At 45.3% G+C, this 57,671-nt stretch carries 51 protein-coding genes, 1 pseudogene and 1 riboswitch (1 of these 53 running past the window's edge); of the genes and pseudogenes, 21 read left to right on the forward strand and 31 right to left on the reverse strand.

The genetic code is table 11. The features are described 5' to 3' along the window. The first annotated feature begins 194 nt into the window (after positions 1–194). Together B2U97_RS00005 and B2U97_RS00010 are read left to right on the forward strand one after the other, a co-directional pair. Positions 195–3,710 (forward strand): SIR2 family protein, encoded by a 3,516-nt coding sequence (locus tag B2U97_RS00005; RefSeq protein ID WP_286823878.1) that lies wholly within the window; start codon positions 195–197, stop codon positions 3,708–3,710. 253 nt (positions 3,711–3,963) lie between these two features. Then, positions 3,964–4,800, forward strand: coding sequence for a hypothetical protein (locus tag B2U97_RS00010; protein WP_286823879.1), 837 nt, complete (start codon positions 3,964–3,966; stop codon positions 4,798–4,800). A 49-nt stretch (positions 4,801–4,849) separates the two neighbouring features. Here B2U97_RS00010 and B2U97_RS00015 read toward each other — a convergent pair whose 3' ends face one another. The 5 genes from B2U97_RS00015 to B2U97_RS00035 form a co-directional block, all read right to left on the reverse strand. After that, entirely contained in the window at positions 4,850–5,410 is a 561-nt protein-coding gene (locus B2U97_RS00015; protein WP_286823880.1) for a tyrosine-type recombinase/integrase, read from the reverse strand. A 122-nt stretch (positions 5,411–5,532) separates the two neighbouring features. Continuing rightward, positions 5,533–5,970, reverse strand: coding sequence for a hypothetical protein (locus B2U97_RS00020; RefSeq protein ID WP_286823881.1), 438 nt, complete (start codon positions 5,968–5,970; stop codon positions 5,533–5,535). 39 nt (positions 5,971–6,009) lie between these two features. Further along, positions 6,010–6,486: a JAB domain-containing protein gene (locus B2U97_RS00025; RefSeq protein ID WP_278355069.1), complete on the reverse strand. Its 477-nt coding sequence runs from the start codon at positions 6,484–6,486 to the stop codon at positions 6,010–6,012. Between the two features lie 124 nt (positions 6,487–6,610). Then, on the reverse strand, positions 6,611–7,063 hold the full coding sequence (locus B2U97_RS00030; protein WP_278355068.1) for a JAB domain-containing protein: 453 nt from the start codon (positions 7,061–7,063) through the stop codon (positions 6,611–6,613). A 98-nt stretch (positions 7,064–7,161) separates the two neighbouring features. After that, on the reverse strand, positions 7,162–7,506 hold the full coding sequence (locus B2U97_RS00035; protein WP_278355067.1) for a hypothetical protein: 345 nt from the start codon (positions 7,504–7,506) through the stop codon (positions 7,162–7,164). Between the two features lie 238 nt (positions 7,507–7,744). Here B2U97_RS00035 and B2U97_RS00040 point away from each other — a divergent pair, with 238 nt between their 5' ends. After that, positions 7,745–7,957, forward strand: a complete 213-nt coding sequence (locus B2U97_RS00040) for an AlpA family transcriptional regulator (protein WP_278355066.1) — start codon at positions 7,745–7,747, stop codon at positions 7,955–7,957. 90 nt (positions 7,958–8,047) lie between these two features. After that, positions 8,048–8,263 carry a helix-turn-helix transcriptional regulator gene (locus B2U97_RS00045; RefSeq protein ID WP_278355065.1) on the forward strand — a complete coding sequence of 72 codons (216 nt, stop codon included), beginning with the start codon at positions 8,048–8,050 and terminating at the stop codon, positions 8,261–8,263. A gap of 6 nt (positions 8,264–8,269) precedes the next feature. On the opposite strand, the gene B2U97_RS00050 is transcribed toward B2U97_RS00045, so the two are convergent. Then, complete coding sequence (locus tag B2U97_RS00050) at positions 8,270–8,620, reverse strand: hypothetical protein (RefSeq protein WP_278355064.1); 351 nt, start codon at positions 8,618–8,620, stop codon at positions 8,270–8,272. A gap of 137 nt (positions 8,621–8,757) precedes the next feature. After that, positions 8,758–9,108, reverse strand: coding sequence for a LytR/AlgR family response regulator transcription factor (locus B2U97_RS00055; protein WP_278355063.1), 351 nt, complete (start codon positions 9,106–9,108; stop codon positions 8,758–8,760). 664 nt (positions 9,109–9,772) lie between these two features. Here B2U97_RS00055 and B2U97_RS00060 point away from each other — a divergent pair. Continuing rightward, positions 9,773–10,375 carry a hypothetical protein gene (locus B2U97_RS00060; protein ID WP_278355062.1) on the forward strand — a complete coding sequence of 201 codons (603 nt, stop codon included), beginning with the start codon at positions 9,773–9,775 and terminating at the stop codon, positions 10,373–10,375. A gap of 379 nt (positions 10,376–10,754) precedes the next feature. Here B2U97_RS00060 and B2U97_RS00065 read toward each other — a convergent pair whose 3' ends face one another. Next, complete coding sequence (locus B2U97_RS00065) at positions 10,755–12,728, reverse strand: LTA synthase family protein (protein WP_278355061.1); 1,974 nt, start codon at positions 12,726–12,728, stop codon at positions 10,755–10,757. 115 nt (positions 12,729–12,843) lie between these two features. Here B2U97_RS00065 and B2U97_RS00070 point away from each other — a divergent pair, with 115 nt between their 5' ends. Genes B2U97_RS00070 through B2U97_RS00090 form a run of 5 tightly spaced genes read left to right on the forward strand, consistent with a single transcriptional unit; the run spans position 12,844 to position 17,481 of the window. After that, a complete protein-coding gene (locus B2U97_RS00070) occupies positions 12,844–13,206 on the forward strand; it encodes a diacylglycerol kinase (RefSeq protein ID WP_114982363.1) in 363 nt (120 codons plus the stop codon). Then, positions 13,194–13,889, forward strand: a complete 696-nt coding sequence (locus B2U97_RS00075) for a phosphatase PAP2 family protein (protein ID WP_114982364.1) — start codon at positions 13,194–13,196, stop codon at positions 13,887–13,889. The genes B2U97_RS00070 and B2U97_RS00075 overlap by 13 nt, the downstream gene beginning before the upstream one ends. Then, on the forward strand, positions 13,870–15,453 hold the full coding sequence (locus B2U97_RS00080) for a phosphoethanolamine transferase (protein WP_278355060.1): 1,584 nt from the start codon (positions 13,870–13,872) through the stop codon (positions 15,451–15,453). The genes B2U97_RS00075 and B2U97_RS00080 overlap by 20 nt, the downstream gene beginning before the upstream one ends. Further along, positions 15,434–16,099 carry a response regulator gene (locus tag B2U97_RS00085; protein ID WP_278355059.1) on the forward strand — a complete coding sequence of 222 codons (666 nt, stop codon included), beginning with the start codon at positions 15,434–15,436 and terminating at the stop codon, positions 16,097–16,099. Before B2U97_RS00080 ends, B2U97_RS00085 begins: the two co-directional genes overlap by 20 nt. Beyond that, positions 16,096–17,481, forward strand: a complete 1,386-nt coding sequence (locus B2U97_RS00090; protein WP_278420696.1) for an ATP-binding protein — start codon at positions 16,096–16,098, stop codon at positions 17,479–17,481. Before B2U97_RS00085 ends, B2U97_RS00090 begins: the two co-directional genes overlap by 4 nt. Positions 17,482–17,519: 38 nt before the next feature. Here the strand turns inward: B2U97_RS00090 and B2U97_RS14120 are convergent. Beyond that, positions 17,520–18,065 (reverse strand): annotated as a pseudogene (locus tag B2U97_RS14120) (manganese efflux pump MntP family protein). 6 nt (positions 18,066–18,071) lie between these two features. Then, positions 18,072–18,241: riboswitch (yybP-ykoY riboswitch) on the reverse strand. Positions 18,242–18,780: 539 nt separating this feature from the next. Between B2U97_RS14120 and B2U97_RS00110 the strand changes: the two are divergent. From B2U97_RS00110 to B2U97_RS00150, 9 genes are all read left to right on the forward strand, one after another. Continuing rightward, positions 18,781–20,010, forward strand: coding sequence for a TolC family protein (locus B2U97_RS00110; protein ID WP_278355055.1), 1,230 nt, complete (start codon positions 18,781–18,783; stop codon positions 20,008–20,010). Positions 20,011–20,037: 27 nt separating this feature from the next. After that, positions 20,038–21,189: an efflux RND transporter periplasmic adaptor subunit gene (locus tag B2U97_RS00115; RefSeq protein WP_278355054.1), complete on the forward strand. Its 1,152-nt coding sequence runs from the start codon at positions 20,038–20,040 to the stop codon at positions 21,187–21,189. A gap of 11 nt (positions 21,190–21,200) precedes the next feature. Then, complete coding sequence (locus tag B2U97_RS00120; protein ID WP_278355053.1) at positions 21,201–24,398, forward strand: efflux RND transporter permease subunit; 3,198 nt, start codon at positions 21,201–21,203, stop codon at positions 24,396–24,398. A gap of 63 nt (positions 24,399–24,461) precedes the next feature. Then, positions 24,462–25,409 (forward strand): cation diffusion facilitator family transporter, encoded by a 948-nt coding sequence (locus B2U97_RS00125; RefSeq protein ID WP_278355052.1) that lies wholly within the window; start codon positions 24,462–24,464, stop codon positions 25,407–25,409. Positions 25,410–25,880: 471 nt separating this feature from the next. Beyond that, positions 25,881–27,128 (forward strand): TolC family protein, encoded by a 1,248-nt coding sequence (locus tag B2U97_RS00130; protein ID WP_278355051.1) that lies wholly within the window; start codon positions 25,881–25,883, stop codon positions 27,126–27,128. Continuing rightward, the gene (locus tag B2U97_RS00135; protein ID WP_286830124.1) at positions 27,125–28,351 is read left to right on the forward strand and encodes an efflux RND transporter periplasmic adaptor subunit; all 1,227 of its coding nucleotides are present in this window, start codon (positions 27,125–27,127) and stop codon (positions 28,349–28,351) included. Before B2U97_RS00130 ends, B2U97_RS00135 begins: the two co-directional genes overlap by 4 nt. A gap of 11 nt (positions 28,352–28,362) precedes the next feature. After that, positions 28,363–31,503 (forward strand): efflux RND transporter permease subunit, encoded by a 3,141-nt coding sequence (locus tag B2U97_RS00140; protein ID WP_278355049.1) that lies wholly within the window; start codon positions 28,363–28,365, stop codon positions 31,501–31,503. Between the two features lie 299 nt (positions 31,504–31,802). Next, a complete protein-coding gene (locus B2U97_RS00145; RefSeq protein ID WP_278355048.1) occupies positions 31,803–32,450 on the forward strand; it encodes a cation diffusion facilitator family transporter in 648 nt (215 codons plus the stop codon). A gap of 78 nt (positions 32,451–32,528) precedes the next feature. Next, a complete protein-coding gene (locus tag B2U97_RS00150) occupies positions 32,529–32,687 on the forward strand; it encodes a hypothetical protein (protein ID WP_227016387.1) in 159 nt (52 codons plus the stop codon). Between the two features lie 231 nt (positions 32,688–32,918). On the opposite strand, the gene merA is transcribed toward B2U97_RS00150, so the two are convergent. Genes merA through merT form a run of 3 tightly spaced genes read right to left on the reverse strand, consistent with a single transcriptional unit; the run spans position 32,919 to position 34,988 of the window. After that, positions 32,919–34,322 (reverse strand): mercury(II) reductase, encoded by a 1,404-nt coding sequence (gene merA / locus B2U97_RS00155; RefSeq protein ID WP_278355047.1) that lies wholly within the window; start codon positions 34,320–34,322, stop codon positions 32,919–32,921. A 5-nt stretch (positions 34,323–34,327) separates the two neighbouring features. After that, the gene (gene merP, locus B2U97_RS00160) at positions 34,328–34,624 is read right to left on the reverse strand and encodes a mercury resistance system periplasmic binding protein MerP (RefSeq protein ID WP_114982375.1); all 297 of its coding nucleotides are present in this window, start codon (positions 34,622–34,624) and stop codon (positions 34,328–34,330) included. A gap of 13 nt (positions 34,625–34,637) precedes the next feature. After that, on the reverse strand, positions 34,638–34,988 hold the full coding sequence (gene merT, locus B2U97_RS00165) for a mercuric ion transporter MerT (protein ID WP_278355046.1): 351 nt from the start codon (positions 34,986–34,988) through the stop codon (positions 34,638–34,640). Between the two features lie 74 nt (positions 34,989–35,062). Between merT and merR the strand changes: the two genes are divergently transcribed. Next, a complete protein-coding gene (gene merR, locus B2U97_RS00170; RefSeq protein ID WP_278355095.1) occupies positions 35,063–35,497 on the forward strand; it encodes an Hg(II)-responsive transcriptional regulator in 435 nt (144 codons plus the stop codon). Positions 35,498–35,640: 143 nt separating this feature from the next. On the opposite strand, the gene B2U97_RS00175 is transcribed toward merR, so the two are convergent. The 13 genes from B2U97_RS00175 to B2U97_RS00235 all read right to left on the reverse strand — a co-directional run bounded on the left by B2U97_RS00175 (position 35,641) and on the right by B2U97_RS00235 (position 52,596). Next, complete coding sequence (locus tag B2U97_RS00175) at positions 35,641–36,084, reverse strand: hypothetical protein (protein WP_227016388.1); 444 nt, start codon at positions 36,082–36,084, stop codon at positions 35,641–35,643. A gap of 214 nt (positions 36,085–36,298) precedes the next feature. After that, positions 36,299–36,652: a cupredoxin domain-containing protein gene (locus tag B2U97_RS00180; protein ID WP_278355045.1), complete on the reverse strand. Its 354-nt coding sequence runs from the start codon at positions 36,650–36,652 to the stop codon at positions 36,299–36,301. 37 nt (positions 36,653–36,689) lie between these two features. Then, positions 36,690–38,951 (reverse strand): heavy metal translocating P-type ATPase, encoded by a 2,262-nt coding sequence (locus B2U97_RS00185; RefSeq protein ID WP_278355044.1) that lies wholly within the window; start codon positions 38,949–38,951, stop codon positions 36,690–36,692. A gap of 79 nt (positions 38,952–39,030) precedes the next feature. Beyond that, positions 39,031–39,489, reverse strand: a complete 459-nt coding sequence (locus B2U97_RS00190; protein ID WP_278355043.1) for an ATPase — start codon at positions 39,487–39,489, stop codon at positions 39,031–39,033. Positions 39,490–39,516: 27 nt separating this feature from the next. Beyond that, on the reverse strand, positions 39,517–39,888 hold the full coding sequence (locus tag B2U97_RS00195) for a cation transporter (protein WP_278355042.1): 372 nt from the start codon (positions 39,886–39,888) through the stop codon (positions 39,517–39,519). A 58-nt stretch (positions 39,889–39,946) separates the two neighbouring features. After that, positions 39,947–40,285, reverse strand: coding sequence for a P-II family nitrogen regulator (locus B2U97_RS00200; RefSeq protein ID WP_114982382.1), 339 nt, complete (start codon positions 40,283–40,285; stop codon positions 39,947–39,949). A gap of 92 nt (positions 40,286–40,377) precedes the next feature. Then, on the reverse strand, positions 40,378–40,755 hold the full coding sequence (locus B2U97_RS00205; protein ID WP_114982383.1) for a hypothetical protein: 378 nt from the start codon (positions 40,753–40,755) through the stop codon (positions 40,378–40,380). A 99-nt stretch (positions 40,756–40,854) separates the two neighbouring features. After that, positions 40,855–43,980: an efflux RND transporter permease subunit gene (locus B2U97_RS00210; protein WP_278355041.1), complete on the reverse strand. Its 3,126-nt coding sequence runs from the start codon at positions 43,978–43,980 to the stop codon at positions 40,855–40,857. Next, positions 43,973–45,499: an efflux RND transporter periplasmic adaptor subunit gene (locus B2U97_RS00215; RefSeq protein ID WP_286823900.1), complete on the reverse strand. Its 1,527-nt coding sequence runs from the start codon at positions 45,497–45,499 to the stop codon at positions 43,973–43,975. The genes B2U97_RS00210 and B2U97_RS00215 overlap by 8 nt, the downstream gene beginning before the upstream one ends. Before the next feature lies 1 nt (position 45,500). Then, complete coding sequence (locus B2U97_RS00220) at positions 45,501–46,790, reverse strand: TolC family protein (RefSeq protein ID WP_278355039.1); 1,290 nt, start codon at positions 46,788–46,790, stop codon at positions 45,501–45,503. A 659-nt stretch (positions 46,791–47,449) separates the two neighbouring features. Continuing rightward, on the reverse strand, positions 47,450–49,084 hold the full coding sequence (locus tag B2U97_RS00225) for a PepSY domain-containing protein (RefSeq protein WP_286823902.1): 1,635 nt from the start codon (positions 49,082–49,084) through the stop codon (positions 47,450–47,452). An 8-nt stretch (positions 49,085–49,092) separates the two neighbouring features. Then, a complete protein-coding gene (locus tag B2U97_RS00230) occupies positions 49,093–49,824 on the reverse strand; it encodes a hypothetical protein (protein ID WP_286823904.1) in 732 nt (243 codons plus the stop codon). 66 nt (positions 49,825–49,890) lie between these two features. Further along, on the reverse strand, positions 49,891–52,596 hold the full coding sequence (locus tag B2U97_RS00235) for a TonB-dependent receptor (RefSeq protein WP_286823906.1): 2,706 nt from the start codon (positions 52,594–52,596) through the stop codon (positions 49,891–49,893). 383 nt (positions 52,597–52,979) lie between these two features. On the opposite strand from B2U97_RS00235, the gene B2U97_RS00240 reads away from it, so the two are divergent. Then, positions 52,980–53,726 carry a MauE/DoxX family redox-associated membrane protein gene (locus tag B2U97_RS00240; RefSeq protein ID WP_286823908.1) on the forward strand — a complete coding sequence of 249 codons (747 nt, stop codon included), beginning with the start codon at positions 52,980–52,982 and terminating at the stop codon, positions 53,724–53,726. A 26-nt stretch (positions 53,727–53,752) separates the two neighbouring features. Here the strand turns inward: B2U97_RS00240 and B2U97_RS00245 are convergent, their stop codons facing one another. The 6 genes in view from B2U97_RS00245 to B2U97_RS00270 are tightly spaced (at most 26 nt apart) and all read right to left on the reverse strand, a layout consistent with a single transcriptional unit that may run on beyond the window. Next, positions 53,753–55,063, reverse strand: coding sequence for an APC family permease (locus B2U97_RS00245; protein WP_286823910.1), 1,311 nt, complete (start codon positions 55,061–55,063; stop codon positions 53,753–53,755). A gap of 21 nt (positions 55,064–55,084) precedes the next feature. Next, on the reverse strand, positions 55,085–55,519 hold the full coding sequence (locus B2U97_RS00250; RefSeq protein WP_286823912.1) for a YybH family protein: 435 nt from the start codon (positions 55,517–55,519) through the stop codon (positions 55,085–55,087). 17 nt (positions 55,520–55,536) lie between these two features. Further along, entirely contained in the window at positions 55,537–56,385 is an 849-nt protein-coding gene (locus tag B2U97_RS00255) for a copper resistance D family protein (RefSeq protein ID WP_286830127.1), read from the reverse strand. Further along, positions 56,382–56,732, reverse strand: a complete 351-nt coding sequence (locus tag B2U97_RS00260; RefSeq protein WP_286823916.1) for a copper resistance CopC family protein — start codon at positions 56,730–56,732, stop codon at positions 56,382–56,384. The genes B2U97_RS00255 and B2U97_RS00260 overlap by 4 nt, the downstream gene beginning before the upstream one ends. A gap of 26 nt (positions 56,733–56,758) precedes the next feature. Then, positions 56,759–57,502 carry a copper resistance protein B gene (locus B2U97_RS00265; protein ID WP_286823918.1) on the reverse strand — a complete coding sequence of 248 codons (744 nt, stop codon included), beginning with the start codon at positions 57,500–57,502 and terminating at the stop codon, positions 56,759–56,761. An 11-nt stretch (positions 57,503–57,513) separates the two neighbouring features. Next, positions 57,514–57,671, reverse strand: partial view of a copper resistance system multicopper oxidase gene (locus B2U97_RS00270; protein ID WP_286823920.1) — the end only. The gene runs 1,597 nt beyond the window's last position; 158 of the gene's 1,755 nt are visible here — the last part of the coding sequence; the start codon falls outside the window, past its right edge — the gene reads right to left on this strand; it ends in the stop codon at positions 57,514–57,516.

Below are 57,671 nucleotides of genomic sequence, written 5' to 3' on the forward strand. Positions count from 1 at the left end.
GCAAAATGGCAATGAGCAACGGTAGTTAAAAATCGGTATCAACCGGCCAGGATAATTGCCGGAAAACCGGCCAAGGTAATTGACGCTACATAATTAAACCTTTAAAAGAGGGACAGAAAGCTCCAGAAGTCCCTTTAGACCAAGTTTTTCATAGCCTTTATCAAGAGTATGGAAAAGCTGAAGTAAATGAACTGGTGACAGAAAAACTTAGCGTTGCGAACACTGATATCCAGCGTTCAAAAAATCACGAAATTATAAGCACGATATCAGCAGATCAGTCAGGGAAACCACAAATAGTCACTACTAACTTCGACCTTCTTTTCGAATTCTCAGAAAATTTGAACGCAAGCAATATATCTGTACCACCTAATTTTCCAAATATAGAGATAGGAGCAACTTTAGCCGAAGTAACGTATCTCCATGGGCGATTACAAGAGAGCGCTTCAACTGCCCCTCCATATGTACTCAGCAGCGCTGATTTCGGACGCGCATATCTTTCTGAAGGATGGGCTACGAACTTTGTTCGTTCTCTGCTCAAGCATTATACAGTTGTTCTTCTCGGATATAGTGCTGAGGATCCACCGGTCAAGTACCTCTTGCAAGGGTTAAATCAAGGAGATAGGAAAGAGCATTCAAATATATTCGCTTTTGATAAAGGTAAATTTGAAGATATCGAGTCGAAGTGGAGAGATCGAGGTGTAATTCCCATTGCATACAAAGATCATCCTAAACTCTGGGAGTCACTAGAGGCTTGGGCTGAGAGAGCCTCGAGTCCGCGTAATTGGAGGGCTAATGTCTTAGCAATGGCAATGCAAGGCCCTCGAGAATTAAAGCCTTACGAGAGAGGACAAGTGGTGCATATGCTATCTACTACTCCAGGAGCTAGATTATTTGCTAAGGCTACCCCTCCACCACCAGCCGAGTGGGTTTGTGTGTTTGATAATACTTGCCGCAGTAGTGAAAAAAGCTCAAGTTACATCGATCCCGAGGACCAGTTCGATCCATATTTTGAATACCGGTTAGATGATGATCCAATACCTAGCAGAAAGCAGCTTCACTCTCATGACCCTGATTTTAAGAGCGTTCTAAAATGGAATAAATCGGATGAAATTCCTACTTCACCATTTCAGCTAGCGGGGGTTAATAGCACGCGAGGCTGGGAACTTCCCACACGACTAATCCACCTATCAAATTGGATGATCGCTCATACCGGAAGTCCTCTTATCGCATGGTGGCTTGCTCGTAAGCCGGGTCTACACCCATATCTTGCAGATGGTTTCAAGCAAAAGCTTCGTGCCAATAAAGCTCTGACACAAGAGGTAAGAGCCCTTTGGGACAATATTATTACCTACCAAAATGATCCTACTAATTTTTTCTGGGATGGAAGGTGGTTTGATATAAAAGAACGACTCAAGGTTGAGGGTTGGTCACCTGCCGTATTGAGAGACCTTGAGTCCGCAACGAGCCCTACTGTTAAGGTTACGCGTCCACATGGTATCGCAGCAGCTAGACCTCCAATAGACAGTTTGTCAGAAACTCCACTCTCAGAGATAGCAAATTTGGAAGTTTGCTTCCCTGATAGGCACGGCGAGACTATAGAGGTCTCGGACGACTCGCTTGTCGACGTTTTTAGTATTGCTGAGCGCACATTACACCGGACAAGTCTGCTCCACGAGCAAATAAACACAGTTTTCTTAACAGAGCCAACTTGTTACCCAGACCGGGATATTGAAGGGCAAAACATTGAACCGCACATCACCTTTAACTGGTTTATGGAACTGTTTTCAAAGCTAATCTCTAAAAAGCCAAGTGTAGCGAGAGGGTATGCAACCTTATGGTCCCCAGAAAGGGAGATTTATTTTAGAAGGTTAAAACTGTTCGCTCTAAATCAAGCGGAGCTTTTTAATGCTGACGAAGCTATCAAGCAATTACTCAACTTTTCCCAACCTGCATTTTGGGACCCAAAAGTTAGTCGTGAACTATTATTCTTTTTGCTAGATCGATGGCCTCAGTTTTCAGAAAAAAACAAACGAGCATTAATCAACCGTATTCTAGAAGGTCCCGACAAGCCTGATTATTTGCCAGCCCAAGAATACGTTGAGTTCAAGAATAGACAGGCTTCCTTCTATGTTCAATGGTTAACTTCCAAAGGTGTTTCACTAACACAACGAGAACGTGAAAAGCTAAAGCATTTAACCTCGTCTCTCGATAAATGGGACGATAATTGGGCTGCTGAATATACTAAAGAGCGTTTACCAACAGTGAGAACTGTTGGAGTGAACGAAAACCACGAGGAGCTTAATAATGAGCCAATCGGTACTATTGTAAATAAAGCTAGAGAGGTGCAAGTACGTGAGCCTCAAAGCTCTTCTGATAAGCGCCCATTTACTGGGTTAGTAAAAAATGCTCCTCGAAAAGCACTTGCCGCCTTATCATACTTGGCACGAAACGATGAATACCCATCAGATTTTTGGCGAAATTTAATTGAGGAATGGCCCCAAAATACTTCATCACGGCTGTTTGAAACCTTCGTTAGAAGATTAGGGACGTTGCCAGAAAAAACCGTTCAAAGCTTAAACCACTCTATTGGAAAATGGATTCAGGAAAATATCCTAAATGTGTACAAATATGACGAGGTACTCGCACTTGATACGTTCGACCACCTTGTGCAAGCGATAATAAAAGGTGGAGAAATATGTACTCGCAGTGCTATTGGACAAGTAACGAGGAGAGGTAAAGTTGTCGAAAATTCACGTCGCACATTTTCACACGGTCAATCTTCACCAATTGGAAATGCGTTAGATGGCCTGTTAAGCATCTTAAACTATCTAAATTCATCAGTATACTCGGGCCTTCCCCAAAAAATAAAAAGCCGACTAAACAAGCTGCTTGACGCCCCCGGAGAAGGGGCTGACCACTCAGTTTCAATATTAGCATTCCAGTTGGGTTGGTTATATTTTCTTGATTCTCAATGGGTTAATAGGCGAGTTATTTCTTGGTTTAACTTTGATAGCGCATATAGCGAGCCAGCATGGAGTGGCTTTCTCTACTCGGGAAATCTCCCCCCTGACGAACTATTAAATCAGTTCGCTCCGTTACTATTTAATTTGTTTCCGACTCTTCACAAATGGTCTTGGGGTCATGAGGCATCAAGAGTTTCCGCTCAGTTAATAATTGAGATAGCAATATTTAAACTAGATAAAGTTGATCAGAGTGCTGAAAGCAAGGTGCGAAATGCCATTCGAGACATGGATGATAAGGCTAGGCAAGTGGCGTTAAACAGACTTGCAGTGATAGGAAACAGGGTAAATGATGGGTGGTCAAATCATGTTATCCCTTTTGTAAATAAGATTTGGCCTCGAGAGCGTAAATACAGGACTTCGAGCCTATCGAATGCGTGGGTAACAATGACACTTGATTCAGGTATCAGTTTTCCAAATGTGCTGAGGTCTACTTCGCGTTTTCTGACTCAGATTAAGGGAAACAACCACTCACTTTATAACCTAACTAGAGAGAGCAAAGAGCAATTTGTACTAACCACTGCTTATCCAACTGACGTTTTAGAATTACTCGACCTCGTAATCTCAAATAATAAAGATGAGCTCCCGTATGAATTAAACACTATATTAGGGCTGATTGAGGAAGCAGAGCCAGCTTTAACGGCAGATATTCGCTATATGCGGCTTATGCAGCTGATTGAGCACACGTAGGATTTAATATTGCATCTCAACCGCCGTTCTTTTTTCAGACTAAGTGGCCGTTGTGCCTCAGGTGGGTCAATTTTAAATTGCCGGTGACACCCAAGCCAGCCTGAGTCAGAATTAATAGAGTTAGGTTGTTAGTTTCCTATATGTACTGCTGCCGTGGCTAGTAGGAAGTAAAACTTGTTCTGCGCTCACCAGCAGCCTGGGTGTAACGATTCAGAGCTTACTAAAACCCTATTAGGTTAGAGAGGTCATATTCATGAAGCTTGAAACAGAAGTGTCTTGCAATGCGGTTATTTGGATAACCGCGCTACCTGAATGCGAACAAGGCCCCACCAGAAGGATGGTAGAGGACGTAAAGTCCTGTATGCTTGAACTCAAAGTAGGATTTCAACATTTTCAAATCAACAACCCAGAGCAATTGCTTCAAGTACTAAAAAATCTAACCACTTATGTGAGAACCAAAGAGTTTAGACCATTATTACACTTAGATATGCATGGTGGAAAAAATGATGGGTTATGTGCTTCTAAGTCAGGTGAGTTTCTTTCGTGGCAAAGTCTCTATAAAAATCTTCAGGAACTCAACAAAGCAACTAAAAATAACCTGACCGTAGTGAGCGCGGCATGTTTTGGTTTATACTCAATCACTACCATAAAGTTAAATCAGCCAGCCCCCTACTATGTTCTCTTGGCACCTGAAGAAAAAGTTTATGTTGGATTCTTGGAAAGTAGCATCCCTAAGTTTTACCAAGAGCTTTTTAAGTCAGGTAGCATTGACTCTGCATATAACAAATATTTATCGGAGCAGTTTGAGTACTTTCATTGCGAAAAGCTATTACTTAAAACAATAGCAGGCTATGTAAAGGCAGGCTGTAAAGGAAAAACCGCTCAGGAGAGAAGAGAGTACCTTCTTACGGAAGTATATAGGCAAGAGCAAGAAAAAACTGCTGAGAAGTTAAAGTCAACTAGAAAAAGGATCAAGGATGGACTCAAACCAGACCAATCCTTACTGAATAAATATGCCAGTAAATTCTTGGTAAACAGAACCTGCAGTCTCAATATGGATCAGATTTTAGATGAGCTCGATAAATCTTGATTGACAAGCTGTTAGTGCGGCTCAGCTAAAAAACTAGGGACCCGAGCCCCTAGATTTCTAATTCCACAAAGTCTCGATCAACATCCTCTTGAGTAATTCCGATGTAACGCAGCGTAACCGCCTCAGAGCTGTGCCTTAACATCTTCATTACCCTGGCTATGTCGTTAGTGTTTTTATATAGATGATATCCACGAGTTTTACGCATTGAGTGAGTGCCTAGGTCTAAACCGACTTCTTCACCGATCATTGAAATAGCTTGGGACACGTAACGACGACTAAGTGGCTTAGGGGCTCGGTTCGTTGACCAACGGTTGCGGTAAGACTGAAACAAATAAACGTGGTCAGGATACTCCGAGCGTATACGCTCAATTATTACTCGCGCTTTCTCATTCAACTTAATGGTCGCTAGCTTGCCGGTTTTGCCTTCACGCAATATAAGACGGTCACCTTGAATATCGCTAAACTGAATAGAAAGTAAATCAGAAATTCGTAACGCCAAGTTTAACCCAACGTTCCAGATATCAGCTATCTGTTGACCATATGTCTTCTCCAATAAATAACCAACGAGTTTCACTTTGTCTAAATCTTTGACTGCTTGCACTTCAGGCATGGTTAAGTTCCTTATTTGCCGCATTTAAAGGAAACGGGAACTTCAAAGCCCGACTAGCTTATCTGTGCCCGTTTTATAAGGGGTGTAGCGTTCCCAAAAGTACAATTTGGGAACTTGATATTTCAGGGTGCTGTACGAGACGAAAAGCTTTGGTTAAAGAGCCGTACACCGGCCTCTTCCAAAGCCGCTCTAACGCTCTCAACAACGTCATGCTCTATCGACAACCCATTCGCATACACACCTTTATCGAACGTTAAAACGGCGCCGTACGCTTTCGCTTTGGACGCTGCCTGCTTAATGCCTTCACTATCAACCGCAGAGTCATCAGTGATGTGGTGGCGGATTTGATAGGACGTGATGACGTAACCGCGCTCATCAAGCAGAAGTAGCCCCAGTGGGCTTGCTGACGTAGGATTAAGAAAATCTGACTCTGACCTTAAGCACCCAGTATTTTGCTGGCGCTCCCGCAACTGCGGTAAAAGCGCTAATGCTGTTATTGCTGCCTTAATTCCCAGCACTACCCACTTTCTCGATGCCGGTGTTTTGAATATTGCCGTCATAAAGGTTTACTCCAGTATTTGGTTACAAGTGAATTAGCGCTAAAGAAGACCGCGCTCAGAGAATGACACGCACTCTTTACCGACAACGATGTGATCTTTCACTTCAACATCGATAACCGCCAGGGCCTTTTGCAGGCGCTCAGTCAGGCGAATATCAGCACTAGAAGGCTCAGGCTCTCCCGACGGATGGTTGTGTGACAATACGAGTGAAAACGCTTTGGTCTCCAGTGCGGCTCGAACCACTTCACGTGGGTAAACACTAGCCGCGTTAATGGTGCCGTAGAACAGCTCCAGGTACTCAATGAAGTGACCCTTTTCATTCAGAAAAATGATGCTGAATACTTCACGCTCGTAGTGCGCCAGCTTATACGTCAAGAAGTCCTTAATGACGTTTGAGTTGTACGGCTCTTTACCTCGTAAATGACGCTCTTCCAGGATTTGGCTGGCGCGATGGAAAACATCTCGCTCAGCTTCATTGTTGGCCGATGAATAACAGCCTTTATCAAGTGTGTGCATTGTTAACCTCCTCAGTTGGTAAATGCACAGCAGTGATATAGGCCTGAAATCTAGTGGGCTCTTAACTATCGAAATGAAGCATTACAACTCCGACAGATGCATTGTAGGAGGCGCAGCCATTCCGTTATAGCAATCCCCGCTCAGCAAGCGAGACGACCTCATCAGTTACCAGCATGCAGTCCAGTAGTGATACGTCAATCAGGTTCAGAGCCGACTTGAGCGCTGATAACTCATGCTCCTTTTCAGAGTGACTCAGCTCTTTAGAAGGTGAGAAGTAACTGACAATAACCGCCGCTGCATTAACCTTGAGGACTTCTCGGTACACCATTGAAGCTGCCAGTTCTTCGCCCTCTTCAAACTCAACATTGTCAATTAGCCGGTGTTGGCTATCTAGTAGCAGTAAACCCGCGACTTCTTTTGAACATTGCCGATACATGTCCTGAACAAATTCCTTAACCATGGATGGCTCTGTATAGCCTTCTCCATTTAAGAAACGTGACTGTATTAAATTAAATGCTTTATTCAGTAGCTTCATCTCAGCAGTTGAAAGCAAGTTGTTTGGTTTGTGCGCGTGCATATCAATTCTCCAGTTATAAGAATGCACAGCGGTAATATAGGTTTTAAATTCGGATGAACGAATAAAAACAGGGAGCCCTTAAGCTCCCGAACCAAAACTTAGTAATTGACGACAGTGGAACCACCGTCAGTGACCACTTCAATTTCAGTCAGAGAACAGTCGTCGTAGACTTTAAGCTCGATAGACTCGCCATAATTCAGATCAGTTGGTAGATATGGCTTTCTTGAATACGGTGTAGTTTCGCTATAGTCGCAGTTACCACGGTTAACGATCATGTCCTCGACGGCTACCTGATCTTCAAGTGACGTAATTTCCACGACAAAATACGTACCGTTTGTGTGACGGGTTGAGTGCTCCCATACCTCAATACTGACTTGTGGCTCGGCGTCACTACAGGCCCCTAAAAATCCGGCAAGCATAGCAATAGACAAAACTTTATTCATGAACGTCTCCTTTTAGTTATTCAAATTTCGTTAAAAAGATTCAGATGAAGATTTTCATACGCTGATAGCCTGAAGGGCTATTTGTGTCTAACACACCGGTAGATGGGCTGAATAATTGTATATCTGTGGCAAAAAAAGCTGACTTTTGCATTATCGCCTTGATGCCAGTTTGAATCTCAAATAATTCCGTACAGGGTCAGCCAATCCCATGAAACAACCCCAGATAGGAGAAAAACTCATGAGATTCATTCGCCTGAAAGAAGTAGTAAATAAAGTTGTCCTTAGTCGTTCATCCATTTACCGCCGTATAGCTAATGAAGATTTCCCCAAACCAATCTTGCTCGGTGGACGAGCCAGTGGCTGGATAGAGAGTGAAGTTGATGAATGGCTGATGCAATGCGTTCGAAAGTCACGAGACCAGGAAGTAACTCAATTCGCCAGTAACCATTGATAAGCCCTATTACAAAAACGGAATCTAAAGTCTTCTTAAACAGGGCTACGATTTACCATCAGTTCAACTCTGACAATACGGTACGTAGCCATGACACTAATCAAAATCAAAGACGTAATGAAAGCAACGAGCCTTGCCCGCCCCACAATCTATAAGTACATAAAAAATGGAACATTCCCTAGACCGGTGTCACTTGGTGGGCGAGCTGTTGCATGGGTACGTGAGGAAATTGAAGAATGGATAGAACAGCGCGTTGCTGAACGAGACAGTGAAATTAAGCAGATAAAAAATGAAGAAGGCTCCTAAGAGCCTTCAGTCGTCCTTTTTCTTGTAGGTGACAGTCAAAGTACCAGTTAGCCGGTTCTTAGCAATTTCATAATCCGGATCCCAAGTTGCAGCATTATGTACTCCCATAAAAGCTGCGGAACCTAATCCCCAGATTGCCGTTGGGCCAAAGAAAGACCCAGCCATCAAAGACTTTCTAGCCTTAGTAAACACCCGGCATTTCATATCGAGTGACTCAATATGTTTTTCTAGCGTCTTGATAACCTCACCGAAGTGTTTACGCGGAACCTTCTCGATAACAAAAGATTCGTGATCCTGTAACAACTTCATTAACTTTTCATCGGGTAGCTCACGCACCCCATAAACCCGAACGTCCATTTAACTAATCCTCGCTGAATAAACACAAATTGGCTCAGACTAGAGGGTTACACACGCTGGAGTAATTGATGGTAATTTGTGACGAACACTAATTAACAAGGGAGTAAACAGTAAATATAGGTGGTGAACATGAAGGGTTAGTCGTCTGATTGCAGACCGAGCTTCATCATTAACAACGATCTGAATTGAGAGCCAATAGGTATCTGCTGTCCGTCTGACATAACACACTCAGTATAGCGCCCTAGCTCACTTTGTATGTGCTTCAGGTGTTTTAAGTTAACAACGTGGCTACGATGAATTTGTAAAAAATATTCAGGCATTTTCCCAAGCATAGACTGCAGCGTTGCTCGGTGAAGCATACGTCCATCCTCAAAGAACAACTCGACATAGTTTCCAGCAGCACGTAGTGAGATAACGCTTGGATTCTCGATGATCGTTATCTTGCCAGGCTCCGTTTTAACTGCTAACAGCCCGTGCTGACTAATCATGACCGAAGCCTCGCAAATAGTAACTTTCAACGTATAAATAGCTGTGCATAGTTTTTTCCTTAACCATTGGCAATGCACTGCAGTGATATAGGTTTGAAGTTTCGCTGAATGAGGCGGCTGTTAGTGCTCAGAATGTGGCACGCAAAAAGGTACTGGATATCCATATCTCCCTGTTAGTTAGTCCAGTTATGTTGCCCGTATTTTGCCAAACCAAAACTAGAATAGGCTCAAAAGCCGTAAACGAGTCAATTTGCGTGATAAAAGAGCAAATCAATGTGCCGGATTACTAATTTGTAGCAATGCAGGTACCTAGTTAGTTAGCGCAGGGCATAGTAGAAGCTTTTGCACCACAGTTGCTTGGCAAATTGCGTCAGAAATAATTATCCGAGGGACATATTCAACTATCATCAGCTACGCCATTCGAACTAGTGGCAATTCATATCCTAGTTTGGGAACAAGCCCTATAGCTAAGCCCCGTGACATCGAGACCATTCGTGGCATAATAGTCATAACTTAAGGACGATATAGCGCTCAACAAGGTCTCCTTTGGATACTTAGGACGGCTCTCAAACCACTCCATTTATATGGCTAGTGACCGAACAGTAAGTCGGTCACTCTAGGCCGCCCAAGATCGAGAGGTAATATTAAAGATGATGGTTAATAAATGAACTTTGGAGATAATGTGAAAGCTGCGCACGATATGTCTCCTGGTTTATTACGTCAGCGTCGTAACCTGGTTGCCGTATCATTAGTTTTAATCTTTCTAGAATTTTCTAAAGCTAAAATTCACACTTTCCAGTTGATGGGCATTCATTTAACTTTTGAACAACCTAGTGCTGTACTTTGGATGCTTTTCTCAGCTATTGTTTACTTAACTTATCGCTATTTCGTGTACCTAAACCAAGAGCCTGGACCAGGACTACGAAAACGCTATCTTGAGCTCTTAAATCGGTATGCATCAAACCAAATCAACACTCTTGCCACCACTAAATTTGGATCTGATAAAAAGTTTTCAATACAAGAGCCGCTAGGAACAAAACGCCCGGGAGAATCAACATGGAAGGTGTTGGTAGCGCTTGAACATGACTCTGACGGCGAAAGTAAAACAGATTACCTTGATGTGCAATTCAGCCAAGTTTGGAAAGAAGCTATTTTTGCAGGTATTGTAGCTGCCATAACTCGTAGTTACTTTACCGATTACGTAGCGCCGTACTTACTAAGTATTTTTGCCTCAGTACTGTTCATCTTTAATGTTTCAGCTCTTTAACCGCTTGCACTTCGCTCATGATGGATTTCCTTTCTTACTGTAAGCGTGATCTTGAGTACTTAAGAGAGTACAAAGGGAGCAATAGCCTGTTTTTAGTGCGTTTGCTTGTTCCCATTTCCTTATTTTGGGAAACTGCTTAGTGAATCACCACTAGTTCACTAGACACTCAGTACTTTCTTTCGCGGCAAAAAACATCATATAGCCGAGTATCAGCATAATAGTCACAAGAATAACCGTGAACCAGTGATTAATCTTTTATAAGCCTAAATAATGGGTATTCATAACCCCCTCCTTTTTTTAATTTCAGGAGTCATTATGAATACCTTATATTAAGGTAATCTTAAGCTACCAAAATGATAAGCTTGGGCTTCCCAGCTGGCTACTTAAAATCCTCCGGCACATAGTAAGCCTGATTTTGATACAGCCAGGATGGCAGCAGTGCATGTGCCAGTGCTTCTTCGCGTAATTGGCTATTCGTCTTATCATCTGCGACAAAACGGCTTTTCTTAACGTCGTAAAGGCCCGTCATATCGTCACCCCGAGTCAAAATTGCCACACCCTCGCGAGTCATCCACGCATAATTATTGCCAAACTGCATCATCGCACGATTGGCAGGCGGTACATCTTCTGCAGATAGATCCTGACCTATCGCCGGGGTTTGGGCAGAAACGCCCGCCAACGATATAACAGTCGGTAACAAATCAATTTGACTGGCTATTGAATCTATTTCCTTGGGTTCAATCGACCCTCCCAAAATAAGCCCCGGTATATGGAATTTATTAATGGGCACTAATTCGTTGCCGTAGACACGCGTATCATGGTCTGCAACAATCAAAAAAATCGTATCCTCCCAATACTCACTTCTTTTTGCCTTTTTAATGAATTCACCCAGAGCAAAATCGGCGTATTTAACCGCATTTTCAACCGTATTTTTTGGCTTCGAATACAGTTCAATTTCATTATCCGGAAACTCGAAAGGCTCATGATTAGACGAGGTAAAAACCAAACTAAAAAAAGGCTGCTTAGTTTTCTCTAGCTCCTCAAAGCGCTGATGCGCGGTATTAAATAAATCGCCGTCACTGGCTCCCCAACTACCCACGAATTGTGGATTAGTGATGTCACTTTGCCCCAATGTTGACTGGAAGCCGTTGCCGATGAAAAAGGTTCCCATATTGTCAAAATGTGTTTCACCACCGTAAATAAACTCGGTGAAATAGCCTTTACGCGACAGCAAATCCGCCGCTGTGTAAAAGTTTCGCTGCGATAAAGAGAGCTTTACCGTGCTTCTTGCAGGCGTTGGTAGAAAGCTTGAGATGACCGCCTCAATACCACGAACCGAGCGAGTTCCTGTCGCGTATAGCTGCTTAAACCACCAACCCTCCTGTCGTAACTGTTCAAGGTTTGGCGTCACACCAATCCCACCTAAATCTTTAACAAAAGTAGCCCCCAGACTCTCCTCCAAAATAACAACAATATTCTTCGGTTTATCGTAGTTGCGGGAAGCGGGATTAAAATGCACTGTTGGGTGTTTTTCAGACGGAAAGGTTTTCCCAACTAAGTGAGGTTGTTTTTTCACGGTATTGAGTATCTGATCGATGGGGACACTACCATACACACTGGCAGCACTTGCTTCGTGACGCATATTATAAATTGCATACTCTACAGAGTAAGCTGAACTAATAACTAAACTATTCACAAGTGCATCAGACGTCACCGCAAAAAAGGCCGGGTTAGCCGGCCGATGCGCCAGGGTTGAGCGGACACCAGCAAAAACAAGGATCACTAACAACGGCCAGACAATCAAAGAACTGACAATGTGATTGTTATCAACGGGCGCTGGTTTATTCAAGCGCTTCGCTATTTTAGTTAATCCATATAAACAGCCAATCACAACCACACCGCTTAAAAATAACCAGGGTTTAAAACCGGCCCAGAGCATACTAAACACTTCTTTGGGGTATTCTAAATATTCAATGAACAAGCGGTTAGGTCGCAAATCGTATTGCATAATAAAGGCTGGTGTTGATATCTCCATAAACGCAATATAGGTAATAGCGGCAATCAGCCAGATGCTCTGAATTTTTTGCCATAACCCCAAACCCCAGCGGTTTAGAAATAACGGCGCCAATAACAATAATGGCAGTGTCAGATATCCCATTTGAATAACGTCAGCTCTCAATCCCATCACCATCAGATAGTCAATATTCCCGGCCTCCGTTACGCGATCAAACTGCCAGATAAACAGCAACAGACGGCTGACACTCAAAATGATTAAGCCAAGCCCAAACCCTACAATCAGCGTGTGATAGTGCGCTAAAGACCGCGCCCTTTTTTTTAGAAAAACATTCCGCATTAACAATCCAATCCATTTGTAGCTGTAGTGATGCGATGGATAGTAAAGGGAGAACCTTAAGCTGAACTTAATATTGGTCGTTTAGGATGCACTTTTTATCGTGACAGGACTCATCATGAAACCGGGAAAAACAGGAATAATCCGAATACTTCATGCAACGCGGTATTCCATAAAAGGGCTAAAGGCTGCATGGCTTTTTGAAGCCGCGTTTCGGCAAGAAGTGGTACTGGTCATTTTATTAACGCCTATTTTAGTGCTGGCACCGCTGGAGTTAACAGAGCGATTGTTAATGTTTTTGTCTCTGTCCGGCTTACTCATTACTGAGTTGCTTAATTCCGCTGTAGAAGCTGTAGTTGACCGCATCGGCGCAGACTTTCATGAGCTTAGCGCGCGAGCGAAAGATATCGCGTCGGCCGCTGTATTTCTTGCCATCCTTCAGTTCATCATCGTTTGGGCAGCACTCTTATGCCGGCTTTGAAGGTGACAACTATCAGCCAACGTTGGCTGTTTACTCTGGTGATTTTTATTGCGGTGTTAACAACAGCAGAATTATTTGATCTCAAGTTCTTAGTTGCCAATGAGCTCTATCGGCTAGAAGGGGCGCAGTGGTCACTTAAACACCACTTCATTACTGAAACCATTCTTCATGAAGGTGTACGCAACCTCAATCTCATCGCTGTCATTTCACTATTAGCCTTAACCCTGGTTCAGTTTGTTTCAGGGAGAAATATCGCTCAGCGGCGCCGCTATGTGCTACTGCTCTTATCCATTTTACTGTCTTTTGGCTTGGTTAATTACCTTAAAGCCACTCTGGGGATGGACTGCCCCTGGGATCTGCGTGTATACGGCGGGACCAAACCTTACTTCAGTTTATGGTCGTTAAATGACAGCTCCTTTAGCTCTGGACGATGTTTTCCGTCGGGGCACTCGAGTATCGGCTTTGCGTGGATCGGGCTGTATTTTTTTTGGTGTAAAACCCGGCCAGGCCTCGCTAAGGTATCTGCCGTTTTCTCATCTCTTGTTGGCTTCATCCTCGGCTTTGCACAACAACTGCGAGGCGCCCATTTCTTCGTCGACGATATCACCACAGCCTTTATCTGCTGGAGCATCGCGTTATTCATTTTTCATATAGGTGAGCAGCATGAAACGACTAACCCTTAATTTTTCAGTACTGTTAATAGTTGTTGCAACTTGGCTAACCTTTGCCTACTCAGCTGCCTTGTTGGGCGCTTTGGAAACTTATGGTGTCCAGCCATTCACTCAGTTTAAGTTAATGGCATTCACACTCTGTTTTTATGCCTTTGTGCTGGCTTTAAGCCGGTTCATTAATGCATTCAAGCCACTGGCAATTATTCTAATTATTGTGGCGGCGCCGGCCTCATTTTATATGCTGCAATACGGTATTGTTATTGACTCCGACATGCTCATCAACACCATGGAAACCGATCCAGCAGAGGCGGGAGATCAGCTTTCTACCAGTTTTTTTATCACGTTAATAGCACTGGGTATCATCCCTTCGTTATTGCTGGTGTACATAAAAATCCCCAAAGCAAGAACACTCACACAGATGAAGCAAAGTCTTGTTACAGCAGCCTGCTTCTGCTTTCTAGCCGTCGGTATTGCTTATACAAGTTATGATGATTTTGCCTCCTTATTTCGTAACCATCGGGATGTAAAATATCGGATCGTCCCATTCAACGTCATCTCGGCTAGTGTTTCAGTCATAAGACAAAAATTAGAAAAACCGGCTCATTTTAACGCTTTGGGGCAGGACGCGGTGCAAACTAAAACGTCGGCAAAGCCAAGGATCATGGTTGTCATACTGGGAGAAACGGCACGTGCCGATCACTTTTCACTGAATGGTTATGAGCGTCCGACAACACCCATGCTTTCGCAACTGGCAACTTCAGAACAACTCTTGAGCTACAAAGATGCCATCTCATGCGGAACAGCTACGGCTGTCTCTGTTCCCTGTATGTTCAGTTTTTTAACGGCTGATATTTATTCCAACGCCGCCAGAAATTCGAGTAATGTATTAGATGTTTTGGAAAATGCCGGTATCAATGCGACCTGGATTGAAAACAACTCCGGGTGCAAAGACGTATGTAACCGTATTAATACCACTGTAATGAATGAAAATCGGTGTGGAGAAACGGACTGCTACGACTTTGAGATGCTTGATGAATTGAGCTCCTGGTTACAAAACATAACTCAGGATTCAATTATTGTACTCCACCAAATGGGCAGCCATGGGCCAGCATATTACAAACGCTCCCCAGAAAAACTCAAACGTTTTTTACCGGAGTGCAAAAGCGAGGAATTAACAAACTGCACAAAAAGCGAAATTATTAATGCATACGACAACAGTTTATTGATAACTGATCGGCTCGTCAGTCAGGCTGTTAGGTTATTGAGAAGCCACAAAGAGCTGGACAGCAGTATGATGTATGTATCCGACCACGGTGAGTCCCTGGGGGATAACGGTATCTACCTGCATGGTTTACCCAATTGGTTAGCCCCCAAGGAACAACGACATATTCCTTGGATAGTTTGGCCTTCAGGGACATTTGAAATGACGGGAAATAATACAGATGCCAATATTAGTCACGATAATTTCTCGCATACTGTATTGGGTTACTTTAATGTAGAAACGTCACTTTATAATGCAAGCCTTGATTTAACCCAGTTTAACGAGAGATACGTAAATGCGTCTACTACTCCTTGAAGATGACAAAGCCTTGTCTGAAGGTATCATTAAGGGACTGAATCGTATGGGTTATATGGTCGAACTTGCTATGAATCTATCGCAAGCGGAAAGTGCCCTTAAAACTGACCAATTCGAACTGGCAATTTTTGATCTTGGCCTGCCTGATGGCAATGCCATATCCCTGATAAAAAAACTGAGAAAGGCAGGCCAACAAATCCCTATTGTCGTACTCACCGCCTGGGATGACATTGATACGAAGGTGCTGGCACTAAATGAAGGTGCCAATGATTACGTGGTAAAGCCGTTTGAATTACGTGAGTTAGAAGCCCGTGTTCGGGTTCAGGTGCGAAAAGCAAATCACCAACTCAATGATATTATAACTTGCGGTGACCTGAGCGTTGATATCGCATCACAACAATGTCGTTTCCGGAGCAAAACCATTAATTTAACCCGGCTAGAATGGATATTACTAAAACAACTCGCGTTGCATGCCGGAAAAATAGTGAGTAAAGAACAATTAGAAACCGCATGTTATGGTTGGGGTGGTGATAACGAAAGCAATTCGCTAGAGGTCCATATCCACCATTTACGCAAAAAACTGAACCCTGGCCTGATAACCACCATCAGGGGTTTAGGCTATCTGTTAAAAGACCAGTCATCATGAAACTCTGGTCGCTTCGCCGCTCATTGGTTATTGGCATTAACTTAGCTGTAATTGCGGTATTAGCGATCACAGCCTGGGCTAGCTATCGGGATATTCTGCACGAGTTAGATGAAGTTTTTGATGCGCAACTTGCACAAACCGCAAAGTCGCTGGCTGCGTTTTATACACCGTCTCCGGAAACTCAACCAGCACCCCAAAGAATCCCAATATCAAACTACTATGACACCGGTGAAGAAGAGTCCGCTAATGAAAGAGGCCCTAGTGGCCACAAGTACGAGTCTAAAATCGGCTATCACATATACAACTCTGAAGGTAAATTGCTGGCCTTAACTAATCAATTGCAAATACTGCCGCTGAAGAATTTAAAGCCCGGCTACCATACGTTAGAAAATGACGCGCAAACATGGTTTATCTTTAGTTATTTCTCGAAATCTAGAGGCATTTGGGTGCGTACCTTTCAACGGCAGGATGTACGCAGTGAGCTCAGTGGTTATCTGGCTACAGAACAACTGTACCCGTTACTACTGATGTGGGTACCGATCAGCCTAATCATACTATTCATTGTTTATCTCGTACTGAAACCTGTTAACCGATTCGCCACGCATTTGAGGGCCAGAGCTTTAAATAATCTGTCACCAATTGAGTCAGACCTGCCCAAAGAGTTGATCCCGATAAAGCAGGCAATTAATAAACTATTACATCAAATTAAGATGTTTTCAGAGCGGGAAAAGCGCTTTATTGCTGATGCGTCACATGAGTTGCGGACACCGTTAAGTGCAATTCAAGTACACGCGGAAAATATTATTCACGCTAAATCGCTGGAGGATTCCAAACAGTCTGGAAAAGCCATTTTTAGTGCCGTAGAGCGCATGTCGCATTTAGTTAATCAACTTTTGCGTTTAAATCGACTGGATAGTTTGGACAAGTCTACTGACTTCTCCGACATTGAACTCAAAACGCTTGTTTCTGCAGCCATCAACAGTCTTCCCACAAACAGGGTCGGGAATTACCAATGGCAAGTCGACGTTCCCACGACCAAGATAGCATGCAATGAAACTTTAATAATAAGCGCATTGACCAACCTTTTATCCAACGCCATGAAATTTTCATCGGCAGACTCCACTATACAAATAGAAGCTGTTGATACATCGGCAAGCATTATTATCAAGATAAGAGATCAAGGCAGCGGTGTGCCCGCCGAAATAATTGAACAAATGGGAGAGCGTTTTTATCGATTCCGCGAACACACTAATATCGCCGGCTCAGGTCTGGGACTGTCCATCACCTCGAAAATAATACAGTTGCACCATGGCAAGCTATCATTTAACAATATCCAGCCATCTGGGTTTGAAGTGCAGATAGAGCTACCAAATTCAGATTAGACAGTGAAATTATAGCGTTATCCTAATAAACTCTTCTCTTATATGTGGCTTAACAAGATCCAAAAACCCACTCCGATTAAAGTAATCCCGCCGAACATTTCTGCCCAATGACTTATTACCGCTCCAACAAAGCGCCCTAACATCACTCCCAAAGTAACCATAAGGGTTGTAGCTAAACCGATAAGCCCCGCGGCAAGCCAAATATTCACATCAATAAAGGCCAGGAACTGCCATGGCATCAATGCTGGTACCTAACGCCGTAAGAGAAACTTTAAAAAACGATTGTCTGGAGGGTTTGTCTACCTCTTCTCCGCCGGGTCTAAAACCTTCATAAACCATATGCAAACCAAGGGGCAGCAATAAAAAGAAGGCTACCCAATGATCCCAGACTTCAACATAAGAGGCTGCTGATTTACCGACCAACCAATAACAGGGGTTATTGCTTCAATCGTCCCGAAAATCACGCCCATTCTTAGTGCTTCGAAAAAACGAGGACGGTTAAGACTTGCCCCTTTACCGACGGCCGCAGCAAAAGCATCCGTTGACATAGAAAAAGCAAGTAAAAGAAGAGCAATTAGGTTCATTGAGTTATCTCCGGCCGGGCATTCTGAGTCCACGATACACCCACACGCCCGACCGTCAGCATGGATATATCGATGGTCTCGCCAACCGAGAGGTGTTCGCACCATGGCATGTAGCCAATTATGTTGACACGAACGCTTCCAACTATGGAAACAGGCTACTCCCCAAAGATGGGTTATATTACCAATCAACCTAAGAATTCACAAACTTTGCTCAGCCTCCAACATTGGGAACTCAAGTAGATTCTTGTAAACCCATATTAATTACGTTACTGTTTAAAAGGTTCACAAACCAAGGGCTGTAATGTTCAGATTGGGTTTTATCATAGTTGTTTTGTTTGCGGTTCTGACTCAAATCAGTCAGGCAGTAGCAGACGTGCACCAGTCTCACCAGTCTTCCTCCGAACAGCACCTTAGCTTTGAGCACGACGAATCTCAGATTGATAAACAAGAGCTTCCTATTAATGGCGATATCAGTTTTGATTGTCATCATTGTTGTCACTGCCACGGTTCGTTCCATCTTTATGCAATGAAATCAGAAAAAACCATGGCGCTCCCGCGTTTCAAAACGTCTCGCTCTGGTTATATTGAAATTTATTCTAACCCTTTATCTTTACCTTTGTTTAGGCCTCCAATCTCCTCATAACTGCTTTAAACGCTGCAACACAGCGAATCAACTTGAATTATTAACGCAGTAAAATGACCGAGGAGTCTCTCTATGCGTCCGTTATCGATACGCGGCAAACGTGTGTTTGTTGCTGTCAGTCTCGTGCTCAGCACAAGTTATGTTAACGCTCAACAGTTACCCGAGCGCTGGCAACAAACCGTACAACAGCACCCGAGTGTGCAGGCGGCTGAAGAGCAAGCTGAAGCACTCATACAGCAAGGGCAGCAGTTAAACCAGCCTTTGTATAACCCAACCTTGTCTTCAAGACTAGATCGCGAAGGCGATATCAACAATTACGCTGTTGGCCTCAGTCAGACCATTGACTGGAGCACCGGCAACGAAGCTCGTGCCAGTCAGAGCGATGCCATGACGGCGCTGGCAATGAGTGTTTACCGCCAGTCAGCGAGTGAGCATGCCAAAACGTTGCTCAATGCCTATGTTCAATGGTTTGATGCGAAACGTCGTTATGACTTAGCACAGCAGCAAGAGCAGTTTGTGCAACAAGCCATAAAGCTCGTCAGTGAAAGGCGTAAAGCGGGTGATTTAAGCGCTATTGATGAACAATTGACCTTACTTGCCTTAAGCCGTCAGTTACAGCAAACTGCTTCGGCTTATCAGCAGTTACAGTCTACTCAGGCTAAACTCAATGCTCTACTACCCGGAGCTCCGGCAAACGAATTGTCGCTTAGCGAGGATATGTTCCAATTCACGCCGGACTTAACCGCGCGCTGGCAGCAACATCCGGCCATTAAAGCGGCTTACCTGAAGTGGCAGTTAAAACGTGCCAATATCGACTGGAAACGCTCATTAACCACGGCTAATCCAACGGTGGGAGTTGAGGCCGGTGAAAGCGATAATGAGAATGTGGTTGGCCTGACATTCAGTATTCCGCTGCAACTGCGAAATAATTACAGCAATGCCGTTCAGGCCGCCAGTCGTGAAGCGCTTGCCGAGGAAAAACGTGTTATTGCGTTAAAACGGCAGTGGGAAGCATCGCTTGAGTCATCACTAAACAACTATCGATTCGTGAAAAATCAATGGCAAAGCTGGCAGCAGAATTTCCAGGCCCGACAGGCCGAATCCATGCAGCTTATTGAGCAATCCTGGCTAGCCGGTGATTTATCCACCACTGACTATCTGACAGCTATGCAACAGCAGCTCGATAGCCAGTTCGCGGGTATTGGATTACAAACTCAATACCGGCTTGCCGCCATTGAATGGCTTTATCGCTCCGGAAAACTCAGTGAAACCCTTGAGTTACAACCGTTGAGCAATCAATAAAACCACGAGCAGATTAGAGAGAAAATTATGTCAGTTAAACCATTATACGCGGCAATTGTGTTGGCATTGAGCTTTCCTGTTATAGCTCAGGATGAGCATGGCCACGAAGAAAACAAAGAGTCAGCGAGTCATCAGCAGGAAAGCGGCCATCAAGAGAGCGAACAAGAAAAAGGCTCGGGTGTAGAGCTGTCTCAGAACCAGCTAACGATGGCCAATATTACAACAGCGACGCTAAAAAAACAGATTGTTGATTATCCGGTTTATGCACCCGGAGAAGTTGTCGCCAACGATTTTAATAGCTATGTAGTCAGCCCCCGCATCGATTCCACGGTGTTAAAGCGCTTCGTCAGTATTGGCGATCACGTTGAAAAAATTCAGCCGCTGGCAACCTTATTTAGTGCCAGGATGGCCGAAGCACAAAGCCAATATCTGGTGTCCTTAAATGAATGGCAAAGAGTTCAGTCCCTGGGACAAACGACAGTTGGCGAAAAACGTTATGTAGAAGCTCGTAATGACTTTTCGTCGGCCAAAGCAACGCTTCAAGCTTTCGGCATGTCTGGTAACGATATAAAACGCCTGGCCGCATCCGATTACCCCATTGGCCAGTATCAGCTCACCGCTGATATTAGCGGTATCGTTGTCAGCGATGATTTTAGGCAAGGACAGCAAGTCAATGCCGGTAATGAATTGGTTGAAGTCCTGCAAGAGGAAACACTGTGGGTCAATGCCCGTTTATCCGGTACTGCCGACCTCAATGTAAACTTTGGTGACCTGGTCACAGTGGAAGTCGATGGACAAAGCTTTAACGCAAAAGTCATCCAGGAGGGCCACACCATTGACAATAAAACCCGAACACGCACGGTTCGCCTTGCTGTCAAAAATGAAAAAGACCAACTGCATCCCGGCTTATTTGCGGATGTCTATTTTTCGGTGACATCGGAGCACCCGGTGCTGGCGGTTAAAAACTCGGCACTACTGCGTGCCCCCGACGGAGACTGGCAGATTTTTATTGAGCACGAGCCCGGCAAGTTCGAGCCCAAAAAGGTTGAAATAGTCGATGAGCAAGGCGAATGGAAAGTTATAACCGGCGTTGATGAAGGCGTTCGCTACGTTGAAAGTGGTGCCTTTTTCGTTCGCTCACAAATCGCCAAAGGCGGTTTTGACCCGCATAACCACTAACAGGAGGTCGTATGTTTCAGCGTATTATTCAGTTTGCTGTCGCCAATCGCCTGTTATTGGTATTGGTATTATTCAGCATTAGTATTGCGTCGTTTTTTGTCATTCCGAAGCTCAATCTTGATGCCTTCCCGGATGTCACTAACGTGCAGGTTACCGTTAACACCGAGGCACCGGGGTTGGCGGCAACGGAAGTCGAGCAGCTTATTACCTACCCGATTGAGTCGGTCATGTACGCGCTGCCCGACGTAAAAGAAGTTCGGTCGATATCAAAAACCGGCCTGTCAGGTATTACAGTCGTATTTGAAGAAAGTGTCGACATTTACTTTGCCCGGCAACTGGTTTTTGAGCGATTACAAGCCGCAAAAGAGCTGATACCCGACGGTGTCGGCACCCCGGAAATGGGGCCTAACTCTTCGGGGCTGGGGCAGGTTTATCAATACCTGTTACTGGCTGAGCCCGGCTCGGGTGTCAGTAGTATGGAGCTTCGAAGCCTAAACGATTATGTTGTTAAACTGCTGCTCATGCCCGTTGAGGGTATTACAGAAGTGCTTTCATTTGGCGGCGAAGTTAAACAATATCAGGTTAATATTAATCCCGCTAAATTGCTTTCCTACGGCTTATCGCAACAAGACGTGATGGCTGCCGTAGAAAAAAATAATGGCAACGTCGGTGGCTGGTATATGCCGCGCGGACAAGAGCAGCTAGTAATTCGTGGTACCGGCTGGCTCGACAGTGGCAAAGAAGGACTGCAACAGCTTCGCCAAATTCCGTTAAAAACGGTTGATGGTGTCTCTGTCACGCTCGGTCAGGTGGCCGCTGTGGAAATTGGTAGCGAAATCCGTCAGGGTGCAGTATCCATGTCACGAAAAGTGGATGGCGAAGTCAACCAGCTCGGCGAAGTAGTATCCGGCATTGTACTCAAGCGCATGGGCTCGAATACCAAAGCAACTATAGATGGCATCAAAAAGCGCATTCCGCTTATTCAACAGGCATTGCCTGAAGGGGTGACTTTTGAGCCTTACTACGACCAAGCCGACTTAATTCAGAAGGCCGTGTCGACTGTCGCCTATTCGCTGCTAATTGCCTTTGTCTTCATTATTGCGGTATTAGCATTATTTCTGCTCAATATGAGAGCCACCTTCTTAGTGCTGTTATCCATACCCGTTTCCATTGCTATCGCCCTGATGGTGATGTCTGCAATGGGAATGTCAGCAAACCTCATGTCGTTAGGAGGTATCGCTGTCGCTATCGGTATGCTGGTCGACGGCTCGGTGGTGATGGTTGAAAACATCTTTAAACACTTGAGCCGACCGGATATCGAGCACCACGAAGAGGCCAATCAGCGAACCGAATATCACGACCCCGATCCGCAAGCTGCGAAGCTAGACAGTCATGGCGTTAAACTGCGCGTAAAAGAAGCCGCAAATGAGGTCGCACGACCCGTCTTTTTCGCTGCCATGATCATTTTAGTCGTATTTATGCCGCTATTTAGCTTTCAGGGCGTTGAGGCTAAGCTGTTTGAGCCTATGGCGATAAGCATTATGTTGGCCATTGTTTCAGCCGTATTCGTTGCCCTTATGGTGGTGCCAGCGCTTGCTAGTTACTTTTTCAGTAAAGGCATTCGCCCCCGCGAGAATAAACTACTGAAACCGCTGGATGCCGGTTATAAAAGACTGCTGTCATGGGCACTACACAGCAAAAAATTGATCGTCAGTGTCGCTGCAGTTTTGTTCGTTGGAGCATTACTTCTGGTACCGCGACTCGGTACTGAGTTTGCTCCCGAGCTTGAGGAAGGCACAATTAATATTCGTGTAACTCTGGCTCCGTCATCAAACCTGGAAACAGCGTTAGAAGTTGCCCCAAAACTGGAGAAAATCTTAATGTCGTTTCCGGAAACCACATACGCGCTAAGTCGCATTGGTCGGGCCGAAATCGGTGGTGACCCTGAGCCTATTAGTAACATTGAAATTTACGTAGGACTTAAGCCGCAGTCAGAATGGACAACTGCATCTGATCGCTATGCGTTGCAGGAGAAAATGGAGGCGAAACTGGATGAGCATCCGGGGTTGCTATTCAACTTCTCGCAGCCTATCGCAACACGGGTTGATGAACTCTTGTCCGGTGTTAAATCGCAACTTGCCATAAAGTTGTTTGGCCCTGAACTCGATACGCTTGCCGCAAAAGGACAGGAGATAGAGAGCGCAGTAAAACAGGTGGATGGCGCCGTTGCTGTTGCCATGGAGCAAATAAAAGGGGAGGCGCAGCTGGTTGTATCGCCTAAGCGACGTCAGTTATCCCGCTATGGCCTGAACGTAACGGATGTGCTCAGCGTGGTCGATAATGGCCTTGGCGGGGCCAGTGCCGGGCAAATCATTCGGGGAAATGAGCGTTACGACATCTACGTACGTTTAGCTGAATCGTTTCGTGATACCCCTGAGTCAATACGTTCACTTCGGTTACAAGCTCCATCGGGTGCCTGGGTAACACTGGGTGAAGTGGCTAACGTTTCGATTGAATCCGGCCCTCCACAAATTCGTCGTGATGACGTACAGCGCCGGGTGGTTATTCAATCCAACGTTCAAGGTCGTGACATGGGCAGCGTTGTTGCCGATATTCGTCAGACAATTGATGACAATGTCGAGTTACCCACCGGTTATTCAGTCGATATCGGTGGCCAGTTTGAGAGCCAGCAACGAGCTCAACAGCGTCTATCCATTGTGGTGCCGATATCCTTGGCGTTAATTGCGTTACTGCTTTACTTTGCGTTCGGAACCCTGGGTCAGGCGATGTTGATTTTGGTTAATGTCCCACTGGCCATTATTGGGGGAATTGTCGCGCTGTTTGTCTCAGGCCAGTATTTGTCCGTGCCAAGTGCTGTCGGCTTTATCACCTTATTTGGTGTCGCCGTACTTAACGGTGTGGTGTTAGTTGAAAGCATAAACCAGCGCCTAACGGATGGTCATCGACTGAACGATGCCGTGTTTGATGGCGCGTGGTCGCGACTGCGCCCGGTATTGATGACGGCTATTACTTCAGCGCTGGGTCTTATACCCATGTTATTCGCAACCGGTGCGGGCGCTGAAATTCAACGGCCTCTCGCAACGGTTATTGTGGGTGGTCTGGTATCCGCAACCTTTTTGACGTTGGTTGTTTTGCCGGTGCTTTATCCTTGGTTTTCAAAACAAAAAATTAAGGACTTAAGTCGTTAGTTAACTTGTTATTAATAAGAGGGACAACTGTGTTTGTCCCTCGTACTTAAATAAGGATTTTTCATGGCACATAATCATAAATCAGATGACGGTCATGCTCATTTAGACTTTAAAAGTGGTGACCGTCGTGTCGGCATCGCTATATGGGCTAACGGCCTTTTAACCATAGCGCAAATTATCGGTGGCATCCTTTCTGGCAGCTTAGCACTCATTGCAGATGCGCTGCATAATTTCTCAGATATGGCGGCATTAATTATTGCATTCACCGCGCGTAAAATCGCACGCCGTCCCGCAGACTCTCGCATGACGTTCGGCTATGAAAGAATAGAAGTGGTTGCTGCGTTGATTAATTACACCACGCTCATCGTTATCGGACTTTACTTAATTTATGAAGGGGGGATGAGACTCATCGATCCACCAGATGTAGCTGGATGGACTGTAGTTATTATCGCCGGTATAGCACTGATAATAGATGCCTTAACCGCCTTTCTCACTTATTCGATACAAAAAGGCAGTGTAAATATTCGAGCCTTATTCCTGCACAACCTCTCAGATGCGTTGGCTTCGGTAGCTGTCGTTATTTCCGGTACGCTGATCATTCTTTACGACGCCCATTGGGTAGATGCCGCAATCACAATCGGTATCGCAGTGTATATTCTCTACCTTTCTTTTACTGAAATTGGCAAACCAATCCGGACGCTAATGCTGGGTTGCCCGCCAGAATTAGATGGAGAGTTGGTCATTGAAGCCTTGCGCGATATCAACGGAATAGACGACGTGCATCATATCCACCTTTGGCAGATGCAAGAGAATACTTCAGCATTGGACACCCACGTCGTACTCACCGAAAAAGGCTGGGGTCGCATTGAGTCCATAAAGGCAGAAATAAAAACAGTACTCAGCGAGCGATTCAATATTACGCATTCGACGTTGGAGTTTGAACATCCCGAATTCGCACATAAAGAAGCAGCATTATATGGTCATCGAAAATCGACACAGGATCACCTGTGATAAGCTCACTGAATTTACAAATTAAAATTTTTGTATTGTTTTAATTCGGATTTATCTGGTACTCTCCACTAAGTCTTGTAATGCTTTATTGAGTAAAACTTTTTGCGTCGATTTGCCTGGTCTTTAGTGCTTATTATGCTGTTGCACAGTCTTTTTTCCTGTGCAGTCGCTGCTGATCATGCAGATAATTCACATCACAGTTATCATTACAATGTTGACAGTCATTCTCATGGGCAGCCAGCAACTGAAGATGCAGAGCCAGACCACGATCATCAATTCCATGCACATGTAAGTTGCATTACTAGTTATGACTCTGTTCAAACCAGGGGGCTTACTCCCGAACAAGCTATAGACTCTCGCATTCTATGTTTTGAAAGCCAACAACAACAACCCCCGGTTCCCCCACCCAACGATTAATCTTCGCAGTCAAAACTAATAGACAAACCACCTTTTTATTTTGTGGAGATGATCATGAACTTACGATATTTCGTGAGTGCAGTTATTGTGGGCTTAATTGTAATTCAGCCTACAGCACTCGCTACTGAGTTAACGTTACGTGAAGCTTTAAGCAAAGCTTTGCAAGGTAATTCCGACTTAAAAAAATACCCTTATCAGCAGCGCATGGCTGCCGCTGGACGTTTACAAGCGTCTTTGAAGCCTAACCCTACTATGGGCCTGGAATTAGAAAATGTTGCTGGTACAGGGCGTAATAAAGATTTAAGTGCTGCTGAAGCAACGCTGTCTTTCAGTCAGTTAATTGAAATGGGTGATAAGCGTAATCAACGGATAAAATATGCCTCAGCCGCAGAAAAGAAAATCACGGCTGAATTTGAATACAGTAAAGTTGAGGTGCTTGCCGAGACTGCCAGCAGATTTTATCGCGTTATTGAGTTGCAGCGATTGTTTGCCTGGAACAAGCAGCAACAAGCGCGGCTTCACGATACCTTGGAAATCGCTGAAGAGCGTATCGATGCAGGCGCAATTCCGTCCTCAGAGGCGACCCGAATCCGTTTAGAGGTTCGACGCGCTCAAACAAAAGAACAAGACTTAGAGGGCCGTATTAACGAAGCAAAAGTCCGATTAGCAGCAATGTGGGCAAGTACCTCGAATTTTTCAGCAGTACAGGGGGAAATGAATGACAGTTTACCGCTGCCTTCTCAGGCACAGGTTGAACAAGCTGCAAATCAAGCTCCCGAGTTTTTGCGGTTAATTGATGAGGAGCGCCTGGTTAATGCTCGCTCACAGGCAACCATCGCCGATGCAACGGCAGATCTGACCTTTGGCGTCGGTGCTCGCTACAACAATGAGTTTGATGATACCAGTCTTGTCTTTAAGCTATCGATGCCGCTACAGCTAAACAACCCTAATCAGGGTCGGATTGAGGCTCATTCAGCGGAACGCGAAATGCTACTAGACCAACAACGCATTATTCGTGAGCAAATTCGCAGTTATGGTCGGGCTTTACTGATACGAATGCAGACGAATCAAGGCTACCTTGAAAATATCAGACAAGCTTTATTACCACTTGCGAACCAGTTAGCCGAAGAAACGCTCAGCGGTTATCAGCGCGGCAATCAAACCCTCCTGCAAGTACTTGACGCGCAAAACGAGCTTGCAAAAACCGAGTATGAACAAATTAAACGCCGTTCAGCAATTTACCAAGACTCTATTGAGCTTGAACGTCTTACCGGCCAACCACTTTTGGAAGTATCACGATGAAATTTATAAATACAATGATCATAAGTTTAGGCTTATTTTTTTTCGTAATGAGTCCCTCTTTTGCGGCAGCTCAAGATGATCATCAACACGATGAAACGGAGCGAACCGGCCCCAACGGTGGAAAACTTCTAACCAATGGTGATTTTTCTGTGGAAATCACCATTTACGAGTCCGGTATGCCACCGGAAATGCGTGTCTACGCTTATTACGACAATGAGCGAATTGATCCCAGCAACGTTGACTTAGAAGTAACTTTACACCGGCTAGGCAACCAAAACGACAAGTTAACCTTCACGACAGACGGTGACTATTTAGTGAGCAATGAAGTGGTGACAGAGCCTCACTCTTATGAGGTTTCGGTTGAAGCTGCAGCGAGCAATGACAATGGTAAGTGGCATTATGAAGCCTTTGAAGGGCGCGCTGTTTTATCCGATAGAATTATCGAAAAAGCGAATATTCAGATAGAGCGAGCGCAAGCACAAACATTGCGCTTTAAAGAACGTTTGTTTGGTGTGGTCGCGCCTGTTAATGACCGTCAGATTCATGTGACTGCAACCTATCGCGGTGAAATTTCAGCAATGAATGCAAATATTGGCGATAAGGTAAGTAAAGGCCAAACGCTTGCTGTAGTAACCAATGCTTCCAGTGGCGCAGCTTATCAACTAGTAAGCCCTATCGATGGAGTAATTACCGAAAGACTTGCAAATTCGGGAGAAGTTGCGGCTGAGCAAATACTTTTCGAAATCGTTGATTTATCGAAGGTTTGGATCGAGCTGTCGGCATTTCCAGAAAATATAGAAAAGCTTGCTGTCGGTCAGCAAGCCGAAGTATTCGACCTTCATCAACATGAGCGTGTCACGGGGGAAATTGTCTATATCGCTCCCGTCATGACTGGTGGTCACATTGCTCGGGCCCGCGTATTAATTGATAATTCGCAAGGTCACTGGCGTCCAGGCATGCATGTTCAGGCTGATGTCGTGACAGACGAAAAAGAAGTCGCTCTAGCTGTAAAAAAAGATGCTCTGCAAACCTTCCGAGATATGCCCGTAGTCTTTGCTCAGTACGGGAATACCTTTGAAGTCCGCATGGTGGAATTGGGTAAGGAGGACAACGATTATGTCGAGGTTTTAGGTGGGTTAAAACATGACACGCCTTATGTCTACGGCAACAGTTACCTACTAAAAGCCGATGTATTAAAAGATGGCGCCAGCCACGACCACTAGGAGAGAATCTTATGATTGATTTATTAATCCGATTTGCGGTCAATCGGCGCTGGCTTGTGATTGCTGCAACTTTGCTTATTGCAGGAGTGGGAATTTACAGTGCGACTAAACTCCCCGTCGACGCCGTGCCAGATATTACCAATGTGCAAGTGCAAATTAACACGGAAGCGCCCGGTTTCTCGCCATTGGAAACAGAGCAGCGCATTACCTATTCAGTTGAGAACGCCATGGCGGGCGTGCCAAATTTAGATTATACCCGCTCTATTTCTCGCTATGGGCTTTCCCAAGTGACCGTTGTTTTTGAAGAAGGGACTGACATTTATTGGGCCCGGCAACAAATCAGCGAGCGCTTACAATCGGTTCGTGGTGAATTACCTGGTGAGGTCGAACCCGCGTTGGGCCCTATCGCTAGTGGGTTGGGCGAAATCTTCACCTACATTGTTCGGGCTAAACCTGATGCGCGTGACGCCGATGGGAATCCTTATAACGCAGAGTCCCTTCGAACCTTGCAGGACTGGGTTATTCGACCGCAGTTGGTAAAAGTTCCGGGCGTGACGGAAATAAACACTGTCGGCGGCTATGAACGGGAATATCAGGTTGCTCCGAAGCCCGGCAAGATGCTGGCCTACAAAGTAACGATGGAAGACGTGTTCAAAGCACTGCAACTGAATAACAGTAATGCAGGTGCCGGCTATATCGAGCGCAACGGCGAACAATGGCTGGTGCGCTCACCTGGACAGCTTGAGACACTCGATGATATTGCCAATGTTGTCGTCACCAAACGAGATGATGCGCCGGTTCGGATACGCGATGTGGCTGAGGTGAAATTCGGTAAAGAACTACGCACTGGTGCCGCAACCTCTGATGGCGATGAGGTTGTGCTTGGCACGGCCATGATGTTGATTGGTGAAAACAGTCGCATTGTCGCGCAAGATGTTGCTGCGCGTCTTGAAGAAGTACAAAACAGTTTGCCTGACGGCGTAACCGCTGAGGCAGTTTATGATCGAACATCTTTGGTTGAGAAAACCATTGCTACCGTCGAGAAAAACCTGTTTGAAGGCGCAGTTCTGGTTATTGTTGTATTGTTCCTATTGTTAGGGAATGTACGCGCAGCACTTATCACGGCGTTGGTGATTCCGCTTAGCATGCTTTTTGCGCTAACAGGTATGACCGCTAACCGTGTCTCCGGTAATTTAATGAGCTTAGGTGCGATTGACTTTGGTATCATTGTCGACGGCGCAGTCATTGTTGTAGAGAACGCGTTAAGGCGATTAGGGCTTGCGCAACAACGCCTAGGACGACTACTTTCAACCAAAGAGCGCGTACAGGAAGTTTTTGAGAGTACCCGTGAAGTTTTTAACCCAGCCGTATTTGGCGTTTTGATCATCATGCTGGTTTATCTACCTATTTTCGCGCTCAGCGGTGTTGAAGGGAAGATGTTCCACCCGATGGCGTTTACCGTTATATTTGCATTGCTGGGTGCCTTGATCTTCTCCATGACCTTTGTGCCTGCTGCTATTGCATTGTTCGTCACCGGAAAAGTGAAGCATGGTGAAAACCGCATTATGCGTGGCGCCCGCAAGCTATATGAGCCGGCGTTAAACTTTTCAATTAAACGTCCGGTAGTGGTGATTGTTATTGGCGTCACATTGTTTGCTGGCAGTGCCTATCAAGCATCGCGCATGGGAAGCGAGTTTCTGCCGCAGCTAGATGAAGGGGATATCGCATTGCATGCTTTGCGAATTCCGGGAACTGGCCTGCAACAATCGGTAGATATGCAGCTGCAGCTAGAGGCAGAAATCGCTAAGTTTGGCGAAGTACGGCGAATTTTCTCTAAAATTGGTACGCCCGATGTTGCCACTGACCCAATGCCACCCAGTGTTGCCGATACCTTTATTATTATGAAACCTCGTGATAAATGGCCTGATCCGACAAAGACAAAGGATGAATTTGTCGCAGAACTGCGGGAAACCGTAGAAGCTATTCCGGGCAATAAATATGAATTTACTCAGCCAATCGAGATGCGTTTTAATGAGTTAATTGCCGGTGTTCGTGCTGATCTTGCGGTGCGGTTTTATGGCGATGATTTAGATGAATTAAAACAGCTCGGCGATGCTGCAGTGGAAATCATTAGTGGTATTGATGGCGCCGCGGACGTTCGCGCCGAGCAGATGACCGGACTGCCAACTCTTTCAGTAACCCCTCAACGTGATCACTTAGCGCTGCTGGGCTTAACGGTTACTGATGTGCAACGCGCCGTACAAAGCGCCGTCGGCGGGCTTGAAGCTGGAACCATTTATGAAGGTGACAAGCGCTTTAGGTTGATGCTGCGCTTAGACGGCAACTGGCGACAAGATCTGAGTGCTTTGAGACGCTTGCCCGTCGCCGTTCCACAAGCGCAAAACCCCGAGCTACAATATGTTCCATTAGGCGAAATTGCGGACGTTGAGCTACGAACTGGCCCCAATCAAATAAATCGCGAGAGCGGTAAGCGGAATGTGATTGTTAGCGCAAACGTGGTTGACCGTGATTTGGGCTCTTTTGTGGCTGATATACGTCAACAAGTGGCATCTGAGCTTCCATTACCTGCCGGATATTGGGTTGAGTATGGTGGAACCTTTGAGCAGTTGGAGTCGGCATCGCAGCGACTCAGTATTGTCGTGCCGTTGGCGTTGTTGCTCATTTTAGGGTTGCTGTATAGCGCCTTTAATTCATTGAGTAATGCGCTTATTATTTTTACTGGAGTGCCCTTGGCACTGACCGGTGGCATTGTTGCACTGATGTTGCGAGATATGCCGCTATCCATCTCAGCAGCGGTCGGATTTATTGCGCTTTCTGGTGTTGCAGTATTGAATGGAGTCGTTATGTTATCCTTTATTCAACAGCTAAAAGACACTGGGAAGTCTATAGCCCAAGCAGTGTTTGATGGGGCAAGTCAACGCTTAAGACCTGTGCTAATGACAGCTCTTGTTGCAAGTCTTGGTTTCGTGCCTATGGCTTTTAATACGGGCACTGGCGCCGAAGTTCAAAGACCACTAGCAACCGTTGTTATTGGTGGAATTGTGTCTTCGACATTGCTGACGCTGGTCGTTCTGCCCGCGCTTTACTTGTTGGTAAGCAAGTTTCGACGAGAACCGGTGAAAGCTGAATAAATCCTGCGTTTATATTGTCGTCCTCCACGAAGCAAGACTGAGCTTACTCAAGCTCAGTCCTGCTTTTTAGATTCCGTCATCACGCCAATACCCAGCGATGCAGATCCCCAAAGGCTTAAGCTGTTTTTGCGATAATCTTGATTTCCGTGTTCATGATTACTCATTCAGCTTCCTTCTATTACTTTGACGAAAAAGTGCTACTCAGTTCTTTTTGACCAGTAGACTCGAAAACCAGCAAAGAAACTCATCGCCACGTCTGATAAAATACGGCAACGATTAATTAACTTAAGGGAAGTGACATGTCATCTTGCTGCGGCAGTTCGTCTGGTAGTAATGTGCAAGCCCATATCGATAAAGCGCAGCGACGGTTGTTGTGGACTGTATTAGTCCTTAATGGCGTTATGTTTTTCGTTGAGTTCATTGCCGGTTGGTTAGCCGATTCCAGTGGGCTTATCGCCGATTCGCTAGATATGCTCGCCGATACGTTGGTCTATGCCGTCAGTTTGCATGCAGTTGGCAAAGCCATTAAATATAAAGCCAATGCGGCCATTTTTAATGGCACGCTGCAAACCTTATTGGCGTTACTGGTATTAGCCGATGTGTTTCAACGCTTAGCATTTGGCAGTGACCCTAATGCCAATATGATGTTATGGGTTGCTGGTCTGGCGCTCGTTGTAAACGTAGCTTGCTTTTCACTTTTATACAGCTCACGAAACGGTGATATTAACATCCGCGCCAGCTGGATCTGTTCACGCAATGACATGATCATGAACGTCGGCGTTATTGTCTCGGCCTTGTTAGTGGCACAACTCAATATGGCTTGGCCTGACTTAGTCATTGCAACCGTTATAGCGATTATTGTCTTGCGATCCGCTATTCGCATAATTAAAGACGCTATAGCCGTAAAAGCTGGCGAGAAAACCAATATATCCGGGTGTTGCGGATAAAACCTTAGTAACACGCTATATAACACGTGACAAAGTATTACATTAACCGAGCAAAGTGGTCTTTGGCTTTGTCATCACGTGCAAGAGTTCGGTGAATACAATAGCAAAAACGAATTAGTTAGCGATCTCATTCGCCGTGCTAAAGCAATTAATGAAAAACTCAAGTCAGCGGAAGCAAACGGATTTACTGATCAATCTCCAGAAGAAATGCTGAAAGAATTCAAACCGCATTTATAATTATGGTTACTTAACGTTTGGCGAACGGCAGGCGGCAACTATTTTATCGTTTATTTGAGCCATTCGAAAAAATAGCTAGCAACCCACCAAACTATCCTACCATCGATCATATTCGTAGAGGTTACCGCAAGTGTTTTTGGTGTTGATAGTATTTACCTTCGGGTTAATGATAGCAAAATAGAACTAATGGGCATTCTCGGCGGTCAAGATGCAGAGCAGTGACCATGACACTTAACCCGCGCAACAAGACAGTTGTTCCACATCTTTGCTGAACGTTTGGGCACAGAGTTTCAAACCCTCCACCATTGTCAGGTATGGGAAAAGCCCATCAGCAACTTCATCAACGGTCATTTTAGCCCTAAGTGCCATCGCTGCGGTTTGAATCAGTTCTCCCGCTTCTCCGGCCACACACTGAACACCCAACAGTTGCCCGCTATTGCGCTCGGCGATGATTTTAATGAACCCCAATGTATCGAAATTGACCAGTGCTCGCGGCACGTTATCCAGATTCAGTGTGCGGCTATCGGCATCATACCCCTGGGCTTCAGCGCCTGCCTCAGAAAGACCAACAGTCGCAATTTGCGGGTCGGTAAAAATAACCTCGGGCATGGTACTAAGATCAAGCCTGGCATCGCCGCCCGTCATATTAATAGCCGCTCGATTGCCCCCCGCGGCAGCCACGTAAACAAACTGAGGTTGACTGGTGCAGTCGCCTGCCGCATATATGTCTGAGCAAGTGGTTTGCATACCGCTATCAACCGTTATCGCACCGCGCTCAGTGTCAACGCCAAGCGCCTCTAGATTCAACATTTCAGTATTCGGAGTACGCCCCGTAGCCACCAGAAGCTGATCAGCGTGTAGTACGCCTTGATTGGTTTGCAGAGTATATGTTTGCCCATCATACACAACCTGACTCGCTTCAGTATTTTCAAGCACATTGATACCTTCCCGGAGAAAAGCAGCATTGATGGTTTCACCGATATCCGCGTCGTTTTGCGATAACAGCCGACTGCGTGCTAAAACCGTTACGTCACTACCAAGACGACTAAATGCCTGAGCAAGCTCGAGTGCGACCACCGAACCACCGATAACAGCAAGACGCTCCGGGATATGTGTTAACTCTAGCGCGCTTGTTGAAGTTAAGTAAGGCGTATCGGACAAACCGGGAAAAGCCGGTATTGCCGGTCGGGCGCCGGTACCGATGAAAGCCCGGTCAAATGTCACGGTTTGCTCGTTACCGTCGCTGAGCGCAACCGCCAGCGTGCGCTCGCTAACGAACCGCGCCTCGCCTTTGAGAACGGTAATAGCGGTATTGTCGCTGAGAATACTCTGGTACTTGGACTCGCGCAGCTCCTCCACCCGTGCTTGCTGCTGAGTCAATAGCGCCGGCCGGTTCACCTCCGGTGTCTGGGCGCTTAGGCCGTCATCGAACGGACTTTCCCGGCGAAGGTGTGCAATGTGAGCCGCCCGGATCATGATTTTAGAAGGAACACAGCCAATGTTGACACAGGTTCCGCCGATAGTACCACGCTCAATTAGTGTCACCCGGGCACCGTGTTCAGTCGCTTTCAAGGCGGCAGCCATGGCTGCGCCACCGCTACCAATCACTGCAATATGCAGATTGTTATCACTCATAAACCTTACTCCTGTGTCACCGAGGCTTTTTTCAATGTGGATGGATAACCCGCATCAGTGGTTGCTTGAGTCAACGCCTCAACGGAGGTTTTCGCATCGTCGAACGTCACCGTTGCGTCCCGCTCTTCATAACGAACGTCGACGGCGTTAACTCCTTCGACCTGTCTCAGTGCCGCTTTCACCGTAATAGGACAGGTCACACACGTCATTCCGGGAACCGATAACGTGACGGTTTGCTTAGCTGCTAAAGTGGGTAAGCTAAACAATAAGAACAATAAGGTTGTGGTCATTAATTTTTTCATCGTGTATTGCCTCTTAATAAAAGAAAGGTACAACATAGGGGTATAACATCGCGGTTAATATAAGCACTGCAACCAGCCAGAACGTCACTTTATAACCCGCACGCACTTTTGGCCTTGCGCAAATATCGTCTGGCCCGCAATTACCAACAGGACGGTATATCCGGCGCCAGGCGAAGAACAAAGCAATCAGTGCAATGGCAATGAATGCCGGACGATATGGCTCAAGTGCTGTCAGGGTTCCAATCCATGCACCGGACACTCCGAGAGAGAGTAACAACAGCGGTCCCAAACAACACGCTGAAGCCAATAACGCTGCAACGCCGCCCGCAATAAGAGAACCTCGTCCAGATTTAGAGTTTGGCATAACAATAACCTCCTGCGTAAGTGTATTGATTTATGCTAACCTTAGAGCCGTATCTAGGTACAGAGTCAACCGTTATGTCAGAAAAACAAGAGCTGATGACAATTGGTACGCTGGCCGCCGCCGCTGGCGTAAATGTCGAGACAATTCGTTATTATCAGCGAAGAGCGTTAATGGCAGAGCCCGAGAAGCCGTACGGAGGGATTCGCCATTACGACAGTCATGCGTTACAACGACTTCACTTTATTCGCACGTCTCAATGGCTTGGTTTTAGCCTGGATGAAATCGCAGAGCTATTAAAACTGCAGGATGGCGTTCATTGTGATGAAGCTAGAGAGCTAGGAGAGCAAAAACTCGTTAGCGTTAGGCAAAAACTATCGCATTTACAACATATTGAACGCGCTTTGAGTGGTCTGGTTCAGCAATGCAGCGCCCAACAGGGCGCTGTTTATTGTCCTTTAATGGCCTCCCTTAATGAAGGCCTTGAAAATACCGTTAAAAAGAAATCGTAAAGCGCTTAAATAGCCAACTAGTCTCCGCGGCCGAGCCAAATTTATTTGCATCATTTTTTCCTTAAAAATATTGCAAATCAAAAACGCGGCTATTTATTCCTATAAATAGCCGCACTTAAGCTTAGGCACATGCCTTATATCGCCTAACTACCCTGCTTCTTTTCCTCACTTTGGTGTTCCATCATTTGCTCCATCATCTTTTGCATCATATCCATTCGATGCTCCATCATTTTCATTTTTTTCATCATATGCTCTTTGCCCGTTGACTCTGCTTGATCTCCCTTTTTATGTTCTCCCTTATTCATGCCCTTATCCATCCCATGGTTCATCATTTGCATTCCCTTCTGCATTGACTCCATATGTTTTTGCATGAGTTCTTTACGCTTCTTGGGGTCAGATTCGCTTTTTATTTTTTTCATAGCGTCGCGCATTTCCTGCATGTGCTCATGCATTGATGTCATTTTTTCATGGTGCATCATTCCACTCATTGAACCTTTTTGATCATCACCATGTTTATGCTGTGCGTCAGCAAATACAGGTGAGGCCATTAAGGCTGTGATCGTTAAAGCTGAAAGTACTTTTTTCATTTTATTACCCTCTTGATTACGACCAAATTGTATTGGTCTCATTAATTTGACGTTATTTCACTATAGTTAAATCGTGGAACCCACGCTGGCGTAGACTCCATATAACGGTGATATTCATCACCGAATTCTTCAATTTCTTCGATGAAATTGAATTTCATCAAAGCTAACGAAAAACTTTTAAAGTTCGTATTGTAACCTGGACGTTTTAAGCCATTTAACCGACAACTATCTTTCCCCGGTACATTTGCATCTGGCAATGAAAGTCGTACTCTCCAGTTTCCAGTGCTGGTATTTGAATTGGCTTTAATTTGTTAGAAGGCAACGTTTCACTGATTTCCAGTTCAGGAATAAGCAAAGTTTCAGAGCAAGGGGACTGATCTTTCCGCAGGAACTTAAGCTCCGTCGGCTTGCCTTTTGATATTTTTATTCGCGATGGCGAGTAAGTACCGTTTTCAACGGTAATGACAAGCACCCCTTCTTCCACCTGTCTCTCCGCAGGTTTATAAAGCCAAAACCACCAGACGATCAGTGCTATCAAAGCGATACCAGCAATATTAATAAATAACATGTTTATTCTCCTGAATACGCCACAGTTAAAAGATGCATTAATGTTTCTTGGCTTTAAAAAAGCGTAACCGATTAGCGTTACTCACTACCGTAAGCGACGAAAAAGCCATTGCTGCACCGGCAATAACCGGACTCAATAGCACTCCGAAGAACGGATACAGAACGCCTGCGGCAAAAGGAATACCTGCCACGTTGTAAATAAAAGCACCAAATAAGTTTTGCTTAATGTTGCGTAGTGTGGCCTTGCTTACCGCGACCGCATCGGCAAGCCCGTGCAACGAGCCACGCATCAATGTAATATCAGCACTTTCAATAGCGACGTCCGTGCCCGTACCAATAGCAAACCCCACATTGGCAATAGCCAACGCTGGCGCGTCGTTGATACCGTCGCCTGTCATGCCAACGATTTCGCCTTCCATTTGAAGTTCCTGAACTTTTTCCGACTTTTCTTCCGGTAAAACCTCAGCAAAAAACTCTTCAATACCGGCTTTTTTAGCAACAGCTTTTGCAGTTGCGCGATTATCGCCAGTCAGCATCACTACCCGCATGCCATTGTCCTTCAAACGTTTAATGGCAGCGATAGAGTCTTCTTTTATAGGGTCGGCTACAGCGATGATTGCGGCCAGCTGGTTATCGACAGTTAAGTACATAGGCGTCTTAGCTTCGGTAGCCAGAACTTGAGCTTTTTCGACAAAATTACCCAAGTCGATATTACGCTCACGCATCAATTTTTCATTACCAAAAAGAAGTGTTTTACCTTCTACTTTTGCCTGTACACCATGACCCGCAATGGCGCTAAAATTAGAAACTTTTCCTGTTTCAATACCTTTTTCCATAGCTGACTCAACTATCGCCTGTGCCAAAGGATGTTCAGAGCCTGATTCAAGCGTCGCAGCAAGGCGTAATACCGTCTGCTCGTCATACTCACGCGCCACTAACACATCAGTGACCTTAGGCGAGCCCAGAGTAATCGTGCCTGTTTTATCCAGAATCATAGCCGATATCTTTGACGCAGTTTGTAGCGCTTCACCATTACGAATAAGCACACCCGCTTCAGCAGCTTTCCCCACACCCACCATCACCGACATAGGGGTAGCAAGACCTAATGCACAGGGACAGGCGATAATCAGCACAGTAGTAGCCGATACAACTGCGAAAGCTAACGCGGGATCTGGGCCAAAATTGAGCCAAAACAATGCGCTAGTAACAGCAATAATCATAACGACGGGGACAAAGTAGGCGGAGATGACGTCAGCCAGACGACCTATCGGAGGTTTGGAGTTTTGAGCACGTTTCACCATGTTAATAATTTGAGCAAGAGCAGTGTCCTTTCCTACACGTCTCGCTTTGAACAAAATGGAGCCGCTCTTATTTATCGTCCCTGCTGCAACAGTATCTCCGACCGCCTTTTCCACAGGCATTGGCTCCCCTGTTAACATGGACTCATCAATGGCCGTGTGTCCTTCAGTTACCTCACCATCCACAGGAATCTTTTCACCGGGGCGAACACGCACCACATCATCTTTGAGCACCTCTTCAATAGGGATATCCAACTGTTTATCATCACGGACGACACGAGCTGTTTTAGCTTGTAAGCCAATAAGGCGCTTTATGGCTTCGGACGTACGCCCCCGAGCCTTCAGTTCAAGTGCCAGCCCCAAATTGATCAATCCAATAATCATAGCGGATGCTTCGAAGTAAACATGACGCGCCATCTCTGGAACCAGATGCGGAACTAACACAACAACCATGGAATAAAGCCAAGCGGTTCCCGTACCAAGTGCAATCAACGTGTCCATATTCGCTGAATGGTTTTTAAAGGACTGCCAGGCACCAACGAAAAAGTGTTTACCAGAAAAGTAAAGTACGCCCAAGGTCAAAATTCCCACCAGTAGCCATACTAAACGTTCTGTGGTGGTGGTAACCGGCATTTCGCCAACGAAAAGGCTGTAAATCATCAACGGCACACCTAACGACAACGCAACGGTCATTTCACGCATCAATCGCTTATAGTAAGCCCAGTCGGCTTGTTCTTTTTTTGCCAACGCATCATCTTCACTTTCAGAAGTGGCTACTTTAGCGCTATACCCCGCCTTCTCTACCGCTTTCACTAAAGCGCTCGGATTTGCTGTTCCAGTCACACTGACCGTTCGCTGGGCAAAGTTCATCTCTGCATTTTCCACGCCGGATACAGACTTTAATGCACTCTCGATTTTGCCAACACAACTCGCGCAACCGGCTCCCTCGATAATGAGTTCCTCAATGGAACTACTACGAACGTCTTCAGTTTTTACACCCATACCAGTGCTCCTTATTTACGGGAAACCAGCCAAGCAACGGCTACTTCCCGCAAAGTACCAACGATAAAATTTTCACTCACTACATATCCGAAAATCGATTCGCAGTTTGCACCATTCGTTTAATTTCATTTTCTTCAACGTCTTTTACCGTCTCTAACAGCTCTTTTGCGCTGTCAATATCAACACGGGAATATAAGTGCTCATAAAGCTCTATGACTTGCTCATGATGGTTTACAATCTTCTCCATAATGTGATCGGTATCTAACTCTTTAAAAGGCGAATCGCAGTGCCCATGCTCAACGATGGGGTGTTTCCCAATATAGTCATAACACCAAGTGTCTAATGCATTCCGGTTTGCTGTATTCCTGAAGCCGTCGACCATTCGCGCTAAGCTCGCTTCATGACCCGACACGTAGTTTAGAATCATCCGAGCTCGTTCATCTTGGTTCTGTTTAGAGCAGTGAGTGACACACTCCTTTAGGTTTTTGTGGAAATCAACTGTCCAACTCAACACATCTTTGATTGTTTCTATTTGCATTTTTGACTCCTTACCTATAATTAAACGTTACTTTCGTTTGTTCTTGGCACCTGGCGGACTTCTGTGACAACTCCACGGTGTATGCTCCGCATTATCCTTAATATTTTGATCAATAAATTTGTAGTATTCCTCTTTCAAATGAGTCCACCAGCCATTATTTATTTCAATACCAAACTTTCCGAGCTTTTCCTCTATCACGTTCAAATCGACTTTAGAGGCATCATAAGCGACCGATAACAAGTTATGTTCAGAATCGTAGGCAACGCTATCAAGACCAACCAAGAGATCGATTTCGTTAATCGCTTCGCGAACTTCTTTCACACTCTCAGTGTTTAGCTTTAACGTGCGATTGACTAAGTTAATTTCACGCACTCCGGCTCTATGATCGTTAGTTGACATCAGTACTGTCCTATTTATTAAAACTATTAATATACTTCAGGTCGATGTTGGCGCGATATTAGCGTTGTAACGAGAGTTCTTTATCAGTCGCTGCTCGTTTGTCGTGAACCCAAATCAATTCATCGATTGGCGAGATAGAGACTAATCCCTCGTTAGGTACCCCAGTATGGGCCGCTTCAACTACCAAAAACGCAACGTCGCGCGCGTCATCACTGTTCACATAAACTTCGAGCTGTACGTGATCAACTAAGTGATCATCGTTATAACTATCAAAGTAGTAACCTCGTCCTCGCACGGGAAACAACGTAAAGCCGCTAACGCCACAACCGACCAAAGCCTCTTCCACTGCGTCTTGTCGCAATTGATCAAAAATAGCAGTTATTTTAGATAGGTTCATATATCCTCCTACACGCCTTAAGTCCCTTAACTTAGGGGCGCATACGGCATGATTAAATTTCGAAAAAAGTATTACTTGAAATTTAGCAGGCGCTATTTCGGAGGATAAAAAATATCAAAAGACATTTGCTTAACGTTTCCTTCATATGACAGCGGGAACTGCAAATAGCCAGTTGACTTTATGGGGAAATTGAATGGGATTAAGACTAAAGGAGAGCTTGCAGAGTTGCACTCCGCATCCATTAAACATGTATCTGCAGAATCTGTTAAACAGTAACAGCACGTTTTACTGGCAGATTGTTCATCGCCATCACAGTGCATGTTGTTTTTTCTTTCGTTTGCAACATCCGTCTGATTAACGTTGATTACGTGCTCTGCGCTGGAGGCAGTATTATGGGCAGGAGCAGCTGGGAAGGATAGCTGAATCACTATTCCCAGCATAAGCACAACTAACAATTTTGTTTGAACCATATGTGTTCTCCCAATCCCAAATTTTAACCTAGCATACTTATTAGCGCACACCATTGATCTTAATCAATGATGCGCAGCTCTTAACCAAAATAATCGGTCTTATACACACTTAACCTTCTGCCCGCGCCACAAGTAGTAAACAGCGGGTAACACTAGCAAGGTCAGAATAACAGCGCTTATCATTCCTCCAACCATTGGGGCGGCTATTCTGCTAACCACTTCAGCGCCAGTCCCTGTACTGAACATGATAGGCAATAGACCAGCGATTGTAGAAACCGCCGTCATCATAACGGGACGAACACGAAGCCCAGCCCCTTCCATTACAGCGCGAGAAATGCCGTCTTTAGTCAAAGCTTTACCTTGCTCTAACTGGCCTTGTTCGTATTCATTATAGGACTGATTAAGGTAAGTCAGCATTAATATCCCTATTTCTACGGTAACCCCCGCTAGCGCGATGAAGCCAACCGCTACCGCAACTGAGAAGTTATAATCTAAAAGATACATCAGCCAAATTGAGCCGACCAACGCAAGAGGCAAGGTCCCCAGTATGATCGCGATTTCCGTAGCATTTCGAAAGTTCATATATAAAAGAACGATAATAATCGCGAGTGTTAACGGAATAACGTAAGTTAACTTTTCCTTGGCTCTTTCCATATATTCGTACTGCCCGGACCAGGTGACTGAATACCCTGCAGGTAACTCAATTTCTTGATCTACGACCTTCATTGCTTTTTCAACATAAGTGCCGACATCAACACCCTCAATGTCGACAAAAGTCCAGCCATTGAGCCTTGCGTTTTCGCTTTTAATTGCCGGCGGTCCGAGTTCGACGTAGACATCAGCTACATCCGCCAAACTAATGCGCTGTCCATTTGGCGTAACTAAAGGTAGCTTTTTTAATTCTTCCGGCGAATCACGGTAATCTTGAGGGTAGCGCAAGTTTATTGGGTATCGTTCAAGCCCTTCAATGGTCTCTGAAACATTCATTCCACCAATAGCCGTGGCAACAACCTGCTGAACATCCTCAATGTTCAAGCCATAACGTGCAGCCTGCTCCCTTTTTATGTCAACTTTGACATAGCGTCCACCTGCCACTCGCTCTGAATAAACGGAAGCCGTACCATCGACATCTTCAAGTATTGTTTCAAGCTGCTGGCCGATCTTCTGAATTTCATTAAGATCAGCTCCGGCAACTTTTATACCTACCGGCGTTTTGATACCTGTCGATAGCATATCGATGCGAGTTTTAATGGGGTAAACCCACGCATTTGTCAGCCCCGGAAACTTTACAAGCGCATCCAGTTCTCTTTTCAACTTCTCAGTGGTCATACCGTCTCGCCACTGATCTTTCGGTTTCAGTTGAATAAAGGTTTCAATCATCGTTAAGGGTGCCGGGTCGGTGGCGGTATCTGCTCGGCCAATTTTGCCAAAAACCGTCTTCACTTCCGGTACTGTTTTTATTAGCTTGTCGGTTTGCTGTAAGAGCTCTCTTGCTTTACCAATTGATAACCCCGGATAGGTAGTTGGCATATACATCAAATCGCCCTCATCCAAATCTGGAATAAATTCACTACCAATTTTGTCAATCGGCCAGATACCGACGGCCAGGATAACAAGCGCTCCCACAACTGCTGTCTTTGGGTATTTCAAAATGCCTTTTAAAAGCGGTTTATACCCAGCGATCAATAACCGGTTAAGCGGGTTTTTCCCTTCAGGTGTTACTTTTCCTCTAATAAAGTACCCCATCAACACAGGGATAACGGTAACCGCTAAGGCTGCACTGGCCGCCATTGCATAGGTTTTCGTGAAAGCAAGCGGAGAAAACATCCGTCCTTCCTGGGCTTCTAAGGTGAACACCGGCATGAAGCTGACGGTAATAATGAGCAAGCTAAAGAAAAGTGCAGGGCCTACCTCTGAAGCAGAGGCCGCAACCACCCGCCAGCGGTTCTCTGGTGTCAGTGGCGTTTTTTCCATATGCTTATGCATATTTTCAATCATGACTATGGCGCCATCGAGCATAGCCCCAATAGCAATTGCGATCCCCCCAAGCGACATAATGTTCGCGTTAATTCCCTGCCAATACATAACAATAAACGCGGTTAAAATACCCAAAGGTAAGCTGATAACAGCAACCAGCGAGGAGCGCACATGAAAAAGAAATATGACACAGATAAACGCGACAATCGCGAGTTCTTCGATTAAACTTTTCCAGAGACTTTCCACGGCATCCGAGATAAGCCCCGAACGGTCATAGACAGTGACTATATCGACACCCTCTGGTAGCCCAGATTTTAATTCCTCCAACTTTTGTTTAACGCCATCAATCGTTTTTTGGGCATTCTCTCCGAAGCGCATTACAACAATACCACCGACGGCTTCTCCTTCACCGTTGAATTCGGCTATACCACGCCTCATTTGGGGGCCCACGCCCACATCAGCAACATCTTTAAGCAATAATGGCGTGCCATTTTCATCAACGCCAAGCGGAATACTCTCTAAGTCTGACACACCATCAATATAGCCTGAAGCCCGAACCATATACTCAGCTTCCGCCATCTCAACCACCGAAGCCCCCACTTCCTGATTGCCTCGCTGGATAGCATTTTGTATGTGAGCAAGGGGAATATCGAATGCGCGCAGCTTCTCCGGATCAACTTTCACCTGGTACTGCTTTACCATCCCGCCCAGGGCAGCAACTTCCGAAACTCCTTCGACCGTTTGCAGTTCATACTTTAAAAACCAGTCCTGCATACTGCGTAACTCACCCAAATTGTGATTTCCCGTACGATCAACCAAGGCATACAAATACACCCAACCAACCCCTGTTGCATCAGGGCCTAATTGTGGTCTTGCATTAGAAGGCAATGTGGGAGCAACCTGAGATAAATATTCAAGCACTCGCGAACGTGCCCAGTAAGCGTCCGTACCCTCGTCAAAAATGACATACACATAGGAGTCGCCGAAAAACGAATATCCACGAACGGTTTTAGCTCCCGGCACAGACAACATAGCTGTCGTTAATGGATAGGTCACTTGATCTTCTACTACTTGCGGCGCTTGACCCGGATAGCTGGTTTTAATAATCACCTGGACATCCGACAAGTCCGGCAGGGCATCTACTGGTGTATTCTTGACCGCAAAAGCACCAACACCCACGAGGATTAATGTCGCTAGAAGAACGAAAAAACGGTTGCTCACTGACCATCGAATGACTGACTTAATCATGGCTATGCTCCTGCTCTGTCACTTGTTCTTGCTCAGGAATATGAATAGATGTGAGCTGGTACCGTTGCTCGCCGACTTGCGTTATCTCCGCATGCAAGGATAAACCCGTGCTAAGCTTAGAAAGTTCAACATCAGACGCAACATCGAAGTCCATCGTCATTGCAGGCCAGTCCCACTCAGAAATCTCACCGTGCTCCAGCGTAACCATCGAGTGCTGAGGCATAACACTTTTAACGGTTGCTTCAACCCAGACAGCTTGGGCTGCTGCGTCACTTGACATGCTGCCATGGCTCTCGTTATCGGCATGAGTGTCATGTTGCATGCGCTTAAAGTCAGAAGATTTACTGGATTCAGAATCAATCAAAAACTGAGCTGAAGTAACTATGTCATCACCTGCCATAAGACCCGATAAAATCTCAACTCGCGAGCTACCTAACCGCCCAACGTCAACATTAACTGATTTAAATTTACCATCACCCAGTGCCAGGACAACTCGGTTCGAATCACCCATTCGGATAAGCGCTTCTTTAGGGATGATTAAGTTTTTGTCGCCTAAACCAGCATTAATGTTAAGATTCGCAAACATGCCCGGTTTTAAAAAGCCATCTGGGTTATCGAAGTGAATTCGAACTTGTCCCGTCCGAGTTTTAGGGTTAAGTGACGGATAGACGTAATCAACCTTCCCTTGCCACTCTTTACCTGGGGCATACTCGAGGTTCATTTGAACGTCATTGCCTACCTCAACCTGGTTCAATTGCCGCTCAAAGACTTCTGCAATAACCCATATTTTATCCAGTTGGGCAATGGTCATTAAATTCATACTCGGCTTTACAAACCTACCTTCACGCACAGTCAGTTTATCCAATACCCCTGACTGCTTTGCTTTTACCGTGATTGTTTTCTGAATTTTATGAGTCTTTTTTAACTTCTTAATCTCAGATTCAGAGACTTGCAGGGCTCTTAGGCGTTCTTCAGCGGCATCGATTAGAACCTGATTACCTCTTTGCGAGGCCAATACAAGCTCCTCTTGCGCATTAACCATTTCAGGAGAGTAAATACTGTATAAAGGCTCGCCTGCTTTAACCGAGTTACCAACCGCTTTTACGAAAAGCTTTTCAATCCAGCCTTCAACACGGGGACTTACTGTCAGCACTCGGTTCTCATCAAACTGAACATAACCGACCGTTTCGATATCCAGGTTGAGTCTCGAGGAAGTGACGGTTGCAGTTGTAACCCCAAGGTTGTTAATAACGTCGGGATCAATTCTCACCGTACCAGGTGAACTTTCTCCCGCATCATCGCCATAGAACGGAATAAGATCCATCCCCATCGGAGACTTTCCTGGCTTGTCTCGGCGATAATTGGGATCCATCGGAGCCACCCAATATAACGGCTCTTTTTCTGCATTGCCCGATGAACGATCAGACACTTCAGTCGATTGCATTAAATAGCCAATAGCGCCAGCGCCAACTGCAAAGCCTACAGCTAAGCTTATAAGAGATTTGGTGACTGTTTTCATTTTACACTCCCGAAAGTAATAAGTAGTTTGCTTCGGCAATCAATTTTTGGCGGTTGATAGCGATTGCTAATGCATCAATTTTTGCGTTGACTTCCGCAATCTGTGACCGTACCGCCTCCGCAAAGTCGCCATCATCATTGTTGTAGGCTGTCAATGCGGCTTCAGACTGGGCGGACATTTGTGGAAGTAGCTCTTCGTGATATAGGGCAGCACGTTCATTCAAGCGGTTGAGTTGTAAAAACGTACTGCGTAAATTGGCTATTAACTGCCTGGCAACCAATAACTTCTCAGTTTTTTTCGCTTCCGTTTTAAACTTTGCTGAACGTACCTGCTTATCCTGTTTGTTATCAGTAAATAAAGGGACATCGAACGTAACCCCGGCTGACAACAAGTTGGCACGGTCATTGCCGCTTGGATCGTCGTTTCTATGGCCATATTTCAGATTGGCTGACCATTGCGGTTTATAACCTTGCTGAGCGAGCTCGACAGACGTCTCCGACGCCAAAATGTCTTGATCGGTCGCTTGCAAAACCGGGTGTTCTTTTATCAATTCGTACAAGGCTTGTTCCGGTATTGTCGAAGGTGATAGCAATGTCTTCTTCAGCGTAAGACTCGGAAGGTCATCCGGTAACGTTGATTTCGCTATAACACCTATCCATTCCGACAGTTCGCTTTGAAGTCGCTCCTCTTTTTGTCGCAGTGATGTCAACCGATCATCCAGGCGTGTAAGTTCAAGTTGGGCTCTAATAACATCTTGCTGCCGTGCTTTTCCCTCGGTACTGGTATAACTCGCCTTAGCGGTTGACACTAACTGTTCAAAAAGCGCTCTATCCGATTCAATCAAGCGGATACTTTGCTGAGAGAAAAAAACATCTAACCACAACTTAGTGACCGTTGTTTTGACTTTAGCAATGCGATCCGCTCTCAAAAGCGGTTGTTTTTGAGCTAATTGGTTTTTCTGCTTACGAGACAACGATAATGTGTCTCCTCTGGGAAATGCTTGTGAAACACCGACGACTAACTGGGTCATCCCTTCCTGTCTTGAACTAAAACTGTCAACAGGGAAACTGGCAGCCGTGAGTGATATTTTAGGGTCAGGCAAACTGGAAGAGGCTATTGCTTCACTCGCGAATGCCTCTTGGGTTTGCTTACTTGCCGTTAACCAAGGATCTTCTTGTACAGCGATACTCACTGCTTCTTGCAAATTCAAAAGTGGCTCTTGTGCACTAACAACATTTGGCACTACTGCAGTCAGAACACCTAAATAAGCCATTCTTCTTAAAAGTTTCATATTGTTACTCTCAAAAACTGTGAATTTTTAGATTCAACACAGACCAAGCTATGAATCAGAGCGTAACGAGGACGACGAGCGGCGTCGTAACAACAATGAGCGAACCAAAGCTTATAGCTGTGCTTTTACCTGAGCGATAGACGCGCCAGGATCGAGAAATCCCGTATTTTTAAGAGTGGATTGGGGGGCGGAAAAGCGAGAGTGAGTGTTTTTCTTTAATATTCGTATCTAAGAATGAGGTAGCATTAAAAAGCAGCTTATCAACAGGCGGAACAGTCGATTGCTCAGAATAAACGACAGTAATTGACGGACTGTAACAATGTCGCATCATTGAATCAGAGCAACAATTATCGGTAAGAGAGTGCGACACTTCGCAATCAGCAAGATCACAAACCTGCTCAGTAGAATCGTGCATACATGCCTCTTCCGTACTGATAGTTTGTGAAAATGACATTGTTGTTACTGCCAATAGCAATAGAGCAATGATTAAACGATACATGCGAAGTTCTGCTGTAAAAACATGCTTGAAGTGTATATCTTTTTGCTGATAAAGATCAATCAATTAAAAGAGGTACTCATAGCGAGGTAGTCAATCCAGGTGGCGATACGACTGCTATATCACCACCCAGATTTACGACTAACTTAGGCGATTTTAAAGTCTAAATACCAAAGTCATCGAACTTTATGCGTTCTCGCGGAATACCAAAGTCAGCAAGAGACTTTAACGTTGCTTCTAGCATCGGCGGAGGACCACACACGTAAATATCTAATGTTTCTTTGTTTTTGCCGGCCAACCGCTTCATTGCGGTTTCGTGCACAAAACCAGTTGGTCCAGTCCAGTCATCCGACTTGGCGCTCTCAGAAAGAACAGGTATATAAGTTAACCCCTCTTCTCTTTCAAACTCGTTTCTATAACAGAGTTCCTTTTCATATCGAGCACCGTAAAAGAATATGCAACGACGAGGAGAATCTGCTGCTAATTCACTTTGTATTAACGCTCTTAACGGTGCAACACCTGCGCCGCCTCCGATAAAGACTTGCGTGTGATTATTTTGTTTCGTCAGCTGAAAGTCACCAAATGGTCCTACAGCATCGACACTCGCACCAGCCTCCAGGTTACATAGGTAGCTTGAACCGATACCTGGGGGAATCCCTTCGCTTGGCGATGGCAGCTGCCTTATGTTAAATACAAACCGAGTCGGGTGAGGCCGCGTAGCAACCGAGTAATGCCGTGACAATATTTCGTTTATATGTGGAATACGGAACTGCATAAATTGCCCGGCTTCATAACTAACGGGGTCTGAACTTACAAAAGTAAGCTCCATAATGGATGGAGTGAGTTGCCGCTTTGAATCAAGTGTTAAAGCAATATCATCGACCCCGGCATTATGCAGCTTAACGTCATAATTGGATGACGTTCTGTGTTGACAAGATAGGCGCGTTCCTGCTTCTAATTCGTTGGCGCTCAATAACGCTTTATCAGCTGCTTTCGGGCTGGGTATATTGCTGCCTTGCAGTGTCACTTTACATAACCCACAGGTACCGCCTCCGCCACAATTACTCGCAATTGGTTGCCCTTTCTGCTGAAAATATTCTAGCCACGTTTTCTTACGTTTTGGATTAAAGTCACCGTTAGTAATATTTCGGCCTAAGAGAATTAAACCGGATAATGAAAACCAAAGAGCGAATAACCCTGCACTCCATATCAATAGGTGATTAAAACTTCGACCGCCCGTGTAATCCATAAAGTGCAAACGAAACGCCCAGTCAGCGATTGTCCATGGTGTATTACGATGTTCCACAACCTGAGATGACGCTTCATCGATATATATTCGAGTGTTAAGATCATCTTCGATATCAATGCGGAATCCTGAGGCATTCCAGCCATTCACTTCATCGCTCCCGGTGACTTTCTCAACCCTTTCAACCTGGCCCGGTCCATTGTAGCTATTCAGCGCTAATTGGGTCGCCAAAGCTTGGTCCGTGGACCACCGTTCCCCCGTATCAGCGTTGAAGTAACGCAACCGCTCACTTGGCAGAGACACCTGATACTGACTTACCCCGGCAACACTGACCAGCTCAATTGAGTGAGCTGAGGGAAATCGTTGATGCATTTCAGTAACATCGATTTGAGGCGCTATTTTTTTAAGTGGGGGTTCAGAGTTTTTTGAGACCATATATTGATGGCCTGACATTCCGTGGTGTCCGGTTAAGCTAAAAAATAACCCACTCACTAGCCACAAAGCGACTTGAATCACTAAAACCAAACTCACCCAACGATGAAGCCATTGCATAAACCTTATCATTGAGCACCCCCAGTCGATTTTCTCTTAAACGTAATCGTATAAAAAAGCAGGACAGTGCCCGTTATCATTAAAATAAACGTACCGATAATAAAGCCCTTTAACCACCAGGTCTCGATATCCACACGCTCGTCGTAGTCCATTATGTGTAACATCCAGGCGATATCAAACCCCCGCCAAAACGTATGTCGCTTTACCAAAAGCTCCCCGGTCGTTTCAGATAAATACAGACTGGTATTACCGAAATCATCATAATTTACCTGCCAAATCGGTAACAAAGCACCACTCACTTCTGTTGGTGGGTTATCAGTCATATAAACGACCGATTCAATAGCGTCGGGATCCTTCGTGTAATATTGATTCGCTAACTCTTTAATGTGTTGTTCGGTTATATCAATACGCTGCAGCGACTCCGCATTAACTAAAAACGCTTCCTCGTTACTCTCTACTTTATACACCGGCTGTAACTTCTGATTCAGCGATACGCTTTTTAACGACGTTCTTCGTGTTTCTGGATAACGGCTCAACAGTTCATTTAAGCTTGATATTTCAGCACCTTTCGGTATTGGCTGGCTTATACCCTGAACTAAGTGATCGCCATGAATATAATCCAAATCGAAGAACACCATGTATGCGCCACTGACTGTCCAAATAATCATTTGCAGGCCAAAAATCAACGATAACCAACGGTGCCAAACTCGCCAGCTACTGGAGCGTTTCTTTTGAGTCATACTCTACCTCAAGTCTTATAAAAAAAGGCTGCCGCTCCCAGGGAAAAGCGACAGCCAGTTTGGTCATTAAAAGCTGTAACGTACCTTCAGATATAACTGACGGCCTAACAAGTCATACGTCATGGTGTCAGTATTGGCGTCCGTCCAACTTTGAATATAAGGCGGTTCTTTATCAAAAAGGTTATTAACCCCGCCAGTCACGCTCAGTTTTGAATTTACAAAATAAGTTCCCTGCACATTATGATAGAAAACACTGGGTGCGCGGGCTCCAATATCTCCCGGAGCAGCATTAATGTCATCGGCAGGCCCTATGTACTGAACTGAGTAATGTAGACGCCAGTCCTGCTTCATAAACGTTCCCGAAGCATTTGAACGCCAGTGCGTATAGCTTCCTCTGCCGCCGGTAATGTACCCAGCATATTCAATTTCATCCGCACCAACAAAAGGCGCAAATGTATACTCATTTAAGTAACTAACATTCCAACTGAAATCACTTTTCCAACCCAGCAGCTCGGTGTTATAAAACAAAGCGGTATCAATACCCGACACATTTTCAGTTGCGGCATTGGTAGGTTGAGCAGACAAAAAGTCAATATCGCCAGTTAAAGAGTCTCTCGTGAAATGCTCTGGACTGCAAAATGGGTGTGATAGATTTTCTGAGTTATAGCAGACAGACAGCTTCGTCGAACCGGGAATTGTTTGGATAGCATTCTCAATATCAATATCGTAGTAATCAACCGTCAATTGTAAATTGTCCGCCGAGCCGATATCCCATACAAAACCAGCAGTGAAAGTATCCGCGTCTTCCGGTTTTAAATCGGGGTTCCCACCCACAGTGGTCAGTACGGTTGCACCAAATTGTTCATACCCTGCAGGAACGCCGTCTGCTTGGCAATTTGCCGCCACAGTTGGGTTAGCACCGGCTTGATCCCATCCGTCACACGGATCCGTTGTTGTTAGATTTCCTTCAGCAACACCACCGAAGAGTTCAGGTATGTTCGGAATACGAAAAGCAGTTGACTGAGTAGCCCGCACTTTCAAAGCATCCGATACACGCCAGTGAACGCTCGCTTTGTAATTTCCATCACTACCAAAGGTGTCATAATCACTGTAACGATACGCTAAATCTAAATTCAACGACTGAACCAATGGTAAGTCAGCCAGCAACGGTAAAGAAGTTTCAGCGTAAACTTCATCAACTGTATAACTCCCTTCTATCGGGTCCGCCTGATTGGTATTCATAATGCCAGCAACAATTGATGAATCCGGATTTCGCCAACCTTCCTCTTTACGATGTTCAACACCAAATGCGACAGGCACCCATCCAGCAGGCATTTCAAATAAGTCGCCTGAAATGTTTGCGGTCAATGAGCGTTGTTCATTTCCCCCGTTATCGGTCGTGCGAAACATGATGTAATCCAATGCCTCTTGAGACAGATCCCCATAACCCAATAAGTCGATACAGGGAATGCCGTTGGAGCCACACGTATTCGGGTCTAAGCCCGCAGATAGACGCTGCATATTGACGATATTGGTCATACCGTCAATGGCTGTATTACGGCCATAGTTATAAGCAACTTCCCAGTTCCAACCTGAGCCAATAACACCATTCATGCCGACGACCGTTCTGAACGTATTAACATCTTGGAAGAACGTTCTTGGTCCACCTTCTAATAAGCGACGACCTTCAAGCCGAATGGTTTCGCCCGTTGGGTTTGTTGGGTGGCTGGCATCAAACTCAATACCTCTTAATGTTCCCGGCGTTGCTAATTGATCGGAGGTCCGGTTGCTGTATAAAACCTCAGCAAATACCGTCGCATCGGAAGACAGTTGATAATCCCCGAAAGCGGAGAAGTTCCAGTTTGTAATTGGGTTAACCGAATTTAAATAAGGAAAAAATGCAAAGTTATGTTCCTCAGCGCTGTAGGGTTCATAGAAATCACCATTACCGTCAGCATCTTGATTGAAGTTAATACGATCTCCAGCATTTGGACCCGTCAATATGGTTGCTCTCCCCCCAATGGTACTTGAGCTTCCGAAGCAATCCAGTTGGCCTGGTGTTAATTCACCCAAAGCACAACCGGCTTGATCGGCCATATTAACTTCGTCTGAGGAACGATAGCCTAATGTCGCCATTACGCGACCTTTGTCGTTGCTGGCGCCAAAGATCATATTAACTTTGCGATCTTGACCTTCACCATCATCTGTCGATCCTAAGCGCCCTTCGATAGTGAAGCCATCGTAACTTTTACGGGTGATAATATTCACCACGCCCGCAACGGCGTCCGCACCATATATCGCTGAAGCGCCATCTTTAAGAACCTCGATGCGCTGGATCATTTCAACCGGTATCATATTTAAGTCAACAGAGCTGTTTGCGCCGGTACCACCGTTAACAATACGACGACCATTCAGCAGTACAAGCGTTCGGTTAATGCCCAGCCCACGCAAGTTAACTTGAGCGGTGCCATAGCCGTTACCTGTCCAGTAGGCATTACTCTGGCTGCCAGCAAAACCAGCGGAGGCTGACATTCTCTGTAAAATCATTTCTACCGAGGTCATTCCCGATACTTCTATGTCTTCCGCCGTGAAAACCTGAACCGGAGCAGCACTTTCTGCTTCTATTCGCTGAATTCGCGAACCAGTCACCGTGATTTTCTCAACGTCTTCGGCTTGAGTATTATCAGGTTCTGACTGTGCCCAGACTGTTGTTGTATTAAAGAGTGCCGCAGATACGCCTATAGCGACAGCAGACTTAAGTAACTTTTGCATTTTGTCACCTCGATTAGATTATAATTATTTTACTTTCCGATTAGACTTCGTACTGCCATCTAAGTTGTTTATACAACTCTCAGAATAGAAACCTCAGAATTTTAGTCAAGTTAAAAATAATTAAAGTTGTATACAAAACCCTTTAATAGAAGTATCTATAGAGCTTGTATATTCAACTTTTTCACTCTCTTAAATATCATAACTCTTTTAAAATCAGCTCTTAGGAATGATTGAAAAACCACCAAAAAAAGTTGTCCAACTTTAAAAAATTTGAAATATATTTTCACTTTAAATGCATTTTTACCCAAAATGATAAACAAGTTAATCTTTCACCAGCGTTAATACGTACAAAAAGTATAACTTTTAGAAAGGGGAACTCCGCTATGAGTCAATCAACACAAAAAGCCACGCTTTACAGAATGTCGACACCTGACCACCAATGCCCTTTCGGTTTAAAAACCCGGCACTTACTTAAAGCTAACGGTTACGATGTGGACGACAATCTATTAGAGAGCCGAGAGGAAACCGACAAATTCAAAGAAAAGCACGACGTCGATACCACTCCACAAGTGTTTATTGGTGATAAGCGTATCGGTGGGTACGAGGAGGTTCGAACCTTTCTTGGAAAACCTCTTCCTGACCCTGGCGCAACCAGTTACCGACCCGTTATTGCATTATTTATTATGACGGCACTCCTCTCTGTAGCCACGTCGTGGTTGTCTTTTGGTCGCGCATTTACCGTACAAACCATCGAGTGGTTCATCAGTTTCTCTATGGTGGTTCTGGCCTTGCTCAAACTCCAGGACGTAGAGAAATTCTCTACCATGTTTCTCAATTACGATCTTCTCGCCAAAAAATGGGTGCCTTATGGCCGTATTTACCCCTACGCCGAAGGCTTGGCGGGTCTGTTAATGGCAGCGGAATTTGCTCACGTCATTTCCATCCCTATCGCGTTATTTATCGGCACCGTGGGCTCTGTCTCGGTGTTTAAAGCCGTTTATGTCGACAAACGTGAGCTAAAATGTGCCTGTGTCGGTGGCTCGAGTAATGTGCCGTTAGGCTTCATTTCGCTCACTGAAAACCTTATGATGGTCGCTATGGCTCTCTGGATGTTTTTTACAGTGAACTAGAAAAAGAGCGCTATGCGCTCTTTTTTTTAACGCTTTTTACGTAAAAACAAAATCTCACCAGCGGCAATCAATGCCATACCGATAAGAGACGCCCAAATAACCAGCGGATCGCTTGTCCATTTCACCCATATAAAAGCGGCTAAAACGATGACATCTAGCGTGATTGCGCTGACAAGTATGTAAATATTGGCATTCACTTTTTGTCTAAGATGTCGCAATACCCCCCAGTGGATCGCAATGTCCATAACGATATAAAAAATGGCACCAAGCGAAGCGATTCGGCTCAAATCGAAAAAAGCGGCTAGGATCATAGCCATAACAATGGTGTAAACCAGTGTGTGCTTTTGAATAGAACCGGGCATCCCAAAATGACTGTGTGGCACAAGCTTCATATTGGTCAACATAGCCAACATTCTTGAGACGGCAAACGCGCTGGCGATCACACCGGATACCGTTGCGACAATTGCAAAAGCGACCGTCACCCAAAGTCCGGTCTCGCCATAGACGGGTTTGGCCGCTTCAGCAAGCGCATAATCTTTCGCTTTCACAATCTCATCTATGGACAGGCTCGAGCCAACCGCCAGAGTGACCAGAACATATATTAATGCGCAGATAATCAACGAAATAATAATGGCACGCCCGACATTTCTCTTAGGCTCAACAATTTCACCGCCACTATTGGTTATTGTTGTAAACCCTTTATACGCAAGTATGCTTAAAGCAATCCCTGCTAAAATACCGCCACCCGAAGCTTCTTCCGGAATAGCCGATATCGATTCAAACTGAATGCCTGAGGCCCACAAACCACCAGCCGCTAAAATCACCAATCCTAAAGCTTTAACAAAGGCCATAAAAAACGAGAACGTTTGAATAAACTGATTACTCAAAATATTGATAAAAAACGCAAAGACCAGCAAACCAACCGCCAACAACGGGACAAGCCACTGCGCTTCAAAAGAAATTAACTGGCTGGTGTAGGACGCAAATGTCCGAGCGACTAAACTTTCATTAATCACCATAGAAAAGTACATCAAGAGTGCGAATATTGCCGTCACACTTCCTTTCCCATAGGCTTTACTGAGGAACATCGCAATGCCCCCCGCTGACGGGTATGCTTTGGCCAGTTTCACATACGAATAGGCGCTGAAACCGGCAATGATACCGCCGCACACAAACGCCAGTACAAACCACTCTCTTGCTAGCTGAGCAACTTGTCCTGTCAGTGCAAAAATACCAGCGCCAATCATGACACCAGTCCCCAGCGACACCGCCCCCCAAAGACTCAGGCTTCCTTTCTGATAATCCTGATGTCCGTGTTCGTGATCGTGTTCCGCCATAATCAGCTCCTGTGGTTGACGTTAGTTGGACCAGTGAATCCGGATAATTTTCCAGCCAGACTCCGGGGTATGTGAAACGGTTACAGTTTCATTCATCGTTAAATCAATCTCACGCCCGTTGTACGCCCCGGAAATACTATATCGAGAAGTGATCACAGCAAGGCTATCCACTTCATATCGTGTTCTTTCAATCAGTTTTGAAGGAACCTCCTGGCTAAATTTGATATCTGACTTAAGATGATGAGCACTGTATTCAGCCAGGGACCGTTCAACGCCACCACCTTCAAAGATAAGCACATCATCGGAAAGCACGTCTTTAACGACCTCCGTGTCACCTTCAGTCAAAGCAGTTCGAAATGCATCAAGCACAGCGGTCGGCTCAGATAGTTTTTCGGCACTACTGGGCGCTGAAATAAACATTACCGAAACCATAAAAACACTCACAAGTAATTTCATTCTTCTTATTCCTTACATTAACCAGGAGAAAACGCGCTGCTTAGCGCAGAGGCCAGGATAAAAATAGTGACAGCCAATACCATTTCTGCCGTTATCGATTGTTTAAGTCGCTTCGCAGCTGACTCACTATTTAACTGGGGGACCAACGTTAACTTATGCCGTGCGGCGACAAGAAGAATCAACGCTACAAACACAAGTTTCGCCAGCAATACCGTGTCGTATGAGGTTAATGGCAGCTCTGGTATCCATTGTCCGGTTGCACTTCGATACATAACCACACCCGCAATCAGGAGTATCGGAACCGCTACAGACATATGCCCTCCAAAACGCTCCATAATAATTTTCGCTTTATTAAGTGATACGGAGGTTGCCAGCTTACGCAGTGAATTCAGACTGCCAAACCAGACCCAGGCGACTAACAGATGTATTAAAAGCGCTAGCTTTCCCCACCAGACGACGTCACTGCCGTGCCCGATACTTAAAAAACTCCATCCCATGAGTCCAACCGCCACAACATATAGCATCCACTGTATGCTTGTTACCTTAACAATAGAATAAATAATCCAGGCAACAGCAATGGTTACCTGAAGTTGGATGAACAACCCAACAGGGCCGGTCCATATAAATTGCATGTAGGTCGTGTCAATCATTCCGACAAAGCCTTCAGCAGCAAAACTACCGACTTTCAGAAAAAAATACAGAAGGCTTGCCAGTAATAGAAGCAACGCAACAACGCTATTCTTTCGTTCAGACTGCTTTTTTAAACCGGACAAATAAACGATATAAGGCGAGGCAGTAATCACCGCGTTAAGCCAGAATATAAAGGCCAACGTTAAAACGCTGGCCACACTCCAAAGGGTCATCATTTCACCTCAAAGCTAAAATCACCCGATATTTTATGACTGTCCCCACCCATTGCCGTCCAATAAACCGTATAACCACCTGACGCCAAATTGTTTTTAACAGCAATTTCGTACGCTGCTTTGGGAGTCATGCTCATCGAAAAGTCCAGCGGATGCATTTTACCGTCATCTGAGTGCAGCATAATTTTAGCCAGACGAACATCACCGGAAAAATTCATCGTAATTTCCGTAGGTGACTCGGACAAAGTCGCACCGTCCTCCGGGCTACTGGATGTTAGGCCTACGTGGGCGCTGGCCCATGCACTAAAAAATAACGCGGTACCGAAGGCTAATTTAAGTATGTTTTTCATGTTGTTTCCTCTTTGCTTATTATCAATTAAAACCAAACTCTGGCCCCAAGGACCACGCCTGTTTCTGTGGTATCTTCACCCATGCGTTTCATTTGGTCTGCCGTGTTGCCTAACGCGCCGTTCCAATAAACACCAATGTAAGGGGCAAATTCACGACTTATTTCGTGACGATAACGCAACCCCACGCGCAAGTTGCTCAAGCCACTTTGCCGTTCATATTTGTCTGAATCTGTCAGGTTGGCTGTTAACTCAATGCGAGGTTGTAAGTACGAGGTTTGTGTAAGCTGCCACTCGTACTCGGTTTCGCTAACAAATTGAACATCGCCTTCTTCGTTCATCATCAAAGAATTATCCATTTCAAACCAGTACGGCGCCAACCCCATAAAACTTACGACCGCATAGTTTTCCATCGACGCATCCGACGATAAGGTGCCTCGCGTACCAACACCGGCCTGAAACGACCAAAACGGAGACACCAGATATCCATACAGCAGTTCAGCACTTTCCAAGTCAGTGGGCTCGCCGTCGTCTTGAACATTCTCCCCTTCACTCTTGAAAACAGCTCGGTGATAGTCACCGCCATACCAAGCCATCATGTCCCAGACAGCTAGGTTCTCTTCCTCGTTGGTTCGCGTTAACTCCAACCGATCGAACAGTACTTGCCCGGTGTAATATTCTTTGACGGGTTCAGGCCAGTCCTCTTTCGCATGTCCAGCGACTGCTAAACCAGGCAACAACGCCGCACCCATTAATAGTGATTTACCGTACATAATCGTCCTCCTTATGCGACATTGACCACACGGAACATACCCGCTTTCATGTGATACAACAGGTGACAATGGAACGCCCAACTACCCGGAGCGTCCGCCGTTATCAATAACGACACTTTTTCACTCGGTTTCAGGCTGATGGTGTGCTTCCGGGGACGAGGGTACTGAC

It is taken from the genome of Idiomarina sp. UBA3176 (assembly GCF_002364295.1).
GTDB lineage: Bacteria > Pseudomonadota > Gammaproteobacteria > Enterobacterales > Alteromonadaceae > Idiomarina > Idiomarina loihiensis.

Coding starts and splice junctions, on each gene's coding strand:
- B2U97_RS00010 (WP_286823879.1), top strand. CDS start 3,964: ATGAAGCTTGAAACAGAAGTGTCTTGCAATGCGGTTATTTGGATAACC.
- B2U97_RS00015 (WP_286823880.1), bottom strand. CDS start 5,410: ATGCCTGAAGTGCAAGCAGTCAAAGATTTAGACAAAGTGAAACTCGTT.
- B2U97_RS00020 (WP_286823881.1), bottom strand. CDS start 5,970: ATGACGGCAATATTCAAAACACCGGCATCGAGAAAGTGGGTAGTGCTG.
- B2U97_RS00025 (WP_278355069.1), bottom strand. CDS start 6,486: ATGCACACACTTGATAAAGGCTGTTATTCATCGGCCAACAATGAAGCT.
- B2U97_RS00030 (WP_278355068.1), bottom strand. CDS start 7,063: ATGCACGCGCACAAACCAAACAACTTGCTTTCAACTGCTGAGATGAAG.
- B2U97_RS00035 (WP_278355067.1), bottom strand. CDS start 7,506: ATGAATAAAGTTTTGTCTATTGCTATGCTTGCCGGATTTTTAGGGGCC.
- B2U97_RS00040 (WP_278355066.1), top strand. CDS start 7,745: ATGAGATTCATTCGCCTGAAAGAAGTAGTAAATAAAGTTGTCCTTAGT.
- B2U97_RS00045 (WP_278355065.1), top strand. CDS start 8,048: ATGACACTAATCAAAATCAAAGACGTAATGAAAGCAACGAGCCTTGCC.
- B2U97_RS00050 (WP_278355064.1), bottom strand. CDS start 8,620: ATGGACGTTCGGGTTTATGGGGTGCGTGAGCTACCCGATGAAAAGTTA.
- B2U97_RS00055 (WP_278355063.1), bottom strand. CDS start 9,108: ATGATTAGTCAGCACGGGCTGTTAGCAGTTAAAACGGAGCCTGGCAAG.
- B2U97_RS00060 (WP_278355062.1), top strand. CDS start 9,773: ATGAACTTTGGAGATAATGTGAAAGCTGCGCACGATATGTCTCCTGGT.
- B2U97_RS00065 (WP_278355061.1), bottom strand. CDS start 12,728: ATGCGGAATGTTTTTCTAAAAAAAAGGGCGCGGTCTTTAGCGCACTAT.
- B2U97_RS00070 (WP_114982363.1), top strand. CDS start 12,844: ATGAAACCGGGAAAAACAGGAATAATCCGAATACTTCATGCAACGCGG.
- B2U97_RS00075 (WP_114982364.1), top strand. CDS start 13,194: ATGCCGGCTTTGAAGGTGACAACTATCAGCCAACGTTGGCTGTTTACT.
- B2U97_RS00080 (WP_278355060.1), top strand. CDS start 13,870: ATGAAACGACTAACCCTTAATTTTTCAGTACTGTTAATAGTTGTTGCA.
- B2U97_RS00085 (WP_278355059.1), top strand. CDS start 15,434: ATGCGTCTACTACTCCTTGAAGATGACAAAGCCTTGTCTGAAGGTATC.
- B2U97_RS00090 (WP_278420696.1), top strand. CDS start 16,096: ATGAAACTCTGGTCGCTTCGCCGCTCATTGGTTATTGGCATTAACTTA.
- B2U97_RS00110 (WP_278355055.1), top strand. CDS start 18,781: ATGCGTCCGTTATCGATACGCGGCAAACGTGTGTTTGTTGCTGTCAGT.
- B2U97_RS00115 (WP_278355054.1), top strand. CDS start 20,038: ATGTCAGTTAAACCATTATACGCGGCAATTGTGTTGGCATTGAGCTTT.
- B2U97_RS00120 (WP_278355053.1), top strand. CDS start 21,201: ATGTTTCAGCGTATTATTCAGTTTGCTGTCGCCAATCGCCTGTTATTG.
- B2U97_RS00125 (WP_278355052.1), top strand. CDS start 24,462: ATGGCACATAATCATAAATCAGATGACGGTCATGCTCATTTAGACTTT.
- B2U97_RS00130 (WP_278355051.1), top strand. CDS start 25,881: ATGAACTTACGATATTTCGTGAGTGCAGTTATTGTGGGCTTAATTGTA.
- B2U97_RS00135 (WP_286830124.1), top strand. CDS start 27,125: ATGAAATTTATAAATACAATGATCATAAGTTTAGGCTTATTTTTTTTC.
- B2U97_RS00140 (WP_278355049.1), top strand. CDS start 28,363: ATGATTGATTTATTAATCCGATTTGCGGTCAATCGGCGCTGGCTTGTG.
- B2U97_RS00145 (WP_278355048.1), top strand. CDS start 31,803: ATGTCATCTTGCTGCGGCAGTTCGTCTGGTAGTAATGTGCAAGCCCAT.
- merA (WP_278355047.1), bottom strand. CDS start 34,322: ATGAGTGATAACAATCTGCATATTGCAGTGATTGGTAGCGGTGGCGCA.
- merP (WP_114982375.1), bottom strand. CDS start 34,624: ATGAAAAAATTAATGACCACAACCTTATTGTTCTTATTGTTTAGCTTA.
- merT (WP_278355046.1), bottom strand. CDS start 34,988: ATGCCAAACTCTAAATCTGGACGAGGTTCTCTTATTGCGGGCGGCGTT.
- merR (WP_278355095.1), top strand. CDS start 35,063: ATGTCAGAAAAACAAGAGCTGATGACAATTGGTACGCTGGCCGCCGCC.
- B2U97_RS00175 (WP_227016388.1), bottom strand. CDS start 36,084: ATGAAAAAAGTACTTTCAGCTTTAACGATCACAGCCTTAATGGCCTCA.
- B2U97_RS00180 (WP_278355045.1), bottom strand. CDS start 36,652: ATGTTATTTATTAATATTGCTGGTATCGCTTTGATAGCACTGATCGTC.
- B2U97_RS00185 (WP_278355044.1), bottom strand. CDS start 38,951: ATGGGTGTAAAAACTGAAGACGTTCGTAGTAGTTCCATTGAGGAACTC.
- B2U97_RS00190 (WP_278355043.1), bottom strand. CDS start 39,489: ATGCAAATAGAAACAATCAAAGATGTGTTGAGTTGGACAGTTGATTTC.
- B2U97_RS00195 (WP_278355042.1), bottom strand. CDS start 39,888: ATGTCAACTAACGATCATAGAGCCGGAGTGCGTGAAATTAACTTAGTC.
- B2U97_RS00200 (WP_114982382.1), bottom strand. CDS start 40,285: ATGAACCTATCTAAAATAACTGCTATTTTTGATCAATTGCGACAAGAC.
- B2U97_RS00205 (WP_114982383.1), bottom strand. CDS start 40,755: ATGGTTCAAACAAAATTGTTAGTTGTGCTTATGCTGGGAATAGTGATT.
- B2U97_RS00210 (WP_278355041.1), bottom strand. CDS start 43,980: ATGATTAAGTCAGTCATTCGATGGTCAGTGAGCAACCGTTTTTTCGTT.
- B2U97_RS00215 (WP_286823900.1), bottom strand. CDS start 45,499: ATGAAAACAGTCACCAAATCTCTTATAAGCTTAGCTGTAGGCTTTGCA.
- B2U97_RS00220 (WP_278355039.1), bottom strand. CDS start 46,790: ATGAAACTTTTAAGAAGAATGGCTTATTTAGGTGTTCTGACTGCAGTA.
- B2U97_RS00225 (WP_286823902.1), bottom strand. CDS start 49,084: ATGCAATGGCTTCATCGTTGGGTGAGTTTGGTTTTAGTGATTCAAGTC.
- B2U97_RS00230 (WP_286823904.1), bottom strand. CDS start 49,824: ATGACTCAAAAGAAACGCTCCAGTAGCTGGCGAGTTTGGCACCGTTGG.
- B2U97_RS00235 (WP_286823906.1), bottom strand. CDS start 52,596: ATGCAAAAGTTACTTAAGTCTGCTGTCGCTATAGGCGTATCTGCGGCA.
- B2U97_RS00240 (WP_286823908.1), top strand. CDS start 52,980: ATGAGTCAATCAACACAAAAAGCCACGCTTTACAGAATGTCGACACCT.
- B2U97_RS00245 (WP_286823910.1), bottom strand. CDS start 55,063: ATGGCGGAACACGATCACGAACACGGACATCAGGATTATCAGAAAGGA.
- B2U97_RS00250 (WP_286823912.1), bottom strand. CDS start 55,519: ATGAAATTACTTGTGAGTGTTTTTATGGTTTCGGTAATGTTTATTTCA.
- B2U97_RS00255 (WP_286830127.1), bottom strand. CDS start 56,385: ATGATGACCCTTTGGAGTGTGGCCAGCGTTTTAACGTTGGCCTTTATA.
- B2U97_RS00260 (WP_286823916.1), bottom strand. CDS start 56,732: ATGAAAAACATACTTAAATTAGCCTTCGGTACCGCGTTATTTTTTAGT.
- B2U97_RS00265 (WP_286823918.1), bottom strand. CDS start 57,502: ATGTACGGTAAATCACTATTAATGGGTGCGGCGTTGTTGCCTGGTTTA.